Annotated in this window: 47 protein-coding genes and 1 pseudogene (1 of these 48 cut by a window edge); 29 read left to right on the top strand and 19 right to left on the bottom strand. The window is 73.5% G+C overall.

Translation table 11 applies throughout. The features are described from left to right. The 19 genes in view from AQJ58_RS07630 to AQJ58_RS07720 are tightly spaced (at most 20 nt apart) and all read left to right on the top strand, a layout consistent with a single transcriptional unit that may run on beyond the window. A protein-coding gene (locus tag AQJ58_RS07630; RefSeq protein WP_067246429.1) for a glycosyltransferase family 4 protein crosses the window boundary here: on the top strand, window positions 1-949 show its 3' portion. The gene continues 323 nt to the left of window position 1, outside the view; 949 of the gene's 1,272 nt are visible here — the last part of the coding sequence; the start codon falls outside the window, past its left edge; its stop codon occupies window positions 947-949. Next, window positions 939-2,312: a Wzz/FepE/Etk N-terminal domain-containing protein gene (locus tag AQJ58_RS07635; protein WP_067246432.1), complete on the top strand. Its 1,374-nt coding sequence runs from the start codon at window positions 939-941 to the stop codon at window positions 2,310-2,312. The genes AQJ58_RS07630 and AQJ58_RS07635 overlap by 11 nt, the downstream gene beginning before the upstream one ends. Next, window positions 2,309-3,832, top strand: coding sequence for a Wzz/FepE/Etk N-terminal domain-containing protein (locus AQJ58_RS07640; protein WP_067246435.1), 1,524 nt, complete (start codon window positions 2,309-2,311; stop codon window positions 3,830-3,832). Before AQJ58_RS07635 ends, AQJ58_RS07640 begins: the two co-directional genes overlap by 4 nt. 3 nt (window positions 3,833-3,835) lie before the next feature. Beyond that, window positions 3,836-5,770 carry an asparagine synthase (glutamine-hydrolyzing) gene (gene asnB / locus AQJ58_RS07645; protein WP_067246438.1) on the top strand — a complete coding sequence of 645 codons (1,935 nt, stop codon included), beginning with the start codon at window positions 3,836-3,838 and terminating at the stop codon, window positions 5,768-5,770. A gap of 17 nt (window positions 5,771-5,787) precedes the next feature. After that, entirely contained in the window at window positions 5,788-7,968 is a 2,181-nt protein-coding gene (locus AQJ58_RS07650) for a bi-domain-containing oxidoreductase (protein WP_067246441.1), read from the top strand. Beyond that, a complete protein-coding gene (locus tag AQJ58_RS07655; RefSeq protein ID WP_067246443.1) occupies window positions 7,965-9,989 on the top strand; it encodes a heparinase II/III family protein in 2,025 nt (674 codons plus the stop codon). The genes AQJ58_RS07650 and AQJ58_RS07655 overlap by 4 nt, the downstream gene beginning before the upstream one ends. Window positions 9,990-10,005: 16 nt before the next feature. Further along, window positions 10,006-11,529 (top strand): right-handed parallel beta-helix repeat-containing protein, encoded by a 1,524-nt coding sequence (locus AQJ58_RS07660; RefSeq protein WP_067246446.1) that lies wholly within the window; start codon window positions 10,006-10,008, stop codon window positions 11,527-11,529. Between the two features lies 1 nt (window position 11,530). Further along, window positions 11,531-12,778, top strand: coding sequence for a hypothetical protein (locus tag AQJ58_RS07665; protein WP_067246449.1), 1,248 nt, complete (start codon window positions 11,531-11,533; stop codon window positions 12,776-12,778). A 2-nt stretch (window positions 12,779-12,780) separates the two neighbouring features. Further along, complete coding sequence (locus AQJ58_RS07670; protein WP_067246451.1) at window positions 12,781-13,989, top strand: glycosyltransferase; 1,209 nt, start codon at window positions 12,781-12,783, stop codon at window positions 13,987-13,989. Then, window positions 13,986-15,221, top strand: a complete 1,236-nt coding sequence (locus tag AQJ58_RS07675; protein WP_067246454.1) for a class I SAM-dependent methyltransferase — start codon at window positions 13,986-13,988, stop codon at window positions 15,219-15,221. Before AQJ58_RS07670 ends, AQJ58_RS07675 begins: the two co-directional genes overlap by 4 nt. Continuing rightward, window positions 15,218-16,003 carry a glycosyltransferase family protein gene (locus AQJ58_RS07680; RefSeq protein ID WP_067246457.1) on the top strand — a complete coding sequence of 262 codons (786 nt, stop codon included), beginning with the start codon at window positions 15,218-15,220 and terminating at the stop codon, window positions 16,001-16,003. Before AQJ58_RS07675 ends, AQJ58_RS07680 begins: the two co-directional genes overlap by 4 nt. Next, on the top strand, window positions 16,000-16,647 hold the full coding sequence (locus AQJ58_RS07685; protein WP_067246460.1) for a PIG-L deacetylase family protein: 648 nt from the start codon (window positions 16,000-16,002) through the stop codon (window positions 16,645-16,647). Before AQJ58_RS07680 ends, AQJ58_RS07685 begins: the two co-directional genes overlap by 4 nt. Before the next feature lie 3 nt (window positions 16,648-16,650). Further along, the gene (locus tag AQJ58_RS07690; RefSeq protein ID WP_067246462.1) at window positions 16,651-17,676 is read left to right on the top strand and encodes an NAD-dependent epimerase/dehydratase family protein; all 1,026 of its coding nucleotides are present in this window, start codon (window positions 16,651-16,653) and stop codon (window positions 17,674-17,676) included. Further along, window positions 17,664-18,962, top strand: coding sequence for a DUF4910 domain-containing protein (locus AQJ58_RS07695; RefSeq protein WP_067246465.1), 1,299 nt, complete (start codon window positions 17,664-17,666; stop codon window positions 18,960-18,962). Before AQJ58_RS07690 ends, AQJ58_RS07695 begins: the two co-directional genes overlap by 13 nt. A 5-nt stretch (window positions 18,963-18,967) precedes the next feature. Further along, a complete protein-coding gene (locus AQJ58_RS07700) occupies window positions 18,968-20,299 on the top strand; it encodes an MATE family efflux transporter (RefSeq protein ID WP_067246467.1) in 1,332 nt (443 codons plus the stop codon). Further along, window positions 20,296-21,243: a glycosyltransferase family 2 protein gene (locus tag AQJ58_RS07705; RefSeq protein WP_067246470.1), complete on the top strand. Its 948-nt coding sequence runs from the start codon at window positions 20,296-20,298 to the stop codon at window positions 21,241-21,243. The genes AQJ58_RS07700 and AQJ58_RS07705 overlap by 4 nt, the downstream gene beginning before the upstream one ends. After that, a complete protein-coding gene (locus AQJ58_RS07710) occupies window positions 21,240-22,451 on the top strand; it encodes a polysaccharide pyruvyl transferase family protein (protein WP_067246471.1) in 1,212 nt (403 codons plus the stop codon). The genes AQJ58_RS07705 and AQJ58_RS07710 overlap by 4 nt, the downstream gene beginning before the upstream one ends. Next, window positions 22,448-22,987 (top strand): dTDP-4-dehydrorhamnose 3,5-epimerase family protein, encoded by a 540-nt coding sequence (locus tag AQJ58_RS07715; RefSeq protein ID WP_067246474.1) that lies wholly within the window; start codon window positions 22,448-22,450, stop codon window positions 22,985-22,987. Before AQJ58_RS07710 ends, AQJ58_RS07715 begins: the two co-directional genes overlap by 4 nt. Before the next feature lie 20 nt (window positions 22,988-23,007). Beyond that, the gene (locus tag AQJ58_RS07720) at window positions 23,008-24,342 is read left to right on the top strand and encodes a glutamate-1-semialdehyde 2,1-aminomutase (protein WP_067246477.1); all 1,335 of its coding nucleotides are present in this window, start codon (window positions 23,008-23,010) and stop codon (window positions 24,340-24,342) included. Window positions 24,343-24,349: 7 nt separating this feature from the next. Here AQJ58_RS07720 and AQJ58_RS07725 read toward each other — a convergent pair whose 3' ends face one another. Continuing rightward, window positions 24,350-25,078 (bottom strand): phosphatase PAP2 family protein, encoded by a 729-nt coding sequence (locus tag AQJ58_RS07725; protein WP_067246479.1) that lies wholly within the window; start codon window positions 25,076-25,078, stop codon window positions 24,350-24,352. 310 nt (window positions 25,079-25,388) lie between these two features. Here AQJ58_RS07725 and AQJ58_RS07730 point away from each other — a divergent pair, with 310 nt between their 5' ends. Continuing rightward, the gene (locus AQJ58_RS07730) at window positions 25,389-25,904 is read left to right on the top strand and encodes a PH domain-containing protein (protein WP_067246482.1); all 516 of its coding nucleotides are present in this window, start codon (window positions 25,389-25,391) and stop codon (window positions 25,902-25,904) included. 52 nt (window positions 25,905-25,956) lie between these two features. On the opposite strand, the gene AQJ58_RS07735 is transcribed toward AQJ58_RS07730, so the two are convergent. Beyond that, complete coding sequence (locus AQJ58_RS07735) at window positions 25,957-26,487, bottom strand: DinB family protein (RefSeq protein WP_067246485.1); 531 nt, start codon at window positions 26,485-26,487, stop codon at window positions 25,957-25,959. Window positions 26,488-26,698: 211 nt separating this feature from the next. Next, window positions 26,699-27,490 carry a DUF1775 domain-containing protein gene (locus tag AQJ58_RS07740; RefSeq protein WP_067246487.1) on the bottom strand — a complete coding sequence of 264 codons (792 nt, stop codon included), beginning with the start codon at window positions 27,488-27,490 and terminating at the stop codon, window positions 26,699-26,701. Window positions 27,491-28,362: 872 nt separating this feature from the next. On the opposite strand from AQJ58_RS07740, the gene AQJ58_RS07745 reads away from it, so the two are divergent. Continuing rightward, window positions 28,363-28,935 carry a MarR family winged helix-turn-helix transcriptional regulator gene (locus tag AQJ58_RS07745; RefSeq protein ID WP_067246490.1) on the top strand — a complete coding sequence of 191 codons (573 nt, stop codon included), beginning with the start codon at window positions 28,363-28,365 and terminating at the stop codon, window positions 28,933-28,935. 34 nt (window positions 28,936-28,969) lie between these two features. On the opposite strand, the gene AQJ58_RS07750 is transcribed toward AQJ58_RS07745, so the two are convergent. Continuing rightward, a complete protein-coding gene (locus AQJ58_RS07750; protein ID WP_067246493.1) occupies window positions 28,970-29,779 on the bottom strand; it encodes a VOC family protein in 810 nt (269 codons plus the stop codon). Window positions 29,780-29,928: 149 nt separating this feature from the next. On the opposite strand from AQJ58_RS07750, the gene AQJ58_RS07755 reads away from it, so the two are divergent. Further along, complete coding sequence (locus AQJ58_RS07755; protein ID WP_234359986.1) at window positions 29,929-30,573, top strand: precorrin-8X methylmutase; 645 nt, start codon at window positions 29,929-29,931, stop codon at window positions 30,571-30,573. A gap of 180 nt (window positions 30,574-30,753) precedes the next feature. On the opposite strand, the gene AQJ58_RS07760 is transcribed toward AQJ58_RS07755, so the two are convergent. From AQJ58_RS07760 to AQJ58_RS07790, 7 genes are all read right to left on the bottom strand, one after another. Further along, complete coding sequence (locus tag AQJ58_RS07760; RefSeq protein WP_067246495.1) at window positions 30,754-31,506, bottom strand: cobalt-precorrin-6A reductase; 753 nt, start codon at window positions 31,504-31,506, stop codon at window positions 30,754-30,756. A gap of 330 nt (window positions 31,507-31,836) precedes the next feature. Continuing rightward, a complete protein-coding gene (locus AQJ58_RS07765) occupies window positions 31,837-32,598 on the bottom strand; it encodes a YcnI family protein (protein WP_067246497.1) in 762 nt (253 codons plus the stop codon). A 58-nt stretch (window positions 32,599-32,656) separates the two neighbouring features. After that, window positions 32,657-33,247: a hypothetical protein gene (locus tag AQJ58_RS07770; protein ID WP_067247700.1), complete on the bottom strand. Its 591-nt coding sequence runs from the start codon at window positions 33,245-33,247 to the stop codon at window positions 32,657-32,659. 136 nt (window positions 33,248-33,383) lie between these two features. Continuing rightward, window positions 33,384-33,839 (bottom strand): (2Fe-2S)-binding protein, encoded by a 456-nt coding sequence (locus tag AQJ58_RS07775; RefSeq protein ID WP_067246500.1) that lies wholly within the window; start codon window positions 33,837-33,839, stop codon window positions 33,384-33,386. A 34-nt stretch (window positions 33,840-33,873) separates the two neighbouring features. Then, complete coding sequence (locus AQJ58_RS07780) at window positions 33,874-35,949, bottom strand: xanthine dehydrogenase family protein molybdopterin-binding subunit (protein ID WP_079078757.1); 2,076 nt, start codon at window positions 35,947-35,949, stop codon at window positions 33,874-33,876. A gap of 310 nt (window positions 35,950-36,259) precedes the next feature. Further along, window positions 36,260-38,713 carry a cutinase family protein gene (locus AQJ58_RS07785; RefSeq protein ID WP_067246505.1) on the bottom strand — a complete coding sequence of 818 codons (2,454 nt, stop codon included), beginning with the start codon at window positions 38,711-38,713 and terminating at the stop codon, window positions 36,260-36,262. Window positions 38,714-38,727: 14 nt separating this feature from the next. Further along, on the bottom strand, window positions 38,728-39,111 hold the full coding sequence (locus AQJ58_RS07790) for a hypothetical protein (RefSeq protein ID WP_067246508.1): 384 nt from the start codon (window positions 39,109-39,111) through the stop codon (window positions 38,728-38,730). A 366-nt stretch (window positions 39,112-39,477) separates the two neighbouring features. Here AQJ58_RS07790 and AQJ58_RS07795 point away from each other — a divergent pair, with 366 nt between their 5' ends. Together AQJ58_RS07795 and AQJ58_RS07800 are read left to right on the top strand one after the other, a co-directional pair. Further along, on the top strand, window positions 39,478-40,926 hold the full coding sequence (locus AQJ58_RS07795; RefSeq protein ID WP_067246511.1) for a family 43 glycosylhydrolase: 1,449 nt from the start codon (window positions 39,478-39,480) through the stop codon (window positions 40,924-40,926). Window positions 40,927-41,055: 129 nt separating this feature from the next. After that, the gene (locus tag AQJ58_RS07800; RefSeq protein ID WP_067246514.1) at window positions 41,056-41,496 is read left to right on the top strand and encodes an SRPBCC family protein; all 441 of its coding nucleotides are present in this window, start codon (window positions 41,056-41,058) and stop codon (window positions 41,494-41,496) included. A 12-nt stretch (window positions 41,497-41,508) separates the two neighbouring features. On the opposite strand, the gene AQJ58_RS07805 is transcribed toward AQJ58_RS07800, so the two are convergent. The 4 genes from AQJ58_RS07805 to AQJ58_RS07820 form a co-directional block, all read right to left on the bottom strand. Next, window positions 41,509-42,660 carry an XdhC family protein gene (locus AQJ58_RS07805; protein WP_067246517.1) on the bottom strand — a complete coding sequence of 384 codons (1,152 nt, stop codon included), beginning with the start codon at window positions 42,658-42,660 and terminating at the stop codon, window positions 41,509-41,511. A 115-nt stretch (window positions 42,661-42,775) separates the two neighbouring features. Beyond that, window positions 42,776-45,160 (bottom strand): xanthine dehydrogenase family protein molybdopterin-binding subunit, encoded by a 2,385-nt coding sequence (locus AQJ58_RS07810; RefSeq protein ID WP_067246520.1) that lies wholly within the window; start codon window positions 45,158-45,160, stop codon window positions 42,776-42,778. Window positions 45,161-45,165: 5 nt separating this feature from the next. Then, on the bottom strand, window positions 45,166-45,675 hold the full coding sequence (locus AQJ58_RS07815; protein WP_067246522.1) for a (2Fe-2S)-binding protein: 510 nt from the start codon (window positions 45,673-45,675) through the stop codon (window positions 45,166-45,168). After that, on the bottom strand, window positions 45,675-46,565 hold the full coding sequence (locus AQJ58_RS07820) for an FAD binding domain-containing protein (protein WP_067246525.1): 891 nt from the start codon (window positions 46,563-46,565) through the stop codon (window positions 45,675-45,677). The genes AQJ58_RS07815 and AQJ58_RS07820 overlap by 1 nt, the downstream gene beginning before the upstream one ends. A gap of 330 nt (window positions 46,566-46,895) precedes the next feature. Here AQJ58_RS07820 and AQJ58_RS07825 point away from each other — a divergent pair, with 330 nt between their 5' ends. Further along, entirely contained in the window at window positions 46,896-48,581 is a 1,686-nt protein-coding gene (locus AQJ58_RS07825; protein WP_067246527.1) for a PucR family transcriptional regulator, read from the top strand. 167 nt (window positions 48,582-48,748) lie between these two features. Then, the gene (locus tag AQJ58_RS07830) at window positions 48,749-49,510 is read left to right on the top strand and encodes a hypothetical protein (protein ID WP_067247703.1); all 762 of its coding nucleotides are present in this window, start codon (window positions 48,749-48,751) and stop codon (window positions 49,508-49,510) included. 184 nt (window positions 49,511-49,694) lie between these two features. Here the strand turns inward: AQJ58_RS07830 and AQJ58_RS07835 are convergent, their stop codons facing one another. Then, window positions 49,695-50,504, bottom strand: coding sequence for a GntR family transcriptional regulator (locus AQJ58_RS07835; protein WP_067246530.1), 810 nt, complete (start codon window positions 50,502-50,504; stop codon window positions 49,695-49,697). Window positions 50,505-50,683: 179 nt separating this feature from the next. On the opposite strand from AQJ58_RS07835, the gene AQJ58_RS07840 reads away from it, so the two are divergent. Together AQJ58_RS07840 and AQJ58_RS07845 are read left to right on the top strand one after the other, a co-directional pair. After that, entirely contained in the window at window positions 50,684-51,565 is an 882-nt protein-coding gene (locus AQJ58_RS07840; protein WP_067246533.1) for a (2Fe-2S)-binding protein, read from the top strand. Window positions 51,566-51,878: 313 nt separating this feature from the next. Beyond that, window positions 51,879-52,964 carry a DUF2637 domain-containing protein gene (locus AQJ58_RS07845; protein ID WP_067246535.1) on the top strand — a complete coding sequence of 362 codons (1,086 nt, stop codon included), beginning with the start codon at window positions 51,879-51,881 and terminating at the stop codon, window positions 52,962-52,964. Window positions 52,965-53,080: 116 nt separating this feature from the next. On the opposite strand, the gene AQJ58_RS07850 is transcribed toward AQJ58_RS07845, so the two are convergent. Together AQJ58_RS07850 and AQJ58_RS07855 are read right to left on the bottom strand one after the other, a co-directional pair. Then, a complete protein-coding gene (locus AQJ58_RS07850) occupies window positions 53,081-53,560 on the bottom strand; it encodes an ATP-binding protein (protein WP_079078760.1) in 480 nt (159 codons plus the stop codon). A 352-nt stretch (window positions 53,561-53,912) separates the two neighbouring features. Next, a pseudogene (locus AQJ58_RS07855) lies at window positions 53,913-54,278 on the bottom strand (hypothetical protein); the annotation flags it as partial. 292 nt (window positions 54,279-54,570) lie between these two features. Here AQJ58_RS07855 and AQJ58_RS07860 point away from each other — a divergent pair. Beyond that, window positions 54,571-55,176: a hypothetical protein gene (locus AQJ58_RS07860; RefSeq protein WP_067246538.1), complete on the top strand. Its 606-nt coding sequence runs from the start codon at window positions 54,571-54,573 to the stop codon at window positions 55,174-55,176. Between the two features lie 27 nt (window positions 55,177-55,203). On the opposite strand, the gene AQJ58_RS07865 is transcribed toward AQJ58_RS07860, so the two are convergent. Next, window positions 55,204-56,946, bottom strand: coding sequence for a pyruvate dehydrogenase (locus AQJ58_RS07865; protein WP_067246540.1), 1,743 nt, complete (start codon window positions 56,944-56,946; stop codon window positions 55,204-55,206). Window positions 56,947-57,026 lie beyond the last annotated feature (80 nt).

Below are 57,026 nucleotides of genomic sequence, written 5' to 3' on the forward strand. Positions count from 1 at the left end.
CTGCAACCCGCCCGACCTGCTGTTCCTGCCCGCGCTGTGGCTGAAGCGGCGGGGCGCGCGGTTCGTCTTCGACCAGCACGACCTGGTGCCCGAGCTGTACCTGTCCCGGTTCGACCGCGGCCAGGACCTGCTCTACCGCGCGGTGTGCGCGCTGGAACGGATGACCTACCGGGCCGCGGACGTCGTGCTCGCCACCAACGAGAGCTACCGCGACGTCGCGGTGCGCCGCGGCGGGCGCCGGCCGGAGGACGTGTTCGTGGTGCGCAGCGCACCCGACATCGACCGCTTCCACCCCGTGCCGCCGGAGCCGGAACTCAAGCGCGGCAAGCCCCATCTGCTGTGCTACCTGGGCGTCATGGGCCCGCAGGACGGCGTCGACTACGCCCTGCGCGCCCTGGCCAAGCTCCGCGACGAGCTGGGGCGGACCGACTGGCACGCCGTGTTCGTCGGCGGCGGCGACACCTTCGACGCGATGGTGGAGCTGTCCCGGCGGCTCGGGCTCGCCGAGCAGGTGGAGTTCACCGGGCGCATCCCGGACGCCGACCTGGTGCGCTACCTGTCCACCGCGGACGTGTGCCTCTCCCCCGACCCGCACAACCCGCTCAACGACGTGTCGACCATGAACAAGGTCCTGGAGTACATGGTGATGGGCCGGCCGCTCGTCTCCTTCGACCTCCGGGAGGCGCGGGTCTCCGCCGGTGACGCCGCCGTCTACGCGCCCGCCAACGACGAGAGCGCGTTCGCCGCACTCGTCGCGCGGCTGCTGGACGATCCGGAGAAGCGGGCCCTGATGGGCAAGATCGGCCAGGAGCGGATCAGCGGACCGCTGTCCTGGCGCAACTCCCAGCGCTCACTGCTCGCCGCCTACGCCGCCGCGTGCCGGGACCGGACCCCGGTGACGGCACGTGACCCGGATCCGGCAGGGGAAGGCCGCACCATTGAGCGATGACACCATACGCCTGGTCACGATCGGGCGGATCGTCCGTCGGCGCTGGCGGCTGCTCACCCTCCTCGCCCTGGTGGGTGCGCTCGTCGGCTACGGCGCCTCCATGCTGTTCCCGCCGCGCTACACGACCTCGGCGTCGGTGCTGCTGCCGGGGACGTGGGAGGAGCGCGAGCTGCTGACGCAGACGGAGGTGGCGACCAGTTCGGTGGTGGTCGACCGCGCGGCCACCACCCTCGGCTGGACCGGGGTGAGCGGCAACGACCTGCGCAAGCAGGTCAGCGCCAAGGCCACCGACGGCAACATCATCAAGATCACCGGTACGGCGGAGACGCCGGAGCGCGCCCAGCGGCTCTCCGACCAGGTGGCCAAGGAGTTCGTCTCCTACGCCACACGGATCGCGGCCGAGAGCGCCGACCCCGAGGCGGCGCAGGAGCTGGCCGCGCTGCAGAAGTCGGTGGAGGACACCAGCCGCCGGATCAGCCGGCTGGCGAACGCGGCCGACCCGGGACAGACCGTGGAGAGCGTGCAGACCCGCACCGAGCTGGAGAAGCTGCGCACCGCGCTGCGCGAGGCCATCAACACACTGGAGCAGGCCGACCCGGCCGAGGACCAGGCGAAGAACATGGTCGTCATGGGGTCGGCGGCCCGGCCGACCGGCGAGGCACCGCCGACGAGGACACAGCTGATCGCGGGCGGAGCCGTGCTGTTCTTCCTCTGCGCGGTCATCGCGCATCTCACCGCCGCGCGGATGAGCCGCCGGCTGCGCGGCGAACAGGAGATCGCCGCCGCGCTGGGCGCGGCGCTGCTGGGCACGGTCGACGTCCCCGTCGAACGGCGCGCGCAGCGGCCGGACGGCCGTGGCCCGCGCTGGCTCCGCCGGCTGCTGGGCGTCGACGTCCGGTGGGACCTCCCGGCCCCGCAGACCTCCGGCGACGAGGCCAGCAGGCGGATCCGCTACCGGCGGGTGTGCTCCCGGCTGCGGGAGCAGCAGCCGGCCCCGCGGCGGCTGCTGGTCGTCTTCCCCGAGGGCGACGAGAGCGCCCGCCGGGCCGCCGGACAGCTCGCCGTCGAGGCCGGGGGCGATCCGCTGCTGCGCGCGGTGGCGGTCTCGGTGTCCCGGCCGATGGTGCCGGACCGCGAGCACGAGTCCGGCGCCCTGGTCGTGGTCACTGCCGGCAGCTGGACCGCCGGGGAGCTCTCCGGCATCGCCGAGGCGTGCGCGGACGCCAAGCACGCGGTCGTCGGCATCGTGCTCGCCGGTCCGGTCCGGGCGACGCGGTCGGCCGACCGGCCCCGGCGGGCCGCCGTACCGGCGCTCGCGGAGTTCGACGGCGAACTGGACGACGCGACGGGGGTCACAGGGTGACGACGAGTACGGCAGCGGAGTCGTCGGCCGCCGCTCCGCTGATCGATCTGCAGGTCCTGGTGGCCGCGGTGCGCCGACGGCGCCGCCTGTGGTGCTCCCTCGCACTGCTGGGGCTGCTTGCCGGCTCGGCGGTGGCGTTCCTGCTGCCGCCGCCGCCGACCGCGGTGACCAAGGTGCTGGTGGCGCACGAGGAGGACCAGCCGAACGACCCCGGAACGCTGATCCGCACCGATGTGGCGCTGCTGCAGACCACCCGGATCGCCGACAAGGCCCTCGGGTCCCTCGGGTCGCAGGAGAAGGCCGAGGACTTCATGAAGGACTACAGCGGCCTCGGACTGACCAACAACGTGCTGCAGATCACCGTGACCGGGGCCAGCGACGCGGAGGCGGTGGCCCGCGCCAGGGCGCTCGCCGACGCGTTCGTCGCCGACCACGTCCGGCGGATCCAGGAGTCCGCGCACGCCGAGGCCAAGGCCCTGCTCGACCAGCGTGACCAGCTCAAGGACCAACTGGCCCAGGTCAACAAGGCGATCGGGGACGGCAGCGGGGAGAGCGGCCCGCAGTCGTCGGCGGACCTGGAGTCGCTCTACGCCCGCCGGGCCGAACTCACCTCGCAGATCACCGATTTCGGCCAGCGTGCCGCGGAGGCGAGCATCGGCACGCCGCGGCTCGTCGCCGGCACGCAGATCGTGGACTCCCCGCAGCTGGTGCGGCGGTCCCTGCCGAGGACGGCGGCCACCGACGCCGGGATCGGGGCCTTCCTCGGACTCTTCCTCGGGCTCGCGGCCGCCGCGGTCGGCGCGGTGGTGGCGGACCGTCCCGTGCTGCGCCGCGAGATCGCCGCGCACCTCGGCGCCTCGGTCATCGCCGAGCTGCCGCACCGGCCGGGCGGGCGGTGGCAGCGCCGCCGGGTCCGCTCGGCCCGCGAACGGCTCACCACGTCCCTGGCCCGCGCCGTGCGCGCCGCCGCGGAACCCGTGTCGCTGCTGGAACTGGGCTGCGCGCGCAACACCTGCGTGATCGCCCTGGACCTCGCGCGGGCCCTGGCCGCGGACGGGCCGCCGGTGGTCGTCGTCGACGGGCTGCCCGGACCGCAGCTCTCACGGCGCCGCCCGAAGCCGGGCGACCCCACCGTGGTCGGCGGCGAGTCCGCCGCGGCCGCGTCGCCCCAGGAGCGCCGGCTCGGCGTCGGCTCGGTGGCGCCCGGCACTGCGTGGACCGACCTGCAGTACCTCGGCACCCGCACCGTGCTCGTCGTGCGGGCCGGGCACGGCAGCGCCGCGTGGCTGCACACCGTGGCGCGGCAGCTCGCGGACCAGCGCATCCCGGTGATCGGTGTGGTGCTGATCGACCCCGACCCCCGTGACCGCACCGACGGCACGCTGTGGGACGGGCTGCACACCGCGTTGCGCGGCCAGAGCGAGCGGCCGGCCCGGCCGAAGGGGACGGTCCCCCGGCGGGCGGAACGGCTGCCCCTGTGGGCGGCGCGGGTCCCGGACAGCGACCAGGAGGCTCAGTAGGACATGTGTGGCATCGCAGGAGCTTACCGATGGCCGGACGGGAAGGCGGTGACCGACCGGCTCACCGACACCCTCGCCCACCGCGGTCCGGACGGGGCGGGCCGCTACAGCCACCCCCTCGGTGACGGCGAGGTGCACCTCGGGCACCGCCGGCTCGCCATCATCGACCTCTCGGAGACCGGCGCCCAGCCGATGGCCTCGGGCGGCCTCGTCCTGACGTACAACGGCGAGCTGTACAACGCGCCCGAGCTGCGTGCCGAGCTGGAGGGCGGCGGGGTGCGCTTCCGCGGGACCTCCGACACCGAGGTGCTCCTGGAGGCGTGGCGGCGCTGGGGCACGGACTGTCTGCCCCGGCTGCGCGGCATGTTCGCGTTCGGGATCTTCGACGAGCGCACCGGTGAGCTGGTGCTCGCCCGCGACCAGCTCGGCATCAAGCCGCTGTTCCTGCTCCGGCGCGGCGAGGGGGTGCTGTTCGCCTCCGAGCTGAAGGCGCTGGCCGCCGTGACGGGCGGGTCGTTGCAGGTGGACCCCGCGGCGCTGGTGGCCTCGCTGCTCTACTACTGGGTGCCGGACTCCCGGTGCGCGTTCCGCGAGGCGGAGAAGCTGCCGCCGGGGAGCTGGCTGCGGCTGCGGCCCGACGGCCGGGTGGAGCGCGGCCGGTACTGGAACCTGCGGGACGTCGCCGCCGAGGGCCGGGAGCGGGCCCGCAGCGGTGAACTCCCGGACATCGCGGCCGTCGTCGAGGAGTCGACCCGGCGCCATCTGCTCTCCGACGTGCCCGTGGCGACCTTCCTCTCCGGCGGTCTCGACTCCAGTTACCTGACCGCGCTCGCGGCCCGGGACCGGCCCGGGATCTCCGCGTACACGATCGGGTTCCGCGCCGAGGACGCCAGGTTCGAGGCGATGCCGGACGACCTGCGGTACGCCCGGCAGGTGGCCGAGCGGTTCGGCGTCGACCTGCACGAGATCGAGATCGCTCCGGACGTGCTCGACCTGCTGCCGCGGATGACGCACCACCTGGACGAGCCGATCGGCGACCCCGCCGCGATCAACACGTTCCTGATCTGCTCGGCCGCCCGCGAGGCCGGGGTGAAGGTGCTGCTCTCCGGGATGGGCGCCGACGAGCTGTTCGCCGGGTACCGCAAGCACCTCGCCAACAAGATCGCGCTGCGCTACCAGCGCGTCCCGCGTCCGCTGCGGCGCGGTCTGTCCTCGGCCGTGGACCGGCTGCCGGTGGCCTCGGCGCGCCGGGGGTACCGGTCGGTGCGCTTCGCCAAGCGGTTCCTCTCCTTCGCCGATCTGCCGGAGGAGACCGCGTTCCGGCGCAGCTACACGATGTACGACCAGGAGGAGCTGCTCGCCCTGATCGATCCGGACCTGGCCGGGACGGTTCAGGACGTCCTGACCGAGCACGCGGACGTCTACGAGGACAACGACCTCGACGACTTCGTCAACCGCATGTGCCTGGGTGACGCCCGGATGTTCCTGCCGGGCCTCAACCTCGCCTACACGGACCGGTCGAGCATGGCCGCCTCGACCGAGGTGCGGGTGCCGTACGTGGACGTCGAGGTGGTCCGGGCGGCGTTCGCCGTGCCCGGCGACCGCAAGATCGTCGGGCGGCAGGGCAAGGCCGTGCTGAAGGAGGCGGCCTGCTCGATCCTGCCCCGGGAGATCGTCTACCGGCCCAAGGGCCTGTTCAGCGCCCCGCTGCGGGCCTGGATGAGCCGGGACCTGGCACCGCTGGTGCGCGAGGTGGTCGACAACGGCGAGCTGGTCCGTGCCGGGCTGCTGCGCCGCGACGCGCTGGCGCGCATGGTCGCCGAGGACGCCGCCGGGCAGCGGGACTTCTCCAAACATCTGTGGCACGTGCTGACCCTCGAGTACTGGTATCGCGGCGCGACCTCCGGGGCCGGCCAGAACTCTCCCGTGACGGCGTAGAGACAAGAGGACTTCGGGTGAAACAGGTCGTACAGAACTACAAGAGCGGCGAGCTGGCCCTGCTCGACGTGCCGGTGCCGGGGTGCAAGCCGGGCGGGGTGCTGGTGCGCAGCGCCTACTCGCTGATCTCCACCGGGACCGAGCTGATGAAGGTCTCCGAGGCCGGCATGTCGATGCTCGGCAAGGCCCGGTCCCGGCCGGACCAGGTGGCCAAGGTCGTGCAGAGCGTGGCCACCAACGGGGTGCCGGCGACCTACCGCAAGGTGATGGGCAAGCTGGACTCCTACACACCGCTGGGCTACTCGCTGTGCGGGGTGGTGGAGGAGGTCGGCGCCGGGATCGACGACGTGAAGGTCGGCGACCTGGTGGCCTGCGCGGGCAACGAGCACGCGCTGCACGCCGAGCTGAACTGGGTGCCGAGGAACCTCTACAGCCGGGTCCCGGACGGCCTCGATCCGCGCCACGCGGCGTTCGGCACCGTCGGGTCGATCGCGTTGCAGGGCGTCCGCCAGGGCGAGTCACGGCTCGGCGAGGTGGCGCTGGTCATCGGCCTCGGGCTGATCGGCCAGCTGGTGGTGCAGCTCCTGACCGCCTCGGGGGTCCGCGTCGTCGGGGCCGACCCCGACCCCGCGCGCTGCGAGCTGGCCGAGCGGCTGGGCGCGGCGGCCTGCGGCGATCCCGCCTCCTCGGCCGTGGAGAACGCCGTCGCCGAACTCACCGGCGGTCACGGCGTCGACCAGGTGTATCTGGCCGCCGGCGGCGGCAGCAACCAGCCCGTCGAGCTGGCCGCCCGGCTGAGCCGGGACCGCGGCCGGGTCGTCGACATCGGCAAGTGCCGTCTGGACCTGCCGTGGAACGCGTACTACGAGAAGGAGCTGGACGTCCGCTTCTCCCGCTCCTACGGTCCCGGGCGCTACGACCCCTCGTACGAACTGGAGGGGCGCGACTACCCGATCGGCTACGTGCGCTGGACGGAGCGCCGCAACCTGGCGTGCTTCCTCGACCTCCTCGCCCTCGGCCGGGTCGACGTGGAGCCGCTGATCTCGCACATCGCCGACTTCGACGACGCCGTCGAGACGTACGGGCGGCTGAAGGAGGGGGAACTGAAGGCGGTGGCCGTGCTGTTCCGGTACCTCGGCCACACGGCCGAGGCCGAGGCCCCGGCGGTGACGGTGCCCGCCGTGCCCCCGGTGACCGGGAAGCCGGCACCGGCGCGGGCCGCCGGGAAACCGGTGCGGCTCGCGTTCGTCGGCGCGGGGAACTACGCGACGTCGATGCTGCTGCCGCACCTGGCGGGACGCGAGGGTGTCGAGCTGTCGACGGTCGTCACCACGACGGCGCTGTCCGGGGCCAACGCGCAGCGCAAGTTCGGCTTCGCCGACGCGACCACCGATCTCGACGCCGTCCTCGGGGACGGGTCGATCGACGCCGTCTTCGTGGTGACCCGGCACAGCTCGCACGCCGAACTGACCCGCAAGGCGCTGCTGGCGGGCAAGACGGTCTTCGTGGAGAAGCCCCTCGCGCTGACCGAGGACGAGCTGGCCGGTGTGCTGGCGGCGGTGGAGGAGTCCGGCAACGACCGGCTCCAGGTGGGCTTCAACCGCCGGTTCGCGCCGCTGCTGGTGGAGGCCCGGAAGGAGTTCGGCGCCCGGACCGGGCCGGCGAGCCTGCGCTACCTGGTGAACGCGGGACGGCTGGAGCACGGCAGCTGGTACCTGCAACAGGGCACCGAGGGCTCGCGGTTCGCCGGTGAGGGCGGCCACTTCATCGACACGGCGAGCTGGCTGCTGGGAGCCGACCCGGTCTCGGTGTACGCGGTCGCCACCCCCGGCACCGAGGACCTCCAGGTCCTGCTGCGCTACCCGGACGGTTCCACCGCCACGATCAGTTACGTCACCACCGGCGCGCCCGGCTTCCCCAAGGAGACGCTGGACCTCGTCGCGGACGGCAGGGTGCTGCGGCTGGACGACTTCGTGCGCGCCTCGGTCCACAGCCGTAAGCGGTGGGTGAGTTCGCGGCTGCCCAAGGCCCGGGACAAGGGCCAGTCCGCCGAACTGGCCGCGTTCGTCAGGGCCGTGCGGACCGGCGGGCCGATGCCGGTGCCGCTGGAGTCGCTGGTCGCCACCACGGCGGCCACCCTCGCCGTGCCGGCCGGCCTGGCCGCCGGTGTGCCGGTGACGCTGGCGGGGGCGCGATGAGCATGAGCGCGGGCTGGTACCTGCGGCGGCTGTCCCGGATGGGGCCGCGCGAGGTCGGCGGCCGGGTGACCGACGCGGTGCGCAGGCGCCGATGGCGCTCGGCGCCGCCGGCCGGCCCGGGCGCGACCGGCGACGCCCTGTTCACCGCCGTCCTGCCCGCGGGTGCCCTCGCGTCGGTGCCGCCGGACGCCGCGAAGCGCCTCGTCGCCGAGGCGGACCGGCTGATGGACGGGCACGCCGAGTTCTTCGGGGTGGTCCGCGACGACCTGGCCGACCCGGACTGGTGGTACGACCCGAAGACCGGGCGCCGGGCGCCGGCGGGCTACGCCTTCGACGTGCCGTACCGCGACGAGGAAGCGGTCGGGGACATCAAGCAGATCTGGGAGCCCTCCCGGCACCAGTACCTCACCCGGCTCGCCGCCGCCTACGCGCTCACCGGCGACGAGCGGTACGCCGAGCGGGTGGCCGCCCACCTGCGGTCGTGGTGGGCGGCCAACCCGCCGCTGCGCGGGGTGCACTGGACCAGCGGCATCGAGCTGGGCATCCGGCTGCTGTCCTGGGTGTGGATCCGCCGGCTGCTCGACGGCTGGGCGGGCGCGTCCGCCCTGTTCGAGGAGAACCCGGTGGCGCTGGAGCAGATCTGGCACCACCAGCGCTGGCTGGCCGCCTTCCCCAGCCGGGGGTCCTCGGCGAACAACCACGTCATCGCCGAGGACGCCGGACAGTTCGCGGCGGCCTGCGCGTTCGGCTGGTTCCCGTCCTCGGCGCGCTGGCGGGCCGACGCGCTGCGCTCGCTGGAGCGGCAGCTGCGCGCCAACACCTTCCTCTCCGGTCTCAACCGCGAACTGGCCACCGAGTACCACGGGCTGGTGCTGGAACTGGGTCTCGCCGCGGTGGCCGAGGCGGACGCCGCCGGTGTGCCGGTCCCGGCGACGGTCCGGCTGGTGCTGCTGAGGATGACCGACGCGCTCGCGGCCGTCGTGGACAGCCGGCTGCGGCCGCCGCGCCAGGGCGACGCGGACGACGGGCACGGTCTGGTCGTGGACGGGGCGGGCACCGACCGCTGGGGCTCGCTGCTGGCCACCGGGGACGCCGTCTTCGGCCGGCTCTCCTGGTGGCCGGAGGTGACCGGCACCGATGTGCGCACCCCGCTGCTGGCCGCGCTGGTCCGCCCGTACGCGAAGGACGCGACCGCACCGGCCGTGACCCGCCCCGCGCAGCGCCCGGCCCATTTCGCCGACGCGGGCATGACCATCCTGCGCAGCCCGCGCGGGCCGGCGAAGACGGCTGAGGCGGCCGACACGGCTGGGACGGCCGACACGGCCGAGATCTGGTGCCGCTGCGACGGCGGTCCGCACGGCTTCCTGTCCATCGCCGCGCACGCCCACGCCGACGCGCTGTCCGTCGAGGTACGGCACGACGGGGTCGACGTGCTGGCCGACCCGGGGACGTACTGCTACCACGGGCAGCCCGAGTGGCGGCGGTACTTCCGGTCGACGCTCGGCCACAACACCCTGGAGCTGGACGGCGCCGACCAGTCCGTCTCGGGCGGCCCGTTCCTGTGGACCCGGCAGGCCCGCAGCCGCGTCCTGGTCGCGGACACGGCCGGCACCGCGGGCGGGGAATGCGTCCGCTGGTGCGCCGAGCACGACGGCTACGAGCCCTCCGTGCACCGCCGCCAGGTGGAGCTGACGGCCGCGAGCCGGGAGCTGAGGATCGTCGACGAGGTGCGCGGCCCGCGCCGGGCCGTGCGGCTGGCCTTCCACCTCGGCCCCGCGATCACCGCCGACCTGGCCGGCAACCGGGCGCGGCTCACCTGGACCCTCGACGGCGAGGACCGCGCCGCGGCGCTCGACCTGCCCGAGGAACTGGACTGGAGCGCTCACCGGGGCGAGAGCGAGCCGCCGCTGGGCTGGTACTCCGCCGGCTTCGGACGCAGGGAACCCGCCACCGTGCTGGTCGGCACCGGCTTCGCCGTCGGCACGCGGCAGTTCACCACCGTACTCGGGTTCCACGGTTAGGCAGGGGGGAGGACGCGTGGGGAGCACGTGGCGACGCCGGGCCTGGCCGGCGGCACCGCTGGTGCTGGCGCTGCTGGCGGCGACCGGCTGTGACAGCGGTACGACGGACGCGGCGCCGAAGCCGACCTCCGCGCCCTCCGGATCGGTGGCCCGGGTGTGCGCGAAGCCCCCGGCCGGGCCGGCGAAGGCGCCGGCGGGCGCGGTGCCGGTCGACCCGGCGGTCCCCGGCGACCTGGCCGCGAAGACCGAGAGCAGTCCCCCGCGCACCACCTTCTGGCTGCGGCCGGGCAAGCACACGCTCCGGTCGGACCGCTACGACCAGGTGACCCCCAAGGAGGGGGACGTCTACCTCGGCGCGCCGGGCGCGGTGCTCGACGGCCGCGGGAGCAATCAGTACGCGTTCGGCGGCACCGCCCCCGACGTCACGATCCGCTACCTGACCGTGCAGGGCTTCGCCGCGCCCCGCGACGAGGGCGTGGTCAATCACGACTCGGCCGACGGCTGGAAGGTCGAGCACGCGACGATCCAGAAGAACTCCGGCGCCGGGCTGATGGCCGGCGCCCGCCAGCAGGTCCGCGCCAGTTGCCTGCGCGACAACGGCCAGTACGGCATGAACGCCTACAAGGGCGGCGGCGCCCTGCGCGGCCTGGTGGTCGAGGGCAACGAGATCGTGGGCAACAACACGGACGACTGGGAGCGGAAACGGCCGGACTGCGGCTGCACCGGAGGCGTCAAGTTCTGGGCCGTGAACGGCGCGGACGTACGCGGCAACTGGGTGCACGACAACCGCGGGACCGGGCTGTGGGCGGACACGAACAACAACGACTTCCTGATCGAGAACAACCTGATCGAGGACAACGACGGTGCCGCGCTGATCTACGAGATCAGCTACAACGCGATCATCCGGAACAACACGATCCGGCGGAACAACTGGGTCGAGGGCCGCGCCTACGCCGCCGCGGGCGACACCTTCCCCTTCGCGACCGTCTATGTGTCCGAGTCCGGCGGCGAGCCGCGGGTCCGGGCCCGCACGGACAAGATCGACGTCTATCGGAACGTGCTGGAGGACAACTGGTCCGGGATCACCCTGTGGGAGAACGCCGACCGGTTCTGCAACAGCCCGGCCAACACCTCCTCCGGCGACTGCACCCTGCTGGTGAAGAACACCCACAGCTGTGTGCGGCCGGCGATCGCCAAGGCGCCGCTGTACTCCGACTGCCGGTGGAAGACCCAGCGGGTGGACATCCACGACAACCGCTTCGTGCTGGACAAGTCCGTCCTGCGCTGCACGGTGAAGTGCGACCGGATGGCGGTGCTGTCCAACTACGGCACCTATCCGGACTGGTCGCCCTACCAGGGGGAGCGGGTGGCCGAGGCGATCACCGCACAGCAGCACAACCGCTGGCACGACAACGTCTACGTCGGCCCGTGGACCTTCGTCGTGCACGACGCGAGCCGGACGGTCGGCTTCAAGCAGTGGCGGGGCGCGCCGTACCGGCAGGACGCGGGCAGCACCCTGCGCGCAGGGGACGGTGGTTGAGATGAGCTCCGCGGACACCGGCACGGACCGCACGCCGAAGATCGTCGGGGCGGTGTGGGGGCTGCTCGTCCTCAACACCCTCGGCTCCGCCGGGGCGAGGACCATCGTCCCGCTGCCGCGCTCCCTCATCCAGATGGTCACCATGGGCTCGCTGGTCGCCGCGTTCGCGCTGGCGCTGCTGGTCAACCCCCGGGTACGGGTCCGCGCCAGCGCCTACGTCCTCCTGCTCACCCTGCTGCTGGTACCGAGCCTGATCTCCAGCGTGACGCAGGGGGCCGGGTTCGGCGCCCTGTTCCGCTGCACCCGGCTGGCGCTCTTCGTCGGCACGCTGTGGCTGCTCAGCCGCTGGTGGGACGGCGGCATCACGTTCGTCCGGCACCACATCCGGATGTACTTCGCGGTGCTCGGCACGGTGGCCGTCGGGCTGGTCGTCTCACCGGGCGCCGCCCTTCCCGACCTCTACGGCGGGCGGCTGGTCGGCGCGGTGTGGCCGCTCACCCCGCCGCAGATCGGACAGTACGCCGCGGTGATCATCGGGCTGACCGTGCTGCTCCTGCTGGGCCGCCGGACCGACCGTACCGGCGCGGCGGTGGTGATCCTGCCGTCGCTTCTCCTGCTCGCGCTGACCCACACCCGGACGGCGACGCTCGGCCTGATCATCGGGCTGGTGCTGGCGATCGGCTCGCTCGTCCTGACCAGCGCGGCCGCCCGCCGGTTCTTCACCTGGGCGGTGGTGTGCGCCACGGTGGCCGCGGTCGGGTTCAGCTCCGCGCTCCAGGCGTGGTTCCTGCGCGGGCAGAGCCAGGAGAACTTCGCCAGCCTGACCGGCCGGGCCAAGGTCTGGCACGCGCTGCTGGCGGCGCCCCGGACGACCTCGCAGTACCTGTTCGGCACCGGCCTCGGCGACAAGTCGTTCGGCGGGCTGCCGATCGACAACAGCTGGCTGGCCGTCTTCAACGAGCAGGGCGTCACCGGCATCGCCCTGGTGGCGGCCGTCATCCTCGTGCTGGGCGGCGTCGCGCTGCTGCGGCCGCCGTCGCTGTCGAGGGCCTGCGCGATCTTCCTCATCAGCTACTGCGCGATCGCGTCGTACACCGAGGCCGGACTGGGCGACGCCTCGCCGTACCTGCTCCATCTCGCCCTGGCCGCCTCACTGCTGGCGGCACCCGTCGAGGCCGCCCCCCTTACGGCGCCCGGCGTCCCCGGACCACGCGTCCCGCGCTGGGTCCAGCGATCGGAGGTGACCTGAGCATGGATGTCCTCGTGGTGCACAACCGCTACGCCTCGGCGCAGCCCAGCGGGGAGAACAAGGTCGTCGACCAGGAGGTGGCGCTGCTGCGCGGAGCGGGCCACCGGGTCGAGGTGTTCGAGCGGCGCAGCGACGACATCGCCGCGCGCTCCCTGCCGGGCAAGGTCGCGGTGCCGCTGCTGGTGCCGTGGAACCCGGCGGTGCGCACGGAGCTGGCCGCCCGGCTGCGCGCCGAACGGCCGGACGTGGTGCACGTCCACAACGTCTTCCCGCTGCTGTCGCCGGCGGTGCTGGCCGCCTGCGCCGACGCCGGTGTGCCGGCCGTCGCCACGCTGCACAACTACACCCAGGTCTGCCCGCCGGGCACCCTGCAACGCGACGGCCGGCCGTGCACCGAGTGCGTCGGGTCCACGCCGCTGCCCGCCGTGCGGCACGGCTGCTACCGGGGCTCCCGGCTGGCGACGGTGCCGCTCGCGGTGAGCCTCGCGGTCAACCGGCGGCGGTGGTGGAACGGCGTGGAGCGGTTCCTGTGCATCTCCGCGGCGCAGCGCGAGGTCCTGGTACGGGCCGGCCTGCCGGCCGAACGCCTCGCGGTGAAGCACAATTTCGTGCCCGAGCCGGGCGTCCGCAGGGAGGGCGCCGGCGAGCATCTGCTCTATCTCGGCCGGCTCGCGGAGGCCAAGGGCGTCCGGCTGCTCATGGCCGCCTGGGACGAGATCGCCGCCGGGGGCGGTGTGGGGGTGCCGCTGGTGATCGCCGGCTCGGGGCCGCTGGAGCCGGAGGTGACGGCCTGGGCGGCGGGCCGCGACGACGTGCGGTACGTCGGTCTGTACGACCAGGCCGCGTGCCGGCGGGCGATCGCGCGGTCGGTCGCGGTGGTCGCCCCCTCCACCTGGCTGGAGGCGTTCGGCCTGGTGGTCGTGGAGGCGATGGCGGCCGGGGTGCCGGCCGTCGCCGCCGGTCACGGCGCCTTCGTCGAGCTCGTCGAGGACGGGCGGACCGGGCTGCTGCACCGGCCGGGCGAGGCCGCCTCGCTCGCGTCCTGTCTGCGCGAGATCGCGGGCGGGCAGGCCCGCAACCAGGAGATGGGCCGGGCGGCCCGGCGCCGTTACGAGCAGGGCTTCAGCCCGGCCGTCGGCCTGGAGCGCCTGGTGGAGGAGTACCGCACCGCGATCGCGGGTCGGACGGAAGCGATGGGGGGCAGTAGATGACACGATGCCGACTCTGCGGCTCGGCGACGCTGGCGAGCGTCGTCGATCTGGGGGCGACGCCACCGTGCGAGAGTTTTCTCGCCGCTGACCAGTTGGACCGGCCGGAACCGACGTACCCGCTGCACCTGCGGGTGTGCACCGACTGCTGGCTGGCGCAGATACCTCCGCTGATCACGCCGGAGGAGACGTTCAGCGAGTACGCGTACTTCTCCTCCTTCTCGACCTCCTGGGTGGAGCACGCGCGCACGTTCGTCGCCGGCGCCGTGGAGCGGGTGGGGCTCGGCCCCGACGCGTTCGTGGTCGAGGTCGCGAGCAACGACGGGTACCTGCTGAGGCATGTGGTGGACCGGGGGATCCGCTGCCTCGGCATCGAACCCTCGGTGAACGTGGGGGCCGCGGCGCGGGAGGCGGGGGTGCCCACGCTCACGGAGTTCCTGTCGCCCGAGACCGGTTCGGCCGTGCGCGCCGAGCACGGCCCGGCCGACCTGGTCGTGGCCAACAACGTGTACGCGCACATCCCCGACGTGGTCGGGTTCACCCAGGGGCTGCGCGCGCTGGTCGCCGACGACGGCTGGGTCTCCATCGAGGTGCAGCACCTGCTGACGCTGATCGAGGAGAACCAGTACGACACGATCTACCACGAGCACTTCCAGTACTACACGGTCGCGTCCGCGATCCGGGCGCTGGCGAGCGGCGGACTCACGCTGGTGGACGTCGAGCTGCTGCCGACGCACGGCGGTTCCATCCGACTGTGGGCGCGCCCGGCCGAGGTGGCCGGCGAGCCGAGCCGGCGGGTGACCGACGTACTGGACCGGGAGAAGTCCGCCGGGCTCCAGGAGCTGTCCGGGTACACCGAGTTCTCCTCCCGGGTGGCCAAGGTCCGCCGGGACCTGCTGCGGTTCCTCGTCGAGGCGGCCGACCGGGGCGAGACGGTCGTCGGCTACGGCGCGCCGGGCAAGGGCAACACCCTGCTCAACCACTGCGGCATCCGGCCCGACCTGCTCGCGTACACGGTGGACCGCAACCCCTACAAGCACGGCAGGTTCACCCCGGGCACTCGCATCCCGATCCTGCCGCCCGAGCAGATCGCCGCCGACCGGCCCGACTACGTGCTCGTCCTCCCGTGGAACCTGCGGGCCGAGCTGACCGAGCAGCTGTCCTTCGTGCACGAGTGGGGCGGCCGGCTGGTCTTCCCCATCCCGGAACTGAGCGTCGTCGAGGTGAAGTCATGAAGGTCGTCCTGTTCTGCGGCGGTTACGGGATGCGGATGCGCAGCGGAAGCTCCGACGACGTGCCCAAGCCGATGGCGATGGTCGGCCCGCGCCCGCTGATCTGGCACGTCATGCGCTACTACGCGCACTTCGGGCACAAGGAGTTCATCCTGTGCCTCGGCTACGGCGCCCACCACATCAAGGACTTCTTCCTCAACTACGAGGAGACGACGTCCAACGACTTCGTGCTGCGCAAGGGGCGGACCGAGCTGCTGTCCACCGACATAGCCGACTGGACGATCACGTTCGCGCAGACCGGCATCGAGTCGCCGATCGGCGAGCGGCTGCGCCGGGTGCGCCACCACCTCGACGGCGACGAGATGTTCCTCGCCAACTACGCCGACGTCCTCACCGACGCCCCGCTCCCGGAGATGATCGAGAAGTTCTCCCGGCGCGACGCCGGCGCGTCGATGATGGTCGTGCCGCCCCAGTCCTCCTTCCACTGCGTGGAGCTGGGCGAGGACAACCTGGTCGGCGGCATCACCGCGGTGAGCGAACTGCCCCTGTGGGAGAACGGCGGGTACTTCGTGCTCCGCCAGGAGGTCTTCGACCACATCCCGGAGAACGGGGACCTGGTCGCCGACGGCTGCGCCCAGCTCGCCAAGCGCGGGCGGCTGGTCGCGCACCGGCACCGCGGCTTCTGGAAGCCGACCGACACCGTGAAGGAGCGCGCCGCGCTCGACGCCGCCTACGCCCAGGGCGACCGCCCGTGGGCCGTGTGGGAGCAGGGGGTTCCCGCGTGATCCGGCTCGGGGCCGGATCCCCGGAGCGGATCGTCGCCGTGGGCGCGCACTGCGACGACATCGCCATCGGCGCCGGCGGCACGCTGCTCGCCCTGTGCCTCGCGCGGCCCGGACTCCGGGTCGACGCGCTGGTGCTCTCCGGCGGCGGCACCGAACGCGAGCAGGAGGAGCGGGCCGCGCTCGCCGCCTTCTGCCCCGGCGCCGATCTGCGGCTCACCGTGCTCAAACTGCCCGACGGCCGCATGCCCGTGCACTGGGACGAGGCCAAGGCCGCCGTGGAGGAACTGCGCGAGCGGACCGACCCGGATCTGATCCTGGCCCCGCGCGCCGAGGACGCCCACCAGGACCACCGCGGCCTGGCGCGGCTGATACCCACCGCCTTCCGCGACCACCTCGTGCTGGGCTACGAGATCGTCAAGTGGGACGGCGACCTCGGCCGCATGGCGGCCTACCAGCCGCTGTCGCCGGAGATCGCCGAGGAGAAGGTCCGGCTGCTGCAGGAGCACTACGCCTCGCAGCGCCACCGGCCCTGGTACGACCGGGAGGCCTTCCTGGGCCTCGCGCGGATCCGCGGCATCGAATGCCACGAGCGATACGCCGAAGCGTTCGCCGTCACCAAACTCAAGCTCAACCTGGGGGGTTGAACCATGCGCGTACTGCTGACCGGACACCAGGGCTATCTGGGGACCGTGATGGCCCCGGTCCTCGCCGCCGCCGGGCACGAGGTCGTCGGCCTCGACGCCGGCCTGTTCGCCGACTGCGTCCTCGGCCCGCAGCCCGAGGACCCGCAGGGGCACCGCGTGGACCTGCGCGACGTCACCGCCGAGCACGTGGCCGGCGTCGACGCGGTGATCCACCTGGCCGCGCTCTCCAACGACCCGCTGGGGTCGCTGGCGCCGGAGCTGACCTACGACATCAACCACCACGCGTCCGTACGGCTGGCCCGGCTGGCCCGCGACGCCGGCGTGGGCCGCTTCCTGTACGCGTCCACCTGCTCGGTCTACGGTGCCGCCGGCGGCGACGAGCTGGTGGCCGAGGACGCGCCGCTGCGCCCGGTGACGCCGTACGCGGAGTCGAAGGTGCGCGTCGAGGACGACCTGCACGAGCTGGCCGACGGCGACTTCACGCCGGTGTACATGCGCAACGCCACCGCCTTCGGCTACTCGCCCCGGCTGCGCGCCGACATCGTGCTGAACAACCTGGTGGGCCACGCGCTGCTGTCCGGTGAGGTGCTGGTGCTCTCCGACGGCACCCCGTGGCGCCCGCTGGTGCACGCCGTCGACATCGCGCGGGCCTTCACGGCCGCGCTGTCCGCACCGCGGGAAGCCGTGCACGACCGGGCGTTCAACATCGGCAGCGAGGCCAACAACGTCACGGTGGCCGAGATCGCCGGGCAGGTCGCCGAGGCGGTGCCCGGCTCCCGGGTGAACATCACCGGGGAGAACGGCGCCGACCCGCGCTCGTACCGCGTGGACTTCTCCCGGTTGCGCGCCGCGCTCCCCGGCTTCGACTGCGAGTGGACGGTGAAGCGGGGCGCGCTCGAACTCGCCGACGCCTACCGCACGTTCGGCCTGACCCGGGAGGACTTCGACCGGCGCTTCACCCGCCTCGCCGTGCTCCGCTCGGCGTCCGAGGCGGGCACCGTCGACGACACCCTGCGGTGGCGCCCGTGACCACGCAGGGGCAAAAAGGTGCCGGCGACGCGATGTACGCCCTGGTGGAGCGGTTGTACCCGCTCTGCCGGAGCATCACCGGCGACGGCGTGCGCGCCACCCTCGACATCGTCGGCGAGTACCTCCCGCTCCAGGTGCACGAGGTGCCGACCGGGACGCGGGTGCTCGACTGGACGGTGCCGCAGGAGTGGAACATCCGGGACGCGTACATCGCCGACTCCACCGGCCGGCGGGTCGTCGACTTCGCCGAGTCCAGCCTGCACGTGCTCGGTTACAGCGTGCCGGTGTCGGCGACCCTGCCGCTGTCGGAGCTGCGCGCGCACCTGCACACCCTGCCCGACCAGCCGTCCTGGGTGCCGTACCGCACCAGCTACTACAAGCCGGAGTGGGGCTTCTGTCTGGCGCAGGAAACCCTGGACGCGATGCCCGACGGCGCGTACGAGGTGCGCATCGACTCCACCCTCGCCGACGGCCACCTCACCTACGCCGAGCACGTGGTCCCCGGGCAGGTCGCCGACGAGGTGATCGTCTCCTGCCACGTCTGCCACCCGGCGCTGGCCAACGACAACATGGCGGGCGTCGCGGTGGCGACCTTCCTGGCCCGGGCGCTGGCCGAGGAGACGCCGTACTACACCTACCGGTTCATCTTCGCGCCCGGCACCATCGGCGCGATCACCTGGCTGGCCCGCAACGCGGAGCGGGTGGAGCGCGTCCGGCACGGGCTGGTGCTGGCCTGCGCCGGCGACCCCGGCCCTGTGACGTACAAGCAGAGCAGACGCGGCGACGCGGAGATCGACCGGGTGCTGCGGCATGTGCTGGCCGCCTCCGGACGCCCGCACCGGGTCAACGAGTTCACCCCGTACGGCTACGACGAGCGGCAGTACTGCTCCCCCGGTTTCGACCTCGGTGTCGGCTCGCTCACCCGGACCCCGTACGCGGGCTATCCCGAATACCACACCTCGGCGGACAATCTGGACTTCGTCTCCCCGGAGGCGATGGAGGACACGCTCGCCGTCTGCCGGGAGGCGTTCGCCGTCCTCGACCGCAACCGGCGGTACGTCAACCTCAGCCCCTACGGCGAACCGCAGCTCGGCCGGCGCGGGCTGTACGACGCGCTCGGCGGCCGCAGCGACACCAAGCAGGCCCAGCTGGCCATGCTCTGGGTGCTCAGCCTCTCCGACGGCGAGCACAGTCTGCTCGACGTCGCCGAGCGGTCCGGGCTGCCGTTCGACGCCGTCGTCACCGCGGCCGACGCCCTGCACGGCGCCGAACTGATCAAGGTGTGACGCCGATGACCACCGAGGAGAAGAAGACGACACAGCCGCAGCCGCAGCCGCCGCAACCGGCGGAGCCGGGGGCACCGGCGGCCGGATCCGCCCGGCGCGCCCTCGTCGGCCGGCTGTCCTGGGGGCTGGCCGACCAGGCGGCGTCCAGCATCTCCAACTTCGCGGTGGGCATCTATGTGGCCCGCTCGCTGGGGGTGACCGCGTTCGGCGTGTTCAGCCTGGCCTGGGTGACGTACGGCGTGGTGCTCAACGTCTCCCGCGGGCTGGCCACCGATCCGCTCGTGGTGCGCTTCAGCGGGGTGCCGGAGGCATCCTGGCGCGGGGCGGTGGCCCGCGCCTCGGGCACCGCGCTCGGCGTCGGCACCGTCATCGGCGTGCCGTGTCTGCTGGCCGGCCTCGCCCTCGGCGGCCGGGTGGGGCCCGCGTTCGCCTGCCTCGCGGTGGTGCTGCCGGGGCTGCTGCTCCAGGACGCCTGGCGGTTCTCGTTCTTCGCCGCCGGCGCCGGGCGCAAGGCGTTCCTCAACGACCTGGTGTGGGGGATCGCGCTGATCCCCGCCATGGTGGTGGCGGCCGGGGTGGGCAGTGTGGCCGCCTTCGTGCTCGCCTGGGGCGCCTCCGCGGCGGTGGCCGCCGCGTACGGCTGCCTTCAGTCCGGCATCCGGCCCCGGCCGGCCGGGGCGCGCGGCTGGCTCCGCGAGCAGCGCGACCTCGGCCACCGCTACCTCGTCGAGAACGTCAGCCTGAGCGGCGCGAGCCAGCTGCGGGCGTACGGGCTCGGCGCGCTCGCCGGGGTCGGCGCGGTCGGCGCGGTGCGGGGCGCCGAGCTGCTGATGGGCCCGTTCCTCGCCGTGCTGATGGGGCTGTCCCTGGTCACGGTCCCGGAGGCGGCACGAGTGCTGCGGCAGGCCCCGCAGCGGCTCGGGAGGTTCTGCCTCCTCCTCGGCGGCGGGCAGGCCGTCGGCGCGCTGCTCTGGGGCGGGTCGCTGCTGCTCGTGCCGGACCGGCTCGGCGCGCTCGCGCTCGGCGGGGTCTGGCACTCCGCCGCCCGGCTCATCGTGCCGATCACCCTCGGTGTCGCGGGTGCGGGCCTGGGCACCGGCGCGGCGGCCGGGCTGCGCGCGCTCGGCGCGGCCCGGCGCAGCCTGCGCTGCCAGTTGTTCGCCTCCGCCTGCTATGTCGGCGGCGGGCTCGGCGGCGCGGTCCTGGGCGGCACGGTCGGCTCGGCCTGGGGCGCCGCCGCCGCGACCGTCAGCGCCTCGGCCGTGTGGTGGCTGCACCTGCGGGCGGCCCTGCGCGAGCGGCACCACGACTCCGTTCCCGAAGTGAGGACCTCATGACCGACCGACCCAGGCTGAGCATCGGCCTGCCCGTGTACAACGGCGAGGAGTACCTGGCCGAGTCGTTCGACGCCCTGCTCGGCCAGACGTACGAGGACTTCGAGCTGGTCGTCTCCGACAACGCCTCGACCGACGGGACCGAGGACATCTGCCGGCGGTACGCCGCGAAGGACTCGCGCATCCGGTACCTGCGGCTGGCCCGGAACATCGGCGCCACGCCGAACCACAACCTCGTGTTCGCCGAGTCCCGCGGCGAGCTGTTCAAGTGGGCCTCGCACGACGACCTGTACGGCCGGGACCTGCTGCGGCGCTGTGTGGAGGCGCTGGACGAGCGGCCGGAGATGATCCTCGCGCACACCGGGCAGGCCGTCATCGACGGCGACGGCCGGGTGAAGGTGCCGTACGACTACACGCTCGCCACCGACTCGCCGCACGCCCCGGAGCGCTTCCGCAGTCTGCTGTTCGAGCCGGGCGGGGACGACTTCTACGGGGTGCTGCGGGCCGACGTGCTGCGCCGGGTGAAGCCGATGGACAGCTACCACCACGCGGACCGCACGTACGTCGCCGAGATCACCCTGCACGGTCCCTTCCACCAGGTGCCGGAGCTGCTGTACTTCCGCCGCGACCACCCCACCCGGGCCGAGCGGGCGAACCCCTCCAAGCGCTCCCGGTGCGTCAACCTGGACCCGCGCCGGGCCGGGCTGCTGCACCCGACGCCCCGGCTGCTCGCCGAGTACGTGTGGGGCTTCGCCTCGGCGATCCGGCGGGCGCCGCTGTCCCCGGCCGACCGGCGCGCGTGCTTCCGTCACCTGGCCGCGTGGATGACCAGCCGGGCGCGGCCGGGCGCCGGCGAGCGCGTGGAGGACCGCGCCCCGGTCGACCCGGCGAAGCTGACCGTCTCCGTCGACGCCCTCGTCGCCGGGCGTGAGGGGAGGCGGGCATGACCGCTGTCCGCGTCGGGCTGTTCGGGCTGCTCGGTTCGGGCAACCTGGGCAACGACGGGTCGCTGGAGGCCGTGCTCGGCTACCTCCGCTCCGCGCACCCGGAGGCGGTCGTGGACGCGCTGTGCGGCGGCCCCGAAGCCGTGACCACCCGGTTCGGGATCCCCGCCACGCGGCTGCACTGGAACCGCGCGGAGTACCGGACGGCGTCCCGTGCGGGCGCGATCGCCTCCAAGGGCCTGGGCAAGCTCGTCGACGTCTTCCGCACCGCCGCCTGGGTGCGCCGGCACGACGTGGTGATCGTGCCGGGGATGGGCGTGCTGGAGGCCACGCTGCCGCTGCGGCCGTGGGGCTTCCCCTATTCACTGTTCCTGCTCTGCGCGAGTGGCCGGCTGCTGGGCACCCGGGTCGCGCTGGTCAGCGTCGGCGCCGCCGAGATCCGCGACCGGCCGACCCGGGCCCTGGTGCGCTGGTCGGCGCGGCTGGCCGCGTACCGCTCCTACCGGGACACCCAGTCCCGGGACGCGATGCGGGCGATGGGCGTGGACACCGCGCGGGACGAGGTCTACCCCGACCTCGCGTTCTCCCTGCCGGCACCGCCGGCGAGCGCGCCCGCGGGCACGCCGGGCCCGGTCTGCGTCGGCGTCATGGACTTCCACGGCGGCAACGACGACCGGGCCCGCGCCGAGGAGATCCACCGGCGCTACCTCGACGGGACGATCCGCTTCGTCGGCGCGCTGGTCGAGGAGGGCAGGCCGGTCCGGCTGCTCACCGGCGACACGTGCGATGCGCCGGTGGTCGCCGCGATCCTCGACGCGGTGGACTCGCCGCTGGTCACCGCCGCCGAGACGGCCTCGCTGGCCGACCTGATGAAGGAGATGGCGGCCGCCGACACGGTGGTGGCGGTCCGGTACCACAACCTGATCTGCGCGCTGAAGACCGGCACTCCGGCGCTCGCGGTCAGCTACGCGGCGAAGAGCGACGCGCTCATGGAGCGGATGGGCCTCGGCGCGTTCTGCCACCCGGCCCGCGAGGTCGACGCCGACCGGCTGCTCGAGCAGTTCCGGGCGCTGGAGAAGCGATCGACGGAGCTGCGGCGGACGCTCGCCGAGCGGAACCTCGCGGCCGCCCGTCAACTCGAGGACCAGTTCACCGCCTTGACCTCGGCCGTGTTCCCCGCGGCCGACCACGCCCCGCGGGAGGCTTCATGAAAGCGATCGACGTCCCGGAGATCGCCGGCGCGTACCTGTTCGAGCCGACGCCGTACGCCGACGAACGCGGCTTCTTCTGCCGTACCTTCGACGCCGACGTGGTCCGCTCGGTGGGCCTCGACCCGGACGCCTTCGTCCAGGACAGCCTGTCCCGCTCGGTCCGGGGCGTGCTGCGCGGCCTGCACCTGCGCTCCGGCGCCGGGGAGGCCAAGCTGGTGCGCTGCTCGTACGGGAGGATCTTCGACGTCGTCGTGGACCTGCGGCCGGACTCGCCGACCTACCTCGGCCGGGCCTTCTTCGAGCTGTCCGGCGACACCCAGGTGACGCTGTACATCCCGGCGGGGTGCGCGCACGGCTTCCAGGCGCTGACGGACACCGCCGACACCTCGTACCGGATCGACCGCCCGCACGATCCGGCCGAGGACGTGACGATCGCCTTCGACGACCCGGAGCTCGCCATTCCGTGGCCGCTGCCGGTCACCTCGATGTCCCAGCGGGACCGGGAGGCGCCGCGCCTCGCCGAGGTCCTGACGTAAGAAAGAAAGTTGAGGTCGGTGTGGACACCGAAGACACCCAAGTGCTCGCCCTGCCCCGGTCGCGGACGGCGAACGAGCGGCTGCACGCCCTGATCCCCGGGGGCGCGCACACCTACGCCAAGGGCGACGACCAGTACCCCGACAACCTTGCCCCGGTCATCAGCCACGGCCGGGGCGCCCATGTGTGGGACGTCGACGGCAACCGCTATGTCGAGTACGGCTCCGGCCTGCGCTCGGTCAGCCTCGGCCACGCCCATCCCCGGGTGATCGAGGCGGTGCGGCGGGAACTCGACCGCGGCAGCAACTTCGTCCGGCCGTCCATCGTGGAGGTGGAGGCCGCGGAACGCTTCCTGGCCACGGTGCCCACCGCCGAGATGGTGAAGTTCGCGAAGAACGGCTCCGACGCCACCACCGCCGCCGTACGCCTCGCCCGGGCCGCCACCGGGCGGCCGCGGGTGGCTCTCTGCGCCGACCATCCGTTCTTCTCCGTCGACGACTGGTTCATCGGCACCACGCCGATGTCCGCCGGCATCCCGTCGTCGACCAACGAGCTGACCGTGGCGTTCCCGTACGGGGACCTGGCCGCCACCGAGGAACTCCTCACCCGGTACGAGGGCGAGGTGGCGTGTCTGATCCTGGAACCCGCCACCCACACCGAGCCGCCGCCCGGGTACCTCGCCGGTCTGCGCGAGCTGGCCGACCGGCACGGCTGCGTCCTGATCTTCGACGAGATGATCACCGGTTTCCGCTGGTCCGAGGCGGGCGCCCAGGGCCTGTACGGCGTGGTCCCCGACCTCTCCACGTTCGGCAAGGCGCTGGGCAACGGGTTCGCCGTCTCCGCGCTGGCCGGGCGGCGCGATCTGATGGAGCTGGGCGGGCTGCGGCACTCCGGCGACCGGGTGTTCCTGCTGTCGACCACGCACGGCGCGGAGACGCACTCCCTGGCGGCCGCGATGGCCGTGCAGTCCACCTATGTCGAGGAGGGGGTCACGGCGCGGCTGCACGCCCTCGGCGAGCGGCTGGCCGCCGGGGTCCGCGAGGTCGCGGCCCACATGGGCGTCGGCGACCACCTCGTCGTCCTGGGCCGGGCCAGCAACCTGGTCTTCGCCACCCTCGACGAGCACGGGCAGCCGTCGCAGCGCTACCGCACGCTCTTCCTGCGCCGGCTCCTCGCGGGCGGGGTCCTGGCCCCGTCGTTCGTGGTGAGCAGCGCGCTCAGCGAGGCCGACGTCGATCACACGGTCGACGTGGTGGCGCAGGCGTGCGCGGTGTACCGGAAGGCGCTGGACGCCGCCGACCCCACACCCTGGCTGGCCGGGCGGCCGGTGAAGCCCGTGTTCCGCCGTCTGGCGTGACGTCATGTCAGCGGCGCTCGCCCCGGCCGGCCTCGACCGTCGTGTCGGTCGTCCGTCCGGTGGTCCGGTCGGCCGTCCGGTGGTCCGGCCGGCCCGTCAGCCGGTCAGCCGTCCGGTCGACCAGCCACGCGGTCGCCGGTGTCAGCGCCAGCGCGGTGCACCAGCCGCCGAGGACGTCGGTCGGGTAGTGGGCGCCCAGGGCGACCTGCGCCCAGCCCATGGCGGCGCCGGCGACCAGCGCCGCGCCGAGGACGAGTGAGGCGCCGGCCGTCCTGCCGAGGCGGAGCCGGTCGGTCACGAGCAGCGCCACGGCGAGGGCGAGCGCGGTGAGGAAGGCGGTGTGCCCGCTCGGATAGGACAGGTTCCCGTCGTGGATGGTGCGTCCCACGAGGGACTTGAGCAGCGTCGCCGTGCCCACGGCGGCGCCCGTGCCGGCCACGACGAGCACCGCCGCGCGGGGCCGCCGCAGCAGCAGACAGCCCGTGACGGTGACGAGGACCACCGTCACGGCGCCCGCGGGCTCCCCCAGGGAGTCCAGGGCCAGCGCGACGTGCCGCCAGGGCGGCGTCACCCCGTCGACCACCGTGGAGATCCGGGTGTCGACCGAGCCGGGCCGGCTGTCGTCGGCGTAGCGGATGCCGAGCGTGACGACCAGCAGCGAGGCGAGGGCCGCCATCAGCCCGAGCCACCCCCGCGACGACGGGGGCAGCACCGCGGGCGCCGACCGGTCGGTCACGGGCGGCCTGCGGTGCTCTGCCGTGATCGGTGGGCGGTGTTCCGGATCCGTAACAGCACTCCTCCCGGGGCCGGTTCGGAATCGGTTGGCGGGCGCCGACTGCCGCCGGCACCTCTCGGCACCCTAGCCAACCCGGGCTCCGAGGCACACCGCGATCGGGTTGTCCTCAGGTCAACACTCCTTGAAGTACGGTCCACGGCGGCGCCCGAGCCGCGGCGGCGTCAGCGTCCCGTCAAGAACCGGCCCCGCTGCGTCAGGGGACCGTCAGAGCCGGTCGCCCGGTTCGGCGACCGCGCCTAGCGTCGACGGTATGCACCTCTGGGGACCGCGCCCGCCCGGCGACCTCCACCGGCGCGGGGGCGTCCGGCTCGCCGCGGGCTGCGCCCTGCTCTTCGGCACGCTGGCCGTCCTGGTCGACTGGGACGCCGGCACGCTGACCGGCCCGCGCGCCGCGCTCTGGCTCACCCTGACGGCGACCCTCTTCGCCGTCCTGCTCCCGCCGCGCGTCACCGCCGGCCCCGGCCGGCTGACGGTCCACGGTCCGCTGGGCCGACGCACCGTGCGGACCGACTCCCTGCGCTCCGTCCGGCGCCACGACGGCGTCACCACCCGGCTCGTCCTGCGGGACACCGACGGCCACCACGTCGAACTGGATGCCCGTGTCCTGGCCACCGACCCCTTCCTCCGGCACGAGGTCGACACGGGCGTCCGCCGCTCCCTGGAGCGGGGCACCCTGCGCCAGGGCGAACTGGCACTGCGCCGACTGACCGAGGAGATCGACGGCGAGACGGTCGAGGCGGTCCTGCGCGCCTCCGGGATGTCGTGACCCGGAGTGCGAGTGCCGGGGGCAGGGGCGCGGGGGCCCCGGGCCGGGGCGTCTAGAGGCAGTCGAGGACGAGATAGCCGTCGACGCGGTGCACGGTCCCGCCGTCGGGGTCCGGCGGGAGGGCGTGGCCGAGGGCTTCCGCGCGGACCTCGCCGATCCACTGGTCGTGCTGGTACTCGTGGTTGACGAGCACGGTGAGCAGATGGGTCGCCACGACGGTGAGCTGGGCGGGTGCCCCGACCCGGCCGGCGGCGATGTCGCCGATGCGGGCGTGGACGCGGTCGGCGACGGTGTCACGGAAGGCGGTGAGCCGTTCGACGGTGGGCAGCGCGCCACGGAACTTCTCCGGGTTCGCCGAGTCCATCAGCGCGTCCAGTTCCGGGTCGGGGCTGGGTTCGGCCGCGGTGAGGTTGCGGATCATGAAGTGGGCGACATGGGCCTGGTGGCCCAGATGCCAGCCGATGGCGCTGGAGTTCTCGTGCGGGCGCCAGGTCACCTCGTCCGGCGTGAGGTCCTTCCAGAGGTCGTCGGTGTAGGCGCGGGCCCGGTCGTACTCGCGCAGCAGTGCCGCCAGCTCGTGCATACGGTCGCCTCATCCGTGCTCGGGGGCCGTCTGCGCCTCGGCCGGCGCCGTTGTGCCCGGTTCCGCTCGCACGGTAGGACGTCCGGCTCCCCTTGCGGTAGAGGATCACGGGGAAGGGTGCGATGCCGTGCAGGCAGCCCCCATGGGGTGGCAGGGGTGCGCCCGTCCGGTCCGGGCGGGCGCACCCCTGCCGCGCGGGTGAGGCGTCCGCTCAGTCCTCGGACGCCGCTGCCGAGCGGCGCCGGAACACCCACCACGCGCCGCCTCCCAGCACGGCGAGCGCCGCGATCGCGCCACCGGCGAGCAGCCCGGCCGAGCCGCCCCCGTCCTCCTTCTCGTCTTTCTTCTCGCCCTTCTTCTCGCCCTTCTTCTCCCCGTCCTTCTTCTCGGCGGTCGTGGCAGCCGGTGCCGAGGTGCCGGAGGAGGGCGTCGACGCGGTGGCCGAAGGTGCGGCGCTCGCCGTGGGGCTGGAGCCGAGGGGCGTGGCGCCCGGCGCGGCGGCCTTCAGCTTCAGCAGGGGCGCGGGCTGTTCGGGCTCCGCCCCGCCGCCGGGCAGCTCGATCCAGCGGGAGATCTCGCCGTCGCTGTAGGTCTCGACCGTCTTGAAGGCGAGTTCCTCCGCCTTCGGCAGCTGGCGGACCTTGACCTTGTACTCGGCATCGGTGCCGACGGCGAGCTTCGGGCCGCCGACGGTGTAGCCGTCGCCCGTGACCTTGAACGTCCAGCCCTTGGGGGCTGCGACGAGCGTGACGTCACCCGGGGCGATGCCCTTCGGCAGGACGACGCGCATCTCGGTGAAGCCCGCCGAGGCCGACTCCGCCTCGGAGACGAAGGTGAGGGTGACGTTCTCGGCCAGGGCCCGCGCGGTGTCGGCCTCGACCTCCGCGTGGGCGAAGGCGGGCGCGGCCAGGGCGAGGGCGGCGGTCAGCGTGAGGACGCCGACGGCACCGGCCCGCCGCGCGGTGCGGGCGGAGGCGTACGGGGACGCGGGGAACGGGGACACAGGGGGACTCCTTGCTGGTGCGGGGACCCGGTCGGCCGCAGACGGCCGGCCGGGGTGAGGGAAGGACCGGGACGCGGGTCCGTCCCGGGGGTCCCCTGCGCACCAGCGCGTGTTCCAGATCCCGTGTCCCCGCCGCCGTGGGGGGAGTGACGTGGCCGGTCCGGCCCGCGGCCCCCGACGGCTCGCCGAACGTTCCGCCCACGAGCGGCGGCAGCACCCGCGCCAGCACGGCGAGCACGGCCGACCGCACGGTCCGGGCCGCCGCCAGAGCCATGGTCACGGCGGCGTCGGCACGGTGGAGCAGCCAGGCCGTGGCGAGCGCCGCCAGCAGGTGGGCCACCGTCATGGCCGTGCCCGCGTGGTGCGGGACATGCCCGTCCGACATCGCGGCGTGCCCTGCGTGACCGGCGTGACCGGCGTGCCCCAGGGGGGCCGTCGCCGTCTCGTGCCCGTGTCCCGCCCCGGCCAGGGCGAGGTGCAGCCCGGTCTGCGCCACCAGGGTGCAGCCGACGGCCACCGGCAGCGAGAGCGCGCGCCGTACGAAGGGCCGGGCCAGCGCGCACTGGGCCACCGTGAAGAGGGTCACCAGCCGCCACGGCACCGTCTGTTCGGTGACGGCGTGATGGCCGAGGGCCGCGAGCACACTGCCGACGAGGGCGAACAGCCCGGCTCGCACCCACGCGGAGGCACGGTCGGGCTTCTTCGCGGTCACCTCGACGTATACGGAGGGAAGGCCGGGGCCGTTCAGGAAAACCCGTGGTCAGCCGCAGGATGCCCCCCTCGTATAATTTGGCTCCGAACGATCGCCCCACGACCGAAGACCAAGACCGACGACCGACGACCGACGACCGACGACCGAAAGGAGCGTGCCAGTGCCAGGGCACCGGTCCATCACCGAAGCGGAGAAGCTGGCCGCGGCCAAGCTCGGCGGGATACCGATCCACCGCGAGCAGATGGCGGTGGTCGCCAACATCTACCGCGCCGCGTCGGCCGTCCGCCAGCACCTGGAGAACTCCGTGCTGCGCGGCGCCGATCTGACCTGGACCGCGTTCGTCGTGCTCTGGGTGGTGTGGGTCTGGGGCGAGTCCGAGACCCGGCACGTGGCGGAGGAGGCCGGTATCTCCAAGGGCACGCTCACCGGGGTCTCCCGGACCCTGGAGGGGCGCGGGCTGCTCCGGCGGGCGGGTCACCCCTCCGACGGCCGGCTGGTGCTGCTGAGCCTCACCGAGGAGGGCGAGACGCTGATGCGCCGCCTGTTCCCGGAGTTCAACCAGGAGGAGGCGTTCGTCGCCTCCCGGCTCAGCGACGACGAGTGCCGCGGCGTCGCCGAGGGGCTGCGCCAGGTCGTACGGCAGGTCGAGGAGCACGGCGAGGAGCGCCGGCTGGCCCTCCTCGACGGCGCCGAACCGGCCCCGCGCCGCAGCGGCCGGCGGGCGAAGGGCTGAGCCGGGTAATTCCCGAGGTGCTGCCCCCGGGTGCTCAGGTCCCGGTGTCCCCGGTGGGCCTGAGCACCACGAAGTCGGCGTTCGCCGGGTCGACGCAGACCGCGAGGCGGCCCACCCCCTCCGCGTCCACCGGCCCCATCTGCACACTGCCGCCGTGGCCGGTGACCTCGGCGACGGCGGCGTCGCAGTCCTCGACGGCGAAGACCGGGTGCCAGTAGGGGTGTCCGTCCGCGAGGGAGAGGTCCTGTTCGCGGACCTCCATCAGACCGCCCTGCATCCGTTCCTCGGGGAGCCCCTCGGGGGTGATGAGGGTGTACGTGCCCTCGCCGCCCGGCATCTCCATGTCGCCGAACCGCCAGCCGAGGACCTCGCCGTAGAACTCCTTGGCGGCGCGCGCGTCGGTCGTGTACAGCTCGGTCCAGGACAGCGAGCCGGGCTCCTCGACCAGCTCGAAGCCCGCTTCTCTGCCCGGCTGCCAGACGGCGAACTGGCCGCCCTGGGGGTCGCTGTACTGCGCCATCTTCCCCCAGTCGCCGAGGTCGCGGGGTTCCACCCGGACCGTGCCGCCCGCCCGCCGGACGGCCTCGGTCGTGGCGTCCGCGTCGTCGACGTCGTAGTAGATCATCCAGGCGGAGCGCGCGCCCTCCTCGGTCAGCCGGCCGAGCCCGGCGACGGTCCTGCCGTCCTTCTTGAACATCCCGCCCTGGCTGTCGTCCCCCTCGCCGCCCATGGGCTCGTACTCCCAGCCGAGCACGGCGTGGTAGAAGTCGGCGGCGGTCCGGACATCGGGGGCGCCGAGGTCGATCCAGCAGGGGGCACCGGGAGTGGGGTCGGTGGTGATCACGTGGATTTCCCTTCCGCAGGTCCTGGTCCCTTCAGCCTGACACCGGCCGCCGACCCCCGCCCGTCGGCCCGCCGGGCCGCAGACCGGCGAAGGGCTCCCGCCTGCCGCGTGAAGGGCCCGGATCATGCGCCCTGGGTATGCTCGCCGCCATGGCGAACACCGTGACCAGCTACGACTACGAGAAGGACGGCGCGGCGATCTACCGTCAGTCCTTCGCCACCATTCGCGCGGAGGCCGATCTCTCGGGGCTGCCCGCCGATGTCGCGCAGGTCGTGGTCCGGATGATCCACGCCTGCGGGATGGTGGACCTGGTACGGGATGTCGCCTACACGCCGGGCGTCGTGGCGCGGGCCCGTGAGGCCCTGCTCGGGGGCGCGCCCGTCCTCTGCGACGTGCAGATGGTGGCGAGCGGGGTGACCCGCCGACGGCTGCCCGCGGGCAACGAGGTGCTCTGCACCCTGTCCGACCCGGCCGTGCCGGAGCTGGCCGCGGAGCTGGGGACGACACGCAGCGCCGCCGCGCTGGAGCTGTGGCGGGACCGGCTGGAGGGCGCGGTCGTCGCCGTCGGCAACGCCCCCACCGCGCTGTTCCGGCTGCTGGAGATGATCGAGGCGGGCGCACCCCGGCCCGCCGCCGTGATCGGCGCACCGGTCGGTTTCGTCGGTGCCGCCGAGTCCAAGGACGCGCTGGCCGCGAACCCGTCCGGACTGGAGTACCTGGTGGTGCGGGGCCGCCGCGGGGGCAGCGCGATCGCCGCGGCGGCGGTCAACGCCCTTGCCTCAGAGGAGGAGTGACGGCGCCGACGGCAGGCGAATGAGCGGCGGTACGGCGGTCAGCCGCCCGCAGCGGACCGCTGTGCGGTGACCCGGCGGGCCGCCGCCTCAGCGGTGAATGCCGACGCAGCAGGTCCCGCTCGCCGATCCGTGCCCGGAATGACGGCCTCGGCGGTGGCGGATGACAGCGCGGTACGGCGGTCAGCCCGCCGTACCGGACCGCCGTTCGGTGACCCACTGGGCCGCCGCCTCCGGCGTGGGGGCGGTGGGGACGCCCTCGGGGAGTGGGGGACGACGGACCACGACCACCGGCAGGCCCGCCTCACGGGCGGCCGTCAGCTTCGGGGCGGTGGCGGCTCCCCCGCTGTCCTTGGTCACCACGACGTCGACGCGATGCCGGCGCAGCACCTCCCGTTCGCCGTCGAGGGTGAACGGGCCCCGGTCCAGCAGGAGGTGTGTCCGGTCGGGACGAGGGCCCTCGGGCGGGTCGACGGACCGGACGAGGAACCACAGACCGTCCAGCCCCGCGAACGCGGCCAGCCCCAGGCGGCCGGTGGTCAGGAACACCCGGCGCCCCAGCGCGGGCAGCAGCGCGGCGGCCTCCTCGACCGAGCCCGCCTCGTGCCAGTCGTCCCCCTCCCCCGGGGTCCAGCCGGGGCGGCGCAGGGCCAGCAGGGGGACGGCGGCACCGGCGGCGGCCAGGGCCGCGTGCCGGCTCATCGTCGCGGCGAAGGGATGGGTGGCGTCGACGAGCGCGCCGACCCGCCGCTCGCGCAGCCACGCCGTGAGCGCCTCCGCGCCGCCGAAGCCCCCGACGCGGACCTCGCCCGGCGGCAGCCGGGGGTTCGCGACCCGTCCGGCGAGCGAGGTGGTCACCGCCAGGCCGGGAGTGCCGTGCAGCAGTTCGGCGAGCCGGCGGCCCTCGGTGGTCCCGCCGAGGATCAGCACGTGCATGGGGGTACGGGTCCGTTCGTCAGGGGCGGTCGCGGCGCCCCCCACTCAAGCACACCCGCCCGGGCGCCCGTCGCCGCCGGTTCAGGCGCAGAAGTCCCCGACGGCCGCCGTGAGGACGTCGACGTCGGTGAGGCGGTCCGGGGAGGCGAGGTCGACGTACTCGGTGGTGGCATGGGCGCCCGCCACCCGCTCCCGCTCCCCGGGGCCGCCGCACCCGCCGTGTCTTCACCGTCGTGCGCCAGCGCCGCACCCACCACCCCGCGGTCCCGGCCTGCCGTGCCGCCTTCCGCGAGGCCGTCGCCCTGAATTCCGGGCGGCGAGCGGCGGGAACTACTCGGGCCGTGAGCGGTGCGGCCGGGTGCGGACCACGGCGAACGCGGCCGTGGCCAGGCCCAGGACCCCGGCGGCCAGACCGGCGGCCGCGAGCCCCCGGGCGGTCGAGTCGCTGTCCGAACCGGAGGCGGCGGAGGCGGTGGAGGCGGTGCCGCCGCTCTTCCCGGCCGCCGCGGTGGTCGCGCCGCCCGGGTCCGCGGCGCCGCCGGCTCCCTCGGCGGTGAGGGTGACCACCGGCGCCGGGTTCTCCGGTTCGTCGTCGCCGGAGGCGGCCTCCTCGATCCAGCGGGTGACCTTGCCGTCGGAGTAGGTCTGGAGCGCCTTGAAGGCCAACCGGTCGGTGTCGTCCGGGAGTTGCCCGAAAGCGACGTCGAAGTCCTCGTACTGCCCGGCGGTGATCCTCCCCCCGGTCCAGGTGATCTCGGAGACGGCCTCGGTGATGGTGCCGTCGTCGGTCTTGACCGGCGTCTTCAGCTTGGTGTTCGTCACCTTGGCCGTCCAGCCGTCCCGGGGCGAGACGAGGACGCCGAGGAGGGGGTGGTCGGTGGGCAGGAAGATCTGCACCTTCGTGGTGGCGGCGGTGTCCTCCTCGTTGGGGACCCGGAAGGTCAGCAGCCCGTCCGTGGCTCCCTTGGCGTAGGTCTGGGGGTGGACGGTGACATGGGCGGAGGCGGCACCGGCGGCGGCGAGGACCCCGGCGGCGGCCAGGGCGGCGACGGCGGCGGCCCGGCGCAGGGCGGTGGTGCGGGTCGTGGACATGGGTGAGTGGCTCTCCGTACTCGGGACGGTCGGGACGTGGTGTCGGGTGGTGATCCGCTCAGCGGATCGCGTACGAGCACCACGCCGGCGGCCCGCGCCGGTGGACGGCGTACCGCAGCAGCGCCTGCCGCGGCGCCCCCGCTGCCCCGGCCGCCGACCGCCCGGGACGCGGCACGGCCGGGACGGTCCGCGTCCCCCGCGCCACCCGCCACCAGGCGACGAGCCCGGGCAGGAGCGCGGCGGCCCACCGCAGCAGCGACCACAGGGCGGCCTCGCCGCGCCGCAGCCACCAGGTCAGCAGCAGGGCCGCCCCCAGGTGGGCGGCGGTGGCGTGCGGGGTGTGCGGGTGCCCGGCGGAGTGGGACATCCGCAGGCCGTGCATGACCATCACGGTCTGCGGCCGGGCGGTGGCGAAGGCGAGGTGCAGCCCGGCCTGGGACGCGAGCGTGCCGCCCCCGATACCGGTCAGCGAGCGCTCCCGCCCGCCCAGCAGACAGCCGGCCGCGAACAGGACGAGGGCCCCCGCGGCCTGGATCCGCACCGGCGGGGCCATGCCCGTGGCCATGGCATGGCCGCCGGCCGCGAGCAGCACGCACAGCGCGGCGAACACCGCCGCCCGCAGGCTCCGCACCGCCGGGGACACACGCATGTCGACCGATGCTGCCACGCAGCCCGCGGGCCGCTGCGCGCGCCCCCGCATGCACACCACCGTCCGCGCCCTCCGCCCGGCTGATCCCGCCCCCTCCTCACGCGTCGGACGGGAACGCCGTTCAGTTCCGACGGCCTCAGCCGTTCGCCGACGCCTTCTTGATCGCCTCGCGGATCCGGGGGTAGGTGCCGCACCGGCATACGTTCTCGATGCGGTCGATGTCGGCGTCGGTGGGCCGGGCCGTGCGCTTGAGCAGGGCCGCCGCGGCCATGATCTGGCCGGGCTGGCAGAAGCCGCACTGCGCCACGTCGCACTCCAGCCAGGCCTCCTGGACGGGGTGCAGCCGGTCGCCGTCGGCCAGGCCCTCGATGGTGGTGACCTCACGGTCCGCGCAGTCGGCGACCGGGACGACGCAGGGCTGGATCTCACCGCCGTCCAGATGGCTCGTACAGGCGCGGCAGACGCCGACCCCGCAGCCGTACTTGGGCCCGGTGACGTTCAGCAGGTCCCGCAGCACCCACAGCAGCGGCATGTCGGCGGGCGCCTCGACGGTGACCGGCTTGCCGTTGAGGACGAAGGAGTAGGAGGGCATGGGCACCTTCCGTTCAGGGCTCAGGAGTTCAGGCTCAGAAGTTCAGGGGAAACCGGCGCGGTCTCGTGCCCGTCGCGCGGGCGTAGGCGTTGGCGACCGCGCCGGCCGCCGCCGGGACGCCGAGTTCACCGGCGCCGCCCGGCTCACCGTGCGAGGGCATGATGTACGCCTCGAAGCGGAGAGGGGCGTCGCGCTGGCGGGCGTAGCGGAAGTCGGCGTAGCTGCCCTCGCGGACGGCGCCGCGGTCGATGTGCAGACCGGCCGTCAGGACGGTGGAGATGCCGTCGAGCGCGGTGCCCATGAGCTGGGCCTGGAGTCCGCGCGGGTTGATGGCGGTCCCCACGTCGGCGGCCATCACCATCCGGGTCACCCGGGGGTTCTCCGGGTCGGTGGCGTCGATCTCGGCCAGGCACGCCACGCAGGAGCCGTACTCCTCGTGCACCGCGACCCCCTGACCGTGCCCGGCCGGCAGGGCACGGCCCCAGTGCCCGGCGGCGGCCGCCTTGGCGAGCACGGCCCGGACGGCCTTGCTGCGCAGGGTCGTACGGCGGAACGCGACCGGGTCCTTGCCGAGGCGTGCGGCGATCTCGTCGACGACGATCTCCTCCGCCGTCCGTGAGGTCCCGGAGTCCACCGACCGCCAGGCGCCCAGCGGGATCCGCGCCAGTTCGACGGAGCCGTAGTCCCCGGACAGGGCACCGAAGTTGTACAGGCCGCTGTCGCTGGGCAGCGGTCCGGCCGCCGACGCGAAGGACGCCCGCCGGACGGCGCCCTTCCCCTCGTACCGCGTGCTCACGGAGGCCGTGGAGTGGGCGAAGGCCACCACGCGGCCGCCCGCGAGGCTGGCGCGGATGCGGTGATGGCCGGCCGGGCGCATCCGGCCGTGCCGCACGTCGTCGGCGCGGCTCCACATCAGCTTGACGGGGCGGCCCGCCGCCTTCGAGATGAGGGCCGCCTCCAGCGCGGCGTCGGAGTCGAGCCGCCGGCCGAACGAGCCGCCGCCGCGCATCACATGGACCGTGACCTTGGAGGCGGGCAGTCCGACGGCCTCGGCGATGCTGTCGCGGGCGTCCATCGGGGTCTGCGAGGAGAACCAGATCTCCGCCCTGGTGGTGCGGACGTCCGCCACCGCGGTCAGCACCTCCATCGGGGCGTGGCTGACGAAGGCGAACTCGAACTCGCCCTCCACCTGCGTCGATCCGCGCGGCGGGGTGCCGAGGCGGGGCACGGCGGCGCGCAGCCGGCGGCGGATGTCGGCGTCGGAGAGCGCCGCGAGCGGGCCCGGCGCCCAGGTGATCCGCAGGGCGTCGCGGGCCTGGAAGGCGTGGTGGAAGGTCTCCGCCACCACGGCGACCCCGCCCGCGACCCGCACCACGGCGTGCACGCCGGGCATCGCCCGGGCCGCGCGGTCGTCGAGGGAGATCACCGTGCCGCCGAGCGTGGGCGGTCGCGCCACCACGGTCGGCCGGGCCCCGGCCACCGTGAGGTCACCGGCGTAGCGGGCCTTGCCGGTGACGATGTCGCGGGCGTCGATCCGGGTCGTGGGCCGCCCGATCACACGGTGGCGGGAGGCCGGTTTGGGCCGGGCGGGGACGGCGGGCACCCGGATCGCGGCGGCGTACCCGGTGAGGTAGCCGAAGGTGGCCGACCGTCCGTCCGGGGCGTACACCTTGGTGTCCTTCGTACGCAGGGCGCGCGCCGGCACGTGCCAGAGCCGGGCCGCCGCGGTGACCAGCTTGGCCCGCGCGGTGGCGGCGAGCTGCCGGGCCGGTCCGTACAGCGAGCGCACCGAACTGGAGCCGCCCGTGTACTGGTTGCCCTTGGCACGGGCGTCGGCGAGGGGGATGTCGATGTCGGCGAGCCGGGCGTCCAGCTCCTCGGCGATCATCATCGCGACGGCGGTGGTCACCCCCTGCCCGACCTCCACCCTCGGCAGCCGGACGACGATCCTGTTGGCCGCCGTGACCTCGAGGACGAGCATCTCCTCGTCGGCCCCGGTCACCAGCACGTCGGAGGAACGCCGCGCGTGCTCGGCCCCCTCGGCGGGGGGCGCGTCGCAGGCGAGGGGGGCCGCGACGGTCAGGGTGGACGCGGCGAGCGTGTAGACCATGAAACGACGACGGGACAACTGACGGGCCAACGGGCACTCCTGTCCGGTTCCGCGGGATTCGACTCCTAGGAGGGACAACGGCCCGCGGAGGTTGCCTGCGCTCCCGCACCGAGCCCGCCGTCGTGCGCCGCTGCCCCCTTGTGCACTGAACTTCTTCAGCGTTGCGCTCAAGGGTGCCAACGAGGCCCCCGAGCTGCGTGGTTGAGACGCCAGACGTCTCGATCAACAGCCCGGGGGCCTCGCTCGTTGCGCTGCGCGGGCCATCACCTGATCGGTGGCCGGCTCGAAGCAGCCCGGTGCGGGAGAGCCGTCACGTCATGTTCGGTGGGTTCCCCGGTCGCGTGCTCCCGCAGGCCGGCACGTCCTCCAGCCAGGCCGGGCCCTGGAGGAAGATGTTGCTGATCCAGCCACCGTAGTCCGGCAGGTAGGACCAGGCGCTGTTGGTGATGCCCTCGGCTGTGACCGACTGCCCCTGGGCCTGGCATGTCACCCGCACGTCGGTCGGAGCGGTCAGGGTGTGCACCACCTCGGTAGCGGTGGAGGAGTCCTTGCGGACCTTGACGTCCGAGGCCCACATCCGGTGGCCGGTGTTGCCGGCCGGTGCCCCGCTGCTGCCGCACGAGGGGATCCCGTCCAGCCAGGCCGGGCCCTGGAGGAAGATGTTGCTGATCCACGCCTGGTGGTCCGGCAGGTAGGACCACGCGTCGTTGGTGATGCCTTCGGCGGTCACCGATTCCGCGTGCTGCTGGCAGGAGACGGTGACCCGCGTCGGGCCGGAGAACACAGGACCCGGCGGGGCCGAGACGCTGGGACGCTGACGGGTGTTCACTCCCGTGCCCCAGGTGCTGAACTGGCCCGAGCCGCCGCCCGTGTTGCCGTCGCAGGCCGGGACCCCGTCGAGCCAGGCCGGGCCCTGGATGTAGATGTTGCTGACCCAGCCCCGGTAGTCCGGCAGGTAGGACCACGCGTCGTTGGTGTAGCCCTCCGCCACGACGGACTCGGCCCGCTTCTGGCACTGGATCGCAAGGGACACCGGTGCGGAGAAGGTCGCCACCGGGGTGCCGCCGCGGGACGGCAGCGGGCGGACGTTGACGCCCGTGCCCCAGGTACTGTGGCGTCCTGAGCCACCGCCCGGGTCGCCGTCGCACGCCGGGATTCCATCGAGCCAGGCCTTGCCCTGGACGAAGATGTTGTTGACCCAGCCACCGTAGTCGGGCAGGAACGACCAGGCGTCGTTGGTGTAGCCCTCGGCGGTCACGGTCTCGCCGTGCTTCTGGCACGTGATCGTGATCGCTGTCGGGCCGGCGAACGTCGTGACGACCGCACCGCTCAGCGCGGGAGCGGAACGGACGTTGACGTCCGTGCCCCAGGTGCTGTGGGGGCCGCCGGCCCCCGGTGCCGCCGCGTCACCCGAGAGACGGATCGCGCCGGCGTAGTTCCGGTGGCTGGTGAAGTCCGAGACCATGATCTTGGTGTCGGATTCGCGAGCCTCGACGATCTTGCCGTTGCCCAGGTACATCGCCACATGGGTGATGGGGGACCCCCAGAACACCAGGTCGCCCGGTTGGAGGGGCGCGGTGCCGTCGGCCGCGGTGAAGCGCGCGGAGGCGGGCAGTGCGAACTCCTGGGCGGCGGTCCGCTGTCCGACCATGTCGTGGCCGACCGCCTGGGACCAGGCCCAGCGCACCATCCCCGAGCAGTCGAAGCCCTTGCGGTACGGGTCGTTCTTGCTGCGCTCAGGGTCGGAGACGTCGACGAAGCCGTAGCTCGCGCCGGGCGTCGGCCCGTGTCCTCCGCCCCACGTGTACCAGGTGCCGGCCGCGACCTGCGAGCATGCGGCCTGCACCGCGTATCCGGCGGCCTGGGTCGGGGCGGTGACGGTGACACCGCAGTCCTTGCCGGGGTTCCAGGCGGGAGTGGGCGGCACGGGCGCGGTGCCACCGCCGGCAGGGTTCTGGGCGAGGCGCCAGCCGAGCTGTTGGCCGTACTCGCGCAGGATGTTGAAGCCGTTGCAGCAGTTCATGTAGCTGGTGTGGGTGGCCTCGGAGAGCTTCGCCTGGATGACGGACTGCACTGTCTCCTCGAAGATCGTGCCGCACACTCCGTCGCCGTCACGGCAGATGTCGCGGGTGACGCCCTGGAAGCTGACCGGCACCGCCTGTCGGCGCAGCATGCCGCGCAGCCCGACGCCACCGACCATGCGACCGTCGGCGGTGATGTTCTGCGCGTAGGACTGGCGTCCGTCACGGAACGGGTCGGCGATGAGCAGGGCACCGCGGACGGCCTGGGCAACGTGACCGTGACGCTCGGAGATCAGGTGCATCCCCATGTTGATGGCGCCGGCACCCTGTGAGAAGCCGACCAGGCCGATCCGCGTCGACGGGCAGCGCAGGTAGGTGTTCGTCACCAGGGTGTCCAGCGCTTCCGCGCCGGTGCTGACCGAGTCCCACCAGTGGAAGATGTCCTTCGCGTCGACGGCGGGGTAGACCAGAGAGGTGGTCGAGATGTCGGAGCGGGCGTGCCCGTACTGGGACACCAGGAGGTCGGCGGCGGCCTGCGCGGCGGGCCCCGCGGTGTCGCCCATCCCGTAGGGGCCCACGTAGCCCTCACTGGACCCGCGCACGCCGATGATGGTGACCCTCGTACACACCGGGTCGTCCGCCCGCGCGGCCGGGACGAGAGGACTGAGCAGGCCGGTCAGGAGCGCCACGGCGGTCAGCAGGGTCACCAGGATGCCGCGGGCGGCGGATCCGGAACGTGTCATGTCAGGTCTCGCTTTCAGCACAGGGGCAGCCCGTCGATCCAGTCGGTCCGGTTGTTCAGGTAGTAACTGGCCATGTAGCCACGGGTGTTGTCGGTCGTCGCCACCCACACCCAGTACGGGTTGCCGCCGACGACCTGATCGCCCTCGACCTGGCAGTAGACGAACACGGCGCGCGGTGCGCCGACCTGGGCCTGCACGTTCGGGCAGCGATCGACGCTCGGCGCGATCTGGCACCACTCCCCGCCCGTACGGATGTTGACGTTGGCCGCCCATACGCCGTACCAGCCGGAGCCGTGCCCGTCGGCGTGGGCGGTGGCGGCCGTGCCGAGGAGCGTGCCGGCGGCGAGGGCGAGGGCGCAGGCCGCGGAAGCCAGAGTGCGGCGGAGCTTGCGGTTCAAGGGTGTGCCTCCTGGTCGCTGGGATCCTGTGCCGCTTGAAGCGGTCACCGACTAGAACCACCGGACAGAGGCGCCGAGTTGCACGGGAGTTGTGGCCCGGGGGTGAGGTCGGCCGCGGCGTGCGCACGGGGGTGCGCACGATGCGGTTCATCTCCGTCGGCGCCTGCGGTGGCGGGCGGGCTGCCACGGTATTGACGCGGACATGTAGCCCACCTATGTTCTGGGCCGAAGTTACGAACTACGTTCGACATTACGGACAAGGGACGGTCCTGGACCCGGCTGGACACCCCCTGCCGGCCGTGGCGCCTCATGACCTGCCTCGGCCTTCCCGGCTCCCTCAGCTCCCCCATCCCCTGGAGAACCCCCTTGAGACGCAACGCCGTACGGCTGCTCCTGGCCGTCCTCGTCGCCCTCGCGACCGTCTTCACCGGCGTGGGCTCCCCCGCCCAGGCCGCCGTACCGGAATCGCCCGCCGTGACCTACACCAACCCGATCGCCGAGCAGCGGGCCGACCCGCACATCTTCCAGCACACCGACGGCTACTACTACTTCACCGCCACCGTCCCGGAGTACGACCGCATCGTGCTGCGCCGGGCGACGACCATCCAGGGCCTCGCCACGGCCTCCGAGGTCACCCTCTGGACCAAGCACTCCAGCGGGATCATGGGCGCGCACATCTGGGCGCCGGAGATCCACTTCATCGACGGCAAGTGGTACGTGTACTTCGCGGCCGGGTCGACCTCCGACGTGTGGGCGATCCGGATGTACGTCCTCGAAGGCACCGGCTCCGACCCGCTGACCGCGACCTGGACCGAGAAGGGCCAGATCACGACCACGTGGGAGAGCTTCTCCCTGGACGCCACCACGTTCGTGGTCGGCGGTGTCCGGTATCTCGCGTGGGCCCAGCACAACCCGTCCGAGAACAACAACACCAGCCTGTTCCTGGCGAAGATGAGCAACCCGTGGACCATCTCCGGCACACCGACGGAGATCTCGCAGCCCACGCTGTCCTGGGAGACGGTGGGCTACAAGGTCAACGAGGGGCCGGCGCTGATCCAGCACGGCGGCAGGGTGTTCCTGACCTACTCGGCGAGCGCCACCGACGCCAACTACTGCCTGGGGATGCTGACCGCGTCCGCGACGGCGGACCTCACCGCCGCGGCGTCCTGGACGAAGAGTCCGTCGCCGGTGTTCGCGTCGAGCGCGGCGACCTCGCAGTACGGGCCGGGGCACAACTCCTTCACCGTGTCCGAGGACGGCAAGTCGGACATCCTCGTCTACCACGACCGCAGCTACAAGGACATCTCCGGCGACCCGCTGAACGACCCCAACCGCCGCACCCGGGTGCAGAAGGTGTACTGGAAGGCGGACGGCACGCCGGACTTCGGCATCCCGGTCGCCGACGGGGTCACCCCGCAGCGGTTCTCCTCCTTCAACTACCCGGACCGGTTCATCCGGCACTGGGACTACCGCGGGAAGATCGAAGCGGACGTCAGCCCGCTCGCGGACTCGCAGTTCCGGGTCGTGACGGGGCTGGCCGGCACCGGCACGGTGTCCCTGGAGTCGGCCAACTTCCCCGGCTACTACCTGCGGCACAAGAACTTCGAGGTGTGGGTGGAGAAGAACGACGGCACCGCGGCCTTCGCCTCCGACGCCAGCTTCTACCAGCGGCCCGGACTCGCCGACTCGGCGGGGATCTCGTACGAGTCCTCGAACTACGCGGGCCGCTACCTCCGCCACTACGACTACCTGCTGTACGTGCAGACCCCGCGCACCGCGACGGACCAGGGGGACGCCACCTTCTACGCCCAGTGAGGGCCGCCCTCGCCCGTCCGGCGGTCACGCTCACCGGCTGCGGCGCAGACGCAGGCCCACGCGGCCCTGTGGCGCCGTACGGGCGTACGCCCCCGGCAGCGGGCCGCACGGACTGCCTACGATCGTCCTGTGGTCCTCTTCCAGCTCGAACGCACCGCGCCGCTCCCCCTCGCGGAGGCATGGCGCCGGCTCACCGAGTGGCGGCGGCACGGCGAGGTGGTCCCGCTCACCCGCGTCACCGTGGTCACTCCCCCTCCGCACGGCTCGGGCACGGTGATCGTGGCCCGGACGGGGCTCGGTCCGCTCTCCTTCGACGACCGGATGGAGGTCACCGAGTGGCACCCGCCGGCCGGCGACGGGCCGGGCCGGTGCCGGCTCGTCAAACGCGGCCGGGTGGTCCTCGGGTGGGCCGAGATCGAGGTGCGGCCGGACCCGGGCGGCCTGACCCGGGTCGTCTGGCGGGAGGAGATCGGCGTCCGCTTCGTTCCCTCGCCCTTCGATCCGCTGCTGCGGGCGGCGGGCCGGCGCATGTTCGGGCGGGCGGTGGACGGGCTGCTGCGCCGGGCCTGAGGGCCCCTCGGGTCAGGCCACCGAGCCGATCCGGGCCGTCGGGCGGGCGGGCAGGTCGTGGTGGATCGGGGTGTGGGCGCCGGTGAGGGGGACGCCGCTGCCGCCGCGCCGGGCGGCGACGATCTCGGCCGCGATCGACAGGGCCGTCTCCTCGGGGGTGCGGGCGCCCAGGTCGAGGCCGATGGGCGAGCGCAGCCGGGCCAGCTCCCGTTCCGTGACGCCGACCTCCCGCAGGCGTTCGTCGCGGTCCAGGTGGGTGCGGCGGGAGCCCATCGCGCCGACGTAGGCCACGGGCAACCGCAGCGCCAGCCGGAGCAGGGGGACGTCGAACTTGGCGTCGTGGGTCAGCACGCACAGCACGGTCCTGGCGTCGACCCGCGTGCGCTCCAGATACCGGTGCGGCCACTCGACGACGATCTCGTCGGCCTCGGGGAAGCGGGCGCGGGTCGCGAAGACGGGGCGGGCGTCGCACACCGTGACGTGGTGGCCGAGGAACTTGCCGACCCGGACGAGCGCCGAGGCGAAGTCGATCGCGCCGAACACGATCATCCGGGGCGGCGGGACCGAGGACTCCACGAGGACGGTCAGCGGGACTCCGCAGCGCGATCCCTCGGCGCCGATCTCCACGGTGCCGGTGGCGCCGGCGTCGAGGAGGGCGCCGGCCTCGGCAGCCACCGTGCGCTCCAGCGCGGGACGGCCGCCGAGGCCGCCGTCGTACGACCCGTCGGGGCGGACGAGGAGCGCGCGGCCTACGAGGTCCGCCGGGCCGGTGACGACCCGGGCCAGCGCCGCCGTGCCGCCGGCCGCGGCGACGGCGAGCGCGGCCCCGGCCACCGCGCGGACCGGGTCGCCGGCCCGCACCGGGGTGACGAGGACGTCGATGACCCCGCCGCAGGTGAGGCCGACGGCGAAGGCGTCGTCGTCGCTGTACCCGAAGCGTTCGAGGACGGTCCGGCCGTCGGCGAGGGCCTCGCGGCACAGGTCGTACACCGCGCCCTCCACACAGCCCCCGGAGACCGAGCCGACCGCCGTGCCGTCGGCGTCCACCGCGAGGGCGGCGCCGGGCCGGCGGGGCGCGCTGCCGCCGACGGCCACCACGGTGGCGACGGCGAAGTCGCGTCCCTGCTCGACCCAGCGGTCGAGTTCCTCGGCGATGTCCAGCATGCTCGTCTCCTTGGCGGTCGGGGAGGGGCGGCGACGGCCGGCGCACGCCCGTCCGGTCCTCACAGGGATGGAGGGCGAAACGGGGCCGGAGGATGCCTGTGCCGCCCCGCCGTTCCTACGCCGTGCCGGTGAGGTGTTCCGGACGGACCGGCGTCCGGTTCAGCTCCAGGCCCGTCGCGGCGCGCACGGCGGCGAGCACCGCCGGGGTGGAGGACAGGGTGGGGGCCTCGCCGATGCCGCGCAGGCCGTACGGGGCGTGGTCGTCGGCGAGTTCGAGGACGTCGACGGGGATGGTCGGGGTGTCGAGGATGGTGGGGATGAGGTAGTCCGTGAAAGAGGGGTTCCTCACCTTCGCCGTCCTCGGGTCGACGATGATCTCCTCCATGACGGCGATGCCCAGGCCCTGGGTGGTGCCGCCCTGGATCTGGCCGAGCACGGACAGCGGGTTGAGCGCCTTGCCGACGTCCTGGGCACAGGCCAGCTCGATCACCTTGACCAGGCCCAGCTCGGTGTCGACCTCGACGACCGCCCGGTGCGCGGCGAAGCTGTACTGGACATGGCCGTTGCCCTGTCCGGTGCGCAGGTCGAAGGGCTCGGTGGGCCGGTGCCGCCACTCCTCCTCGACCTCCACCGCCTCCTCCCCGAGGACGTCCGCCAGGTCGGCGAGGACCTCGCCGCCGTCGGTGACGACCTTGCCGCCCTCCAGGAGCAGTTCGGCGGTGGCCCAGGCCGGGTGGTGGCTGCCGAACCTGCGGCGCCCGAGCTCCAGGACCTGGGCCCGGACTAGCTCGCAGGCGTTCTTCACGGCGCCGCCGGTGACGTACGTCTGGCGCGACGCCGAGGTGGAACCGGCGCTGCCCACCCGGGTGTCGGCCGGGTGGATGGTCACCTGGGCGACACCCAGCTCGGTGCGGGCGATCTGGGCGTGGACGGTGACCCCGCCCTGGCCGACCTCCGCCATCGCCGTGTGCACGGTGACGACGGGCTCGCCGGCCACGACCTCCAGCCGGACGCGGGCGGTGGAGTAGTCGTCGAAGCCCTCGGAGAAGCCGACGTTCTTGATGCCGACCGCGTAGCCGACCCCCCGGACCACGCCCTCGCCGTGGGTGGTGTTGGACAGGCCGCCGGGGAGCTGGCGTACGTCCGCGCCCTCGCTGGACTCCCACTGGCGCTCCGGCGGCATCGGCATCGCCTTGACACGGCGCAGGAGTTCGGCGACCGGTGCCGGGGAGTCGACCCGCTGGCCGGTCGGCAGGAGCGTGCCCTGCTCCATGGCGTTGCGCTGCCGGAACTCCACCGGGTCCAGGCCGAGTTCCGCGGCCACCTTGTCCATCTGCGCCTCGTAGGCGAAGCAGGCCTGGACGGCGCCGAAGCCGCGCATCGCGCCGCAGGGCGGGTTGTTGGTGTAGAGGGCGATCGCCTCGATGTCGACGTCGTCGACGACGTACGGTCCGACGCCGAGGGAGGCGGCGTTGCCGACGACCGCCGGGGAGGCGGAGGCGTACGCGCCGCCGTCGAGGACGATCCGGCATCTGACGTGGGTGAGCTTGCCGTCGCGGGTCGCGCCGTGCTCGTAGGAGAGCTTGGCGGGGTGGCGGTGGACGTGTCCGAAGAAGGACTCGAAACGGTTGTAGACGATCTTGACGGGTCTGCCGGTGCGCAGGGCCAGCAGGCAGGCGTGGATCTGCATCGACAGGTCCTCGCGGCCGCCGAAGGCACCGCCGACGCCCGCCAGCGTCATCCGCACCTTCTCGGGCGGGAGGCCGAGGACGGGGGCGATCTGGCGCAGGTCGGAGTGGAGCCACTGGGTGGCGATGTAGAGGTGGACGCCGCCGTCCTCCTCGGGCACGGCGAGGCCGGACTCGGGGCCGAGGAACGCCTGGTCCTGCATGCCGAAGGTGTATTCGCCGCGGACGATCACATCGGCGCGCGCGGCGGCGGCCGCCGCGTCGCCGCGCACGATGGGCTGGCGGTGGACGATGTTGGGGTGGGCGACGTGGGCGCGGTGGTGGTCGGTGCGGTGCTCGTGGACGAGGACCGCGTCGGGGGCGGTCGCGGAGGCCTCGTCGGTGATGACGGGCAGCTCGCGGTACTCGACCTTGATCCTGGCGGCGGCGCGGCGGGCGGTCTCCGGGTGGTCGGCGGCGACGATCGCGACGGGCTCGCCGTGGTGGCGCACCTTGCCGTGGGCCAGGACGGGGGTGTCCTGGATCTCCAGGCCGTAGTTCTTCACCCCGGTGGGCAGGTCGTCGTACGTCATCACGGCGTACACGCCGGGGGTGGCGAGGGCCTCGCTCGTGTCGAGGGAGACGATCTCGGCGTGGGCGACGGTGGAGCGCAGGATCTGGCCCCAGAGCATGTCCTCGTGCCACAGGTCGGAGGAGTAGGCGAACTCTCCGGTGACCTTGAGGGTGCCGTCCGGGCGGAGCGTCGACTCGCCGATGCCGCCCTTGGTGTGCGCGCCCTGGGTGATCTTCGTGGGAACTCCGTTGGTCGGCATGGGGCTCAGACCGCCTCTGACTGCCGGGCGGCCGCGAGGCGGACCGCGTCCATGATCTTCTCGTAGCCGGTGCAGCGGCACAGGTTGCCCGAGAGGGCCTCACGGATGTCCGCGTCGCTCGGGTCGGGGTTGCGTTCCAGCATCTCGTCGGCGGCGACCAGCAGACCGGGGGTGCAGAAGCCGCACTGGACGGCGCCGGCGTCGATGAACGCCTGCTGGATCGGGGCGAGGTCGGGGGTGTGGCCCGCGTCGCCGTCCGCGCGCCGGCGGGCGTGGTCGGCGAGGCCCTCGACGGTGACGACCTCGCGGCCCTCGGCCTGGCCGGCGGCGACCAGGCAGGCGCAGACCGGCACCCCGTCCAGGCGGACCGTGCAGGAGCCGCATTCGCCCTGTTCGCAGGCGTTCTTGGAGCCGGGCAGGCCTAGGCGCTCGCGCAGCACGTAGAGCAGGCTCTCGCCCTCCCAGACGTCGTCGGCCTGCTGGGGGCGTCCGTTGACGGTGAGGTTGACGCGCATCACGCGGCTCCTTCCGAGGTGCGGGGGGTGCCGCGGTAGGACTCCCAGGTCCAGGTCAGGGTGCGGCGGGCCATGACGCCGACCGCGTGCCGGCGGTAGCTCGCGGTGCCGCGGACGTCGTCGATGGGGTTGCAGGCGGCGGCGCAGAGCGTGGCGAACTCCTTGGCGACCGACGGGGTGATGATCTTCCCGTTGTCCCAGAAGCCGCCGTCCTCGAGCGCCGCGTTGAGGAAGTCCTCGGCGACCTTCGCCCGGACGGGCGTCGGGGCGGCGGAGCCGATGCCGGTGCGCACGGTGCGGGTGTCGGGGTGCAGGGCGAGACCGAAGGCGCAGACCGCGATGACCATGGCGTTGCGGGTGCCGACCTTGGAGTACTGCTGCGGGCCGTCGGCCTTCTTGACGTGGACGGCGCGGATCAGTTCGTCGGGGGCGAGCGCGTTGCGCTTGACGCCGGTGTAGAAGTCGTCGATGGGGATCCGGCGGGTGCCGCGCACCGACGCGGCCTCGACCTCGGCGCCGGCCGCCAGCAGGGCGGGGTGGGCGTCCCCGGCCGGGGAGGCGGTGCCGAGGTTGCCGCCGACGCCGCCGCGGTTGCGGATCTGCGGGGAGGCCACGGTGTGCGAGGCGAGGGCCAGGCCGGGCAGCTCGGAGCGCAGGTTCTCCATGATCTTCGTGTACGGCACGGAGGCGCCCAGCCGCACGGTGTCCTCGCCGGTCTCCCACTCGTAGAGCTCGGCGACGCGGCCCAGGTCCAGGAGGTACTCGGGCCGCCGGTGGTCGAAGTTGATCTCGACCATCACATCGGTGCCCCCGGCGATCGGCACCGCGCTGGGGTGCGCGGCCTTCGCGGCGAGCGCCTCCTCCCAGTTTGCGGGGCGAAGGAAGTCCATGACCGGCTCTCTTCTTCGTCTCGTGGGTCGTACGGATCGAGCCAGATCGGGTGCGGCGGGCCCGGCTCGTTCATGTGCTGTTCACGCCTAGTGGGCCCAGTACACAGGGCCGTACTCCGACCGTGTCAGTCACGGAAACCATGAAGGAGTTGGCTGGTCGCGAGAGGCATCTTGTAGATTCGTATGAACGAAGGCCATCGGAAACCTCTCCGTATCCGCTGGGTTTCCTCCGGGAAACACGACCGGGCCCGGCCCCACTGATCCCTTCACTTTTCATCGTAGTTTTCGAGACAGTCCTCGGGACAAGAGACACGGAACGGCGGCGACGAGATGCGGCTGCGCGCACTTCTGGACACCGATGCGCTGGGGCTGCGGCTGCTGGGCGGCGAGGACGAGCTCGACCGCGCGGTGCGCGGGGTGATGACCACCGACCTGCGGGACCCGAGCCGCTATCTCTCCGGCGGCGAGCTGGTGCTGACCGGCCTGGCCTGGCGCCGGGGGCCCGGCGACTCCGAGCCGTTCGTCCGCATCCTGGCGCAGGCCGGGGTGGCGGCGCTGGCGGCCGGCGAGGCCGAGCTGTCGGACGTGCCGGACGATCTGGTCCTGGCCTGCGCCCGGCACCGGCTGCCGCTGTTCGCGGTGCACGAGTCGGTGGCCTTCGCGACGATCACCGAGCATGTCGTACGGCAGGTCAGCGGCGAGCGGGCCGGGGACCTCGCGGCGGTGGTGGACCGGCACCGGCGGATGATGACCTCGGGTCCGGCGGGCGGCGGCCCGGACGTCGTCCTGGACCTGCTCGGCTCCGATCTGGACCTGCGGGCCTGGGTGCTGTCCCCCACCGGGCGGCTGATCGCCGGCCCGAGGACGGCCGGCCCGGCGCTGCCGGCGGAGGTGTGCGCGCGGCTCGCCGGGGAGCAGCTCGCGGCGGTGCGCGGCGGACGGCGCGGGCCGCACCGCACGACCGTGGGCCCCACGACGTACTCGCTGTTCCCGATCCGCAGCGGCGGCGGCCGCGGCGCGCAGGGCGGCCGGGACGTGCGCGAGAGCGTGCTGTCGGACTGGCTGCTGGCCGTGGAGGCGGACGCCGGGGACTGGCAGGAGGAGCGGCTGGACCTGCTGTACGGCGTCACCCAGCTGATCGCGGTCGAGCGGGACCGGCGGGACGCGGCGCGCACGGTGCGCCGGCGGCTGGCGCAGGAGGTGCTGGAGCTGGTGCAGACCGGCGCGGCTCCGGCGGAGATCGCGGCGCGGCTGCGGGTGGCCGCGCCGGTGCTGCTGCCGGGCCTCGGGGCGGCGCCGCACTGGCAGGTGGTCGTGGCGCGCGTGGAGTGGGACCGCCCGGGAGGCGTGGGTCCGCAGGCGGGTCCGGTGACGCAGGCGCTGCTGGAGGAGATCCTGGTGGACCCGCTGGCCACCGGGACCGAGCCGTCGGACCGGATCGCCGTCGCCCACACCGGTGACGAGGCCGTCGCCCTGGTGCCGCTGCCCGCGGTCGCCCGTGAGCACGACGGCGGCGAGGCGGGCCTGCTCGCCGAGGCGCTGCTGGCGGCCGTACGGGAGCCGCTGTCGGCGGGGCTGGACGGCGACGGGCGCCTCACGCTCGGGGTGAGCGCCGCCGTGCACTCGGCGGAGGGGCTGCGCGGGGCGCTGGAGGAGGCGCGGCACGCGCGGCGGGTCGCGGCGGCCCGGCCCGGCCGGGTCTGCGCGGCCGGGCACCAGGAACTGGCCTCGCACGTGCTGCTGCTGCCGTTCGTCCCGGACGACGTGCGCCGGGCGTTCACGGCCCGGCTCCTGGACCCGCTGCGCGAGTACGACCGGCGCCACCGGGCCGAGCTGATCCCGACGCTGGAGGCGTTCCTGGAGTGCGACGGCTCCTGGACGCGGTGTGCGTCCCGGTTGCATCTGCACGTCAACACTCTGCGCTACCGGGTCGGCCGGATCGAACAGTTGACGGGCCGTGATCTGTCGCGGCTGGAGGACAAGCTGGATTTCTTCCTGGCGCTGCGGATGAGCTGAGCAAGCGCCGCCGCCCGTCGAAACCTCGGAGGGCGGACAGTCCCACGACTTTGTGAAATCCTTCACCCGCCCCCTTGGCCCGGCGCCGCGATTCGTGCTGAGATGCCGCAACCACCTACTCAAGGCTCGACGGCGCGCTCGGGGAGGGCAACGTGGCGTACTCCGCCATGTCTGGTACCGGAACGACCGCAGATGACGATCCCGTCCAGATCGCCGTGTGGCGGTTGCGCTCGCGGGCCTGCTGGGTCGACGCCGCGGCCCTGCTGCCGGCGGACACCGCGCCGGGCGCGATCCAGCGGGCGGCGCTGCTCGTCGAGCGGTGTCTGTACACCGAACAGGGTTGGCAGGACGCCGAGGACGCGCTGCGGACGGCGGAGGCGCTGGCGCACGACGACGAGGAGCGGGGCGCGGCCGCCTGCGAGCGGGGCTATCTCGCCTACGCCGCCACCCTGCACGCGGTGCGCGACCGGGTGGACGAGGCGCGGGCCGCGCTCGGCCGGGCGGCGGCGCTGATCCCGCCGGACGCGGTGGGGCGGGCGCTGCTGGACTTCCGGCGGGGGCTGCTCGCGGAGAACCTCTCGCGCTCCCCGCAGGCCGCGCGGGCCGCGTACCGGCGCGCCCACACGGCGGCCGCCGCGCACTCCGACGCGCTGCTGCTGTCGTTCACCTGGCGGCATCTGGCCGGACTGGCCCTGCGGGACGGGGAGCTGACGGAGGCGCGGCACGGCTTCGCCGAATCCCTGCGGATCCGCGAGGAGTTGGGCTACCTGGTGGGGACCGCGCCGGCGCTCGTCTCCCTCGCGGACACCGAGACGGAACCGGAGGCCTCCCGGCTCAGGGAGGAGGCACGGCGCCTGTTCCGCCTGCTGGGCGGCGTACCGACCTGGCTGGCGACCCAGTTGGCCCCACCACCGGCGGCAACGGCCTAGCCCCCCCCGAGGCCGCCCCGCAGGGGCGCACGAAGGGGCGCGGGGAACTGCGCGACCAGCCACCCCGAACCCGCACCGAACCACGACCGAGCCCGCCCCGCAGGGGCGCACGCAGGGGCGCGAGGAACTGCGCGACCAGCCACGACGGACCCGCACCGAACCACCGCCCGCGCGGACGGTCCGCTCAGCCGACGCCCGCGAAATGGTTCCGGACCAGGACCTGGACGGCGTCCGACTCCCCCGCGCACAACGCGTCGAGCAGCGCGAGATGCTGCGTCGCGTCGGCGAGCAGCTCGGCCCGCACGCGCGGGCCGGGCCCGCCGACCAGGGGCCACTGGGCACGGCGGTGCAGATCCTCCGCGATGGCGACGAGCTGCTCGTTCCCGGCGGGCGCCAGCAGCGCCCGGTGGAAGACCCGGTCCGCCTCGGCGTACGTCGCCCGGCAGCCGGAGCCCGCGGCACGGACCGTCGCCTCGGCGAGGGGCCTGAGTTCCGCCCACCGCTCGGCCGGCACCGTGCGGGCCAGCCGCTGCATCACCGGCACCTCGATCAGCGCCCGCACCTCGGCCAGTTCGGCGAGTTCCCGTGCGCCGCGCTCGACGACGCGGAACCCGCGGTTGGGCACGACCTCGACGGTGCCCTCCATCGCGAGCTGCTGCATCGCCTCGCGCACCGGCGTCGCCGAGACCCCGAAGCGGTCGCCGAGGACCGGCGCCGAGTACACCTCGCCCGGCCGGAGCTCCCCGGAGACCAGCGCGGTGCGCAGGGCGTGCAGGATCTGCCCGCGCACGGAGGCCCGCTGGACGACCGGCCGGGGCTGCGGGACGGGCGGCTCGCTGTGCGTGTGCTCCCCGCGCGCGGTGCCCCGCGGCCCGCAGTGCTCCCCGTCCAGTTCCTGGGAGGGGACCGCCCGCTGCTGGGCCGGGACCCGGGCGCGAGCCGGGTCGTCCTGCCCGATCCCCGTCCCGGCGGAGCCCTGCGTGCCCTGCTTCACGGGTCCTCCTGGCGGACGTGTCGGTACTTGGGGTCATTACGGCGGGTTGTTACTCGCCCGTCAAGCACCTTAGGCGTACTGGCCGCCAGTTCAAATCCCGAGGAGGCCAGGTAAGGTTAGGCTTACCTATAAAAGCGGCTGCTTTTGCCCATCCCGCCTTCCGGAACGGTGGTCCCCGCATGCCCTCAGTCCCGTCGGTCACCGCGGAGTCCTACGCCCGCCTCACCGCGGCCTACCCGGGCCTGACCGTCACCGAGCTGACACCCGGGGCACCGGCGCCCCGGGGTGGCGGCTGGGTCGCGGCGGCGGACCTCGCCGCGGGCGGCGCCGCCCTGGACGCGTTCCTGGCCTGGGACGACGCCCAGGTGCTACGGGACTACGGGCAGCGGGCCCGCCCGGACGTGACGGCGAGCTTCGGACTGCACCGGTACGCCTGGCCGGCCTGTCTGCTGATCACCGTGCCCTGGTTCCTGCACCGCCGGGTGCCGCGCTACCCCGTGACGCACGTCTCGTACGACCGCACCGGCGACGGCATGCGGTTGGCCGTACGCCCGCCCTCGTCGTTCGCCTGTCTGCCGGGGGACCCGGCGGCGGCGCTGCCCGGCGCGCGGGTGGTCCCGGACGAGGAGGCACTGCGGGCCGAGGTGCGGGCAGCCGTGGCCGAGCACCACGAGCCGGTGCTCGCCGGGTTCGGGCCGCGCACCCGGCGGCGCGGGCGCGCGCTGTGGGGCATGGTGACGGACGAGATCGTCGAGGGCCTGTGGTACGTCGCCCACCTGCTCGGCGACGGCGAGCAGGTGCGGGCGCGGCACGAGCTGGAACTGCTGCTGCCCGGCGCCACCCAGCCGTACGTCGGCTCGGCCGCCTTCCGGGAACCGACCGGTCCGGACGGGGAGTCTCCCCCAGTGCCTGAAGGGCCTGGGAGTGGCCCCCAGCCCACCCGGGTCCGGGCGAGCTGCTGCATGTTCTACACGGTGCGCCCCGAGGACACCTGCGCCACCTGCCCGCGCACCTGCGACGCGGACCGGATCGGCCGGCTCACCGCGGCCGCCGCCGGCTGAGGCGTCCTCAGACACCCCCGGGGGAACGGCCACCAGGGGCTTGACGTAAGATCACCCGGACGAGACTCTCCTACGGTTACAGCTGATTCACAATTTCCTCACCTGCCGCGGGAACTTTCCGTGGAACCACCCGTACGGGTAGTCTTGTTCGAACTCAACTCCCGCCCCTCAAGCGGCAGTTCGAGCTAGAACGTCGCCCTGGGCATTCCCTTGCACCTCCTTGGCGGCCTCTTGCCCCGAAACCCCCTGAGGGATGGCGGGATTGGGCCACTATGGCGGGCGTTACGCCCTATCCCAATGCAAGGGACCCCAGATGAGACTGACCGACATATCGCTGAACTGGCTGCTTCCGGGCGCCGTACTGCTCCTGGGCATGCTGGTGGCGGTGGCGGTGCTCGCGCGGAGCAAGCGGTCCGGGGAGCATGCCAAGACGACGGACGACTCGTGGGAGCGCAGCGAGGAGCGCCGCAGGCGCAAGGAGGCCATATACGGCACCGCCTCCTATGTGCTGCTGTTCTGCTGTGCGGCCGTCGCCGCCGCACTCTCCTTCCACGGCCTGGTCGGCTTCGGCGAGCAGAACCTCGGACTGTCCGGCGGCTGGGAGTACCTGGTGCCGTTCGGCCTGGACGGCGCGGCGATGTTCTGCTCCGTCCTCGCGGTCCGCGAGGCCTCTCACGGTGACGCGGCGCTCGGCTCCCGGATACTCGTGTGGACGTTCGCCGGTGCCGCCGCCTGGTTCAACTGGGTGCACGCGCCCAGGGGTCTGAGCCACGCGGGCGCCCCGCACTTCTTCGCCGGCATGTCGCTGTCCGCGGCCGTGCTGTTCGACCGGGCGCTGAAGCAGACCCGCCGTGCCGCGCTGCGCGAGCAGGGCCTGGTGCCCCGTCCGCTGCCGCAGATCCGGGTGGTCCGCTGGGTTCGGGCCCCCCGTGAGACCTACAAGGCCTGGTCGCTGATGCTCCTGGAGAACGTCCGCAGCCTGGACGAGGCCGTCGAGGAGGTCCGCGACGACAAGGCCCGCAAGGAAGAGGCCAAGATGCGCCGCCGCGAGGAGCAGCGCCTGGAGCGGGCCCAGCTCAAGGCGATCAGCCGCGGTCACGGCCGCTGGCCCGGACGTGGCGGCGGCGGTGGCGGCGGTGGCCGTCAGCTGGAGCCCGGCCAGGCCGCTGCCCTGGAGCCGGCGACCGCCGCGGCCTCGGCCGAGCGGGTCTCCGCGGAGGGTGGCATAGCGGGCGCGCCGGAGCAGCTGCCGGTCCGTCAGCGGCCCTCGCTGCAGCCGGTGCGCCAGTCCTCCGAGGGGTACTCCGTCGACCTCACCGCGGAGGACGACACCATGGCCCTGCCGCGCCTGGACTCCCTGGAGCGCAAGCTCAAGGACCTGGAGCAGCAGTTCGGCTGACCTCCCCGTCCGGCTGACGGCCGGCCGGTGACACCATGGGAAGGGGGCGCGACCGCCACGGTCGCGCCCCCTTCCCGTGCCCCGTCCGGGTCTGAGAGCCCGTGTGCCCCAGGCTCTCAGGCCGCCCCGGCGGCCAGTTCGAACCAGACGACCTTCCCGGCGCCCTGCGCCCGTACCCCCCAGGAGTCCGCGAGGGACTGCACCAGGACCAAACCCCGGCCGTGGGTGCCGTCGTCGGCGGCCGGCACGGTGGGCCGGGGCCGGCCCGGCACCGAGTCGCGCACCTCCACCCGCAGGCCGGCCGGTGACACGGTGGCCGTCAGGACCGCCTCGTCGTCGGTGTGCACCAGCGCGTTGGTGACGAGTTCGCTGGTCAGCAGTTCCGCCGTCTCCGAGCGTCCCGGCTTTCCCCAGCCCCGCAACAGCTCGCGCAGCGCCCGGCGTGCCTCCGGCACCGCCCTCAGGTCGGCCGGCCCGAGTCTGCGATTGAGCTGCGCGTCTACGGTGTCGTCCCCTCTCGCGATCCCCGTGTCCCGCTCTGCCGCCGAGGTGCTCGCGATCGCCGTCCGACCGCTGCCCCGTGCCTGCCTCACCATGACCCCCGCCCGCGTGCCGATGTCGGTTCCCCTCCTGCTCGAACACGTTCACGGGGATCCATGCCCGGTCGGCACGGTGCCAGTCATGTCGAATCGTCCACGCCCGGGTGTTCGGCCATGTTCGAGGGGGCGCACAAGCAGCCGGCCGGACCGCGCCCCCCGGTATGCGATCCGGCCGGATCACCGGGGAGGAGGCCGGTTTCGCCGCCGTACGGACCCGGATTCCGTGCGGGGACGCCGCGGTACGACGGCACGGTCTCGCCCCCGAAGGGCGTACGCCCGCGCGGCCTGCGAGCCGTCCCCCCACGAGCCCGGGTGAGGGCCCCCGCCGAAGTTGGCCGGAATGTTTCGCTCAGCGCAGCTTCTTGACGGCGGTGACGGTCGTCTTCCTGAAAGCCTTCACCGGAGCGTCCCCGAAGTCGCCCATCTGCCCCCAGTCGACCACCGTCACGGTCCTGCCGTCCCGGCCGACCGAGATCAGCCGGATGTCCGTCGCACCCCAGGACGACTCGGTGTGCAGCCCGTAGACCCGGGCGCCCTCCTCGACGGCCGGTTTCCCGTAGTCCTTGAGCCGGGCCTCGGTCTGCGGGTCGGCCTGCTCGATCCGCACCGGGCAGAACCTGATGTCCTTGTCCAGCCGGGCGACCCGGGCCTTCGCCACGGCCGTGCCCGGCAGTGCGACGGTGACCTGACGGGCCGATGTGTCCAGGTCAGGTCCTGCTGGGCGGCGCCTGTGCCGTGCTCGTCGCGCTGGGTGCGCTGTCCACTCTGCCGGGAGGCGGTCGACCGGCCTCCGACGCCCTGCTCGGACCCACCGCCTCCGCTCCGCCGTCCCTCCCGCCGCCCCTCCCGCCGCCCCTCCCGTCGTCCTCCACCGCGCCCGCGACGGCACCCCCTCCCGCTCGCCCTCCTCCTCCCCCGACACCACCCCCCTCGCCACCGGCGCCGCGCCCTCCCCCTCGCCCCCCTCGCCCAGCGCGCCGGTCGCCGCTCCGGCCTCCGGGCTGCCATTGGCCCGGACCGTCGACTCCCAGGTCTGGGCGCAGGGCCGCGGACACGACTACGTCATCGACGCACCGCCGGCCCGGGTACCGCCACCCCCGTCGGAACAGGACGCGGGGACCTGGGCGTCGGCCCAGGGCGCGGTGCACGGCGGCGAGACCGACGCGGAGATCGCGGTGCAGGGCAACAGCTCCACGGCCGTCGCGCTGACCGCACTGCGGGTGCGGGTCGTCGCCCGCGCCGCGCCCCTGCCGGGGACCGCGTACACGAGGGACCGGGGCTGCGGCGGAGCGCTCAGCAAGCGGTACTTCGCCGTCGACCTGGACCGGGACCGGACCCTCGCCCGGTCCGTGGCCGGAAACGACGCGGGCATCCCCGCGGTCCGGCTGCCCTACCGGGTGTCCGCCGAGGAACCGGAGGTGCTGCTGGTCACGGCCCGCACCGCGGCCTGCGGCTGCGACGGGTACCTCGAACTCGACTGGTCCTCCGACGGCCGCACCGGCACGGTCCGGATCGACGACCACGGCCGCCCCTTCCGCACCAGCGCCCTGGACGGTCTGGAGCGGTACGTGTACGACACGTCGGCGCGCCGATGGCAGCCGTACCGGCCCTGACGGCGGACCGGCGATTCGGGGCGGCTCTCAAGGACGGGGCACGTTGCGGAGGTTGGAGCGGGCCATCTGGAGCATCCGGCCGACGCCCCCGTCCAGCACGATCTTCGAGGCGGACAGAGCGAACCCGGTCACCATCTCGGCGCTGATCTTCGGCGGGATGGACAGCGCGTTGGGGTCGGTGACGACGTCGACGAGGGCCGGCCCCTTGTGCCGGAAGGCGTCCCTGAGGGCGCCGGCGAGCTGTTTGGGCTTCTCGACCCGGACGCCGTAGGCACCACAGGCACGGGCGACCAGGGCGAAGTCGGGGTTCTTGTAGGTGGTGCCGTACGAGGGGAGTCCGGCGACCAGCATCTCCAACTCGACCATACCCAGCGAGGAGTTGTTGAACAGGACGACCTTCACCGGCAGGTCGTACTGCACCAGCGTCAGGAAGTCGCCCATCAGCATGGTGAATCCGCCGTCGCCGGACATCGAGACGACCTGTCGGCGGCGGTCGGTGCACTGCGCCCCGATCGCCATGGGCAGGGCGTTCGCCATCGAGCCGTGGGAGAACGAACCGATCACCCGACGGCGGCCGTTGGGCGTGAGATAGCGGGCGGCCCAGACATTGCACATCCCGGTGTCGACGGTGAACACCGCGTCGTCGTCGGCGAGTTCGTCGAGGACGGAGGCGACGTACTCGGGATGCAGCGGGACGTGCTTCTCCACCTTGCGGGTGTACGCCCTGACCACCCCCTCCAGCGCGTCCGCGTGCTTCTTGAGCATGCGGTCGAGGAACCGCCGGTCGTCCTTGGGCCGCACCCGGGGGATCAGACAGCGCAGCGTCTCGCCGACGTCTCCCCAGACGGCGAGGTCCAGCCGGGAGCGGCGGCCGAGGTGCTCGGGACGGACGTCGACCTGGGCGATCCGGACGTCGTCGGGGAGGAAGGCGTTGTAGGGGAAGTCGGTGCCGAGCAGGATCAGCAGGTCGCACTCGTGGGTGGCCTCGTAGGCGGCGCCGTAGCCGAGGAGGCCGCTCATCCCGACGTCGAACTCGTTGTCGTACTGGATGAACTCCTTGCCGCGCAGGGCGTGTCCCACCGGTGACTTGATCTTCCCGGCGAGTTCCATGACCTCGGCGTGCGCGCCGGCCGTGCCGCTGCCGCAGAACAGGGTGACCCGGCCGGCGTCGTCGATCATGCGGACCAGGGCGTCGAGGTCGGCGTCGCCCGGGCGGACGGTGGGCCGGCTGGTGACGAGGGCGGTCGCGGCGGATTTCTCGGGGGCGGGCGCGGCGGCGATGTCGCCGGGCAGGGAGACCACGCTCACCCCGCCGCGGCCGACCGCGTTCTGGATGGCGGTGTGCAGCAGCCGGGGCATCTGCCGCGGGCTGGAGATCAGTTCGCTGTAGTGGCTGCACTCGCGGAACAGCTGGTCGGGGTGGGTCTCCTGGAAGTAGCCGAGGCCGATCTCGGCGGAGGGGATGTGCGAGGCGAGGGCGAGGACCGGTGCCATCGAGCGGTGGGCGTCGTACAGACCGTTGATCAGATGCAGGTTGCCGGGTCCGCAGGAGCCCGCGCAGGCCGCCAGCCGGCCGGTGATCTGCGCCTCGGCGCCCGCGGCGAACGCGGCGGTCTCCTCGTGGCGCACCTGGACCCACTCGACGGCGGAGTTGCGGCGCACCGCGTCCACCACCGGGTTGAGGCTGTCCCCGACCACGCCGTACAGCCGTCTGACCCCGGCGCGGGCGAGGATGTCCACGAACTGCTCGGCGACGTTCTGCTTGGCCATGGCCGGACGCACCCCTTCTCGAGACTTCTCGGGACTTCTCGGACCTCGGGTACCTCCCTCCACAGTGGCCGCGCCGCCGC

The sequence above is a fragment of the Streptomyces sp. DSM 15324 genome, assembly GCF_001514285.1.
GTDB lineage: Bacteria > Actinomycetota > Actinomycetes > Streptomycetales > Streptomycetaceae > Streptomyces.

What these genes read in the sequence shown, in the direction of transcription:
- asnB (WP_067246438.1), top strand. Translation starts at nt 3,836, where the DNA reads ATGTGTGGCATCGCAGGAGCTTACCGATGGCCGGACGGGAAGGCGGTG.
- AQJ58_RS07655 (WP_067246443.1), top strand. Translation starts at nt 7,965, where the DNA reads ATGAGCATGAGCGCGGGCTGGTACCTGCGGCGGCTGTCCCGGATGGGG.
- AQJ58_RS07665 (WP_067246449.1), top strand. Translation starts at nt 11,531, where the DNA reads ATGAGCTCCGCGGACACCGGCACGGACCGCACGCCGAAGATCGTCGGG.
- AQJ58_RS07670 (WP_067246451.1), top strand. Translation starts at nt 12,781, where the DNA reads ATGGATGTCCTCGTGGTGCACAACCGCTACGCCTCGGCGCAGCCCAGC.
- AQJ58_RS07675 (WP_067246454.1), top strand. Translation starts at nt 13,986, where the DNA reads ATGACACGATGCCGACTCTGCGGCTCGGCGACGCTGGCGAGCGTCGTC.
- AQJ58_RS07680 (WP_067246457.1), top strand. Translation starts at nt 15,218, where the DNA reads ATGAAGGTCGTCCTGTTCTGCGGCGGTTACGGGATGCGGATGCGCAGC.
- AQJ58_RS07690 (WP_067246462.1), top strand. Translation starts at nt 16,651, where the DNA reads ATGCGCGTACTGCTGACCGGACACCAGGGCTATCTGGGGACCGTGATG.
- AQJ58_RS07700 (WP_067246467.1), top strand. Translation starts at nt 18,968, where the DNA reads ATGACCACCGAGGAGAAGAAGACGACACAGCCGCAGCCGCAGCCGCCG.
- AQJ58_RS07705 (WP_067246470.1), top strand. Translation starts at nt 20,296, where the DNA reads ATGACCGACCGACCCAGGCTGAGCATCGGCCTGCCCGTGTACAACGGC.
- AQJ58_RS07710 (WP_067246471.1), top strand. Translation starts at nt 21,240, where the DNA reads ATGACCGCTGTCCGCGTCGGGCTGTTCGGGCTGCTCGGTTCGGGCAAC.
- AQJ58_RS07715 (WP_067246474.1), top strand. Translation starts at nt 22,448, where the DNA reads ATGAAAGCGATCGACGTCCCGGAGATCGCCGGCGCGTACCTGTTCGAG.
- AQJ58_RS07730 (WP_067246482.1), top strand. Translation starts at nt 25,389, where the DNA reads ATGCACCTCTGGGGACCGCGCCCGCCCGGCGACCTCCACCGGCGCGGG.
- AQJ58_RS07735 (WP_067246485.1), bottom strand. Translation starts at nt 26,487, where the DNA reads ATGCACGAGCTGGCGGCACTGCTGCGCGAGTACGACCGGGCCCGCGCC.
- AQJ58_RS07755 (WP_234359986.1), top strand. Translation starts at nt 29,929, where the DNA reads ATGGCGAACACCGTGACCAGCTACGACTACGAGAAGGACGGCGCGGCG.
- AQJ58_RS07760 (WP_067246495.1), bottom strand. Translation starts at nt 31,506, where the DNA reads ATGCACGTGCTGATCCTCGGCGGGACCACCGAGGGCCGCCGGCTCGCC.
- AQJ58_RS07765 (WP_067246497.1), bottom strand. Translation starts at nt 32,598, where the DNA reads ATGTCCACGACCCGCACCACCGCCCTGCGCCGGGCCGCCGCCGTCGCC.
- AQJ58_RS07770 (WP_067247700.1), bottom strand. Translation starts at nt 33,247, where the DNA reads ATGCGTGTGTCCCCGGCGGTGCGGAGCCTGCGGGCGGCGGTGTTCGCC.
- AQJ58_RS07775 (WP_067246500.1), bottom strand. Translation starts at nt 33,839, where the DNA reads ATGCCCTCCTACTCCTTCGTCCTCAACGGCAAGCCGGTCACCGTCGAG.
- AQJ58_RS07780 (WP_079078757.1), bottom strand. Translation starts at nt 35,949, where the DNA reads ATGGTCTACACGCTCGCCGCGTCCACCCTGACCGTCGCGGCCCCCCTC.
- AQJ58_RS07785 (WP_067246505.1), bottom strand. Translation starts at nt 38,713, where the DNA reads ATGACACGTTCCGGATCCGCCGCCCGCGGCATCCTGGTGACCCTGCTG.
- AQJ58_RS07805 (WP_067246517.1), bottom strand. Translation starts at nt 42,660, where the DNA reads ATGCTGGACATCGCCGAGGAACTCGACCGCTGGGTCGAGCAGGGACGC.
- AQJ58_RS07810 (WP_067246520.1), bottom strand. Translation starts at nt 45,160, where the DNA reads ATGCCGACCAACGGAGTTCCCACGAAGATCACCCAGGGCGCGCACACC.
- AQJ58_RS07815 (WP_067246522.1), bottom strand. Translation starts at nt 45,675, where the DNA reads ATGCGCGTCAACCTCACCGTCAACGGACGCCCCCAGCAGGCCGACGAC.
- AQJ58_RS07820 (WP_067246525.1), bottom strand. Translation starts at nt 46,565, where the DNA reads ATGGACTTCCTTCGCCCCGCAAACTGGGAGGAGGCGCTCGCCGCGAAG.
- AQJ58_RS07825 (WP_067246527.1), top strand. Translation starts at nt 46,896, where the DNA reads ATGCGGCTGCGCGCACTTCTGGACACCGATGCGCTGGGGCTGCGGCTG.
- AQJ58_RS07830 (WP_067247703.1), top strand. Translation starts at nt 48,749, where the DNA reads ATGTCTGGTACCGGAACGACCGCAGATGACGATCCCGTCCAGATCGCC.
- AQJ58_RS07840 (WP_067246533.1), top strand. Translation starts at nt 50,684, where the DNA reads ATGCCCTCAGTCCCGTCGGTCACCGCGGAGTCCTACGCCCGCCTCACC.
- AQJ58_RS07845 (WP_067246535.1), top strand. Translation starts at nt 51,879, where the DNA reads ATGAGACTGACCGACATATCGCTGAACTGGCTGCTTCCGGGCGCCGTA.
- AQJ58_RS07850 (WP_079078760.1), bottom strand. Translation starts at nt 53,560, where the DNA reads ATGGTGAGGCAGGCACGGGGCAGCGGTCGGACGGCGATCGCGAGCACC.
- AQJ58_RS07865 (WP_067246540.1), bottom strand. Translation starts at nt 56,946, where the DNA reads ATGGCCAAGCAGAACGTCGCCGAGCAGTTCGTGGACATCCTCGCCCGC.